We start from the raw sequence: 56,768 nt of genomic DNA, 5'->3' as shown, positions 1-56,768 counted from the left end.
CGAAGAACAGTCTGTGGGACTGTTCTTTTTTTGTGCTGTTTTTAGTGAAATGGAGAAGGTTTTAATAAGAAAAGGGTTCTTGGGCGGAAATTAGTGACGGCGTGGGGGAAATGAGCAGGTTTTCGTCGAGAATATTGGGGAGAGCAGCTGCTTTGTTTGTGAATTTAATCATTTGGCTCGGTAATCTACCGACTCAGCAATTTATTTAATCAAATGGCCAGTTAATTTACCGAAATCCCCAATTAATTTACCATTTGCCTTAAATCCAACTATAGCCGGCAGCTAATTTCATAAATATTGCTGGAAAAAGCATTAATGATGGGCATTAGAGCTGAGTATTTGATCAGAATAACCAGGTGAGCAGCTGATTAAACTGTGAATTTAATCATTTGGCTCGATAATCTACCAACTTTGCGATTTATTTAATCAAATGGCCAATTAATTTACCGAAATCTCCATTTAATTTACCATTTGCCTTAAATCCAACTACAGCCGGCAGCTGCTTTCATAAATATTGCTGGAAAAAGCATTAATGATGGGCATTAAAGCTGAGTATTTGATCAGAATAATCAGGTGAGCAGCTGCTTAAACTGTGAATTTAATCATTTGGCTCGATAATCTACCGACTCAGCAATTTATTTAATCAAATGGCCAATTAATTTACCGAAATCCCCAACTAATTTACCATTTGGCCTTAAATCCAACTATAGCCGGCAGCTGTTTTCATAAATGCATGCCGGACGGGCGAATTGCTCTGCGTCCTTGCTTAACATATCGTTGAATACAGCAGCTTTAACCATGAATAATCAATTCGCAAGATAATCCACCAACACCCCAACTAGACTAACAAATATAACCCTGCTGTCCAACCCCACACTCTGCCTTCAAATGTGATTGCCTGCTGCGGCCGCCATGGACACAATGTCAAAATGGCTGCTTTCGTTCAAAAAACCACAAAAAAAAGAAGCATCAGCTTCTACGAGAATATTTCCGGTGTATTTACTTTCCGCAGTTTCTTTAGATAATATTTATATTTTGGATTGTCCGTGTCGGTGTTAATCAGATCAGATTCACAATCTGTGCAGATGAAAGAAGTATATAAATGTATGCCCCTTGTTTTATCCTCTTCGCAAATGACACAGGTTTTCTTCATCTGATTGTTTGCCAATAAAGAATCCATATCTCCACCTCCACCTCTTATTCTGTCCATTGTGCAAAAAATAATACAATTTTTTGAAAAGTCTCGAGGGTATTTACATGTTTTCTATTGTATGTTCTGCTTCGCTTCCGGGTGTATGTCTATAGGCAATTCTTTTGGCAACAGCTTATTTTTATTTAGGGGACGCATTATCTTTTTAAGATGTGGTCTGATAAAATAGGTGAAGAATCTAACAATCTGGTGATAACAATGAATGACTATAATAATATTCCCCTTTACGGCAGGCTGCTGGATCATATAGGTAGGGACAGCATTTCCCTGCATGTCCCGGGACATAAGAATGGCCTTTTATATAAAGGAAGCCAAGAGGCCTACGCAGAGGCACTGAAGCTGGATGTGACGGAATTGTCCGGTCTGGATGATCTCCATGCTGCTTCAGGTGCCATCAAAGAAGCAGAACTCTTAGCAAGCAAGCTGTATGGAGCTAAAGAGAGCTCTTTTTTAATAAATGGGTCGACTGTTGGAAACCTTGCCATGATCCTTGGGACTGTGAAGGAAGGCGAGACGGTCCTTGTGCAGCGGAATTGCCATAAGTCCGTTTTGAATGGGATACGTCTTGCCAAGGCATCTTCTGTTTTCCTGGGGCCGGAGTATAATGGTGACTGGGGGGTGGCCGGCGGCATTGCTCCAGAGACGGTGGAAAAAGCTATCAGCCTTCACCCTGATGCTAAAGCAATCATCCTGACTTATCCGAACTATTATGGCATGGTATTTGATTTGCAGGCAATCATCCATAAAGCCCATCAGCATGGGATACCTGTATTGGTGGATGAGGCGCATGGGGCTCATCTGATTAAAATGTCCCGGCTGAAGTCAGCAGTGGAGCTGGGGGCTGATTTCGTGGTGCAGTCAGCCCATAAGACGCTCCCTGCCATGACGATGGGTGCTTATCTCCATTATAATAGCCGGCTCATCGGTTATGAGGGAGCAAGGGAATATTTGCAGATGCTGCAGTCCAGCAGCCCTTCTTATCCGATCATGGCATCATTGGATGGTGCCAGGCATTATTTAGAAACATTTACAGAAGAGGATGATAAAATCCTCCTTGAGCGTATAGAATCATTCAGGCGCGGGCTTGCCGGCATAAGCGGCCTGCTGGTGCTGGAATATGAAGAAGGTGCAGGAGACCCGCTGAAAGTTGTGATCCAGCCTGAAGGGTTGTCCGGCTTTGAGCTGCAGAGCCTGCTGGAGGACGAGGGGATTTATCCTGAAATGGCGGATCCCTATAATGTCGTGTTTGTCCTCCCGCTCTTAAAGAAGGATATGGATTTTCCTTTTAAAGAGATTATTTTTAAAACGGAGAAGGCCATGTCCGGAAAAAGGAAGGGCCAGACTGCAAAAGTGAATTATTTTCAAAAGCCATCTGTTTCGACCCTTGCCGTGAATGCCCAGGACCTGATGGGGATGAGCAGAAAAGCAGTATCCATGGAGGAGGCGGCAGGAAAGATATGCGCAGAGCTGATCATTCCGTATCCTCCAGGTATTCCGCTCCTTTTTCCCGGTGAAGTGATATCAGAAGAGGATGTGAAGAGCATCCGGCTTTTACAGGCAAGCGGTGCAAGGTTCCAGGGCGGCAGCCATTTAGATAAAAATCAAATCAGCATATATGCTTTACAAGCAGAATGTAAGCAGGAGGAACATGATGGATAAAGGTTTATTTATAACAGCGGAAGGTCCTGAGGGAGCCGGCAAGACGACTATTATCAATATGCTGGCGAGCGGGCTCGCTGATGAAGGATATAAAGTGATGCAGACGAGGGAGCCGGGCGGCATTGAAATCGCTGAGCAGATCAGGGCTGTTATCCTGGATACAAAGAATACAGCAATGGATCCTCGGACAGAGGCGCTTCTTTATGCAGCAGCGAGAAGGCAGCACTTGGCAGAGAAGGTGCAGCCTGCTCTTGATGAAGGCTATATCGTCCTGTGCGACCGTTTTATTGACAGCTCGCTTGCCTATCAGGGATATGCCCGGGGGCTTGGGATTGATGAGGTCTATTCGATCAATCATTTCGCCATTGAAGGCATGATGCCTGAGCTGACCTTATATTTTGATATTGATCCGGCTTCCGGCCTCCAGAGGATCGGCCGGAATCAAGGCCGGGAAGTGAACCGGCTGGATTTGGAGAGCCTGGAATTTCATACGAAGGTACGGGAAGGCTATGAGATCCTGCTTGCAAAATTCCCGGATAGGATTAGCCGCATAGATGCTTCTCTTCCTGTGGAAGAGGTTTACCAGCTGGCATCTGCCAGGCTGAAATCGCTGTTTGCAGATAAATAGATTCTGAACGAAAGGGCCTCATGGGGCCTTTTCTCCTTTTCAGGAAAATATTTTTGTTCTTTAGAGAACGGATTTATTTCATTGCTCCTGAATAGACGCTGTTTATAGACAGAATTCTTGCTATAATATAGATAGATACACGCGGAAAAACACTTTTTAAAGGACGTGACAATAGATGAAGCTAATATTAGCCGTTATTCAGGATCAGGACAGCAATAAGCTGATGAGTGCGTTAGTGGAGCATAATTTCAGGGCAACAAAGATGGCGAGCACCGGCGGTTTTTTAAAAGCGGGCAACACGACCTTTATGATTGGTACAGATGATATCCGGGTGGACAAGGCCCTGCAGGTCATAAAGGACAGCTGCAGTGCGCGCGACCAGCTGGTGGCGCCAGTATCGCCGATGGGCGGGAATGCCGATTCTTATGTGCCGTATCCGGTTGAGGTCGAAGTGGGCGGTGCGACAGTATTTGTTCTGCCGGTTGAAAGCTTCCATCAGTTTTAATAAGGGATAACAGGAGACGATCGCTTTGAAAATAAATCAGGATTTGCGCCTTAACCTTGATAAGGTTAAGCAGGATCAAAAGCTTCAGCCAGGCGATGGGGCAAAGTTCCAGCAGCTTGTCCAGAAGCAGGACCAAAAAATGCAGATGGCCCAGCTTCAGGGGCTTTTGAAGGATATCGACTCTGCCGGGGAACGCCTGGGGAGATCGCGCAATTTCAAGGATCTTGCCAAGTTTAAAACACTTGTCAAACGTTTTGTGAAGGAAACAGTGGATTATGGGATGGAGCTGAACCAGTCCCACAGCTGGAACCAGTATGGACAGGGCCGGTCTTTAAAGATTGTGGAGACCATTGATCAGAAGCTGGCCGATCTGACGGAGGAAGTCATGAAGAAGGAAAAGCAGTCCATCGGTATTCTCGGGAAAATCGGGGAAATCAAAGGACTGCTCATTAATATATATATGTAGGTGAGTGATCAGTTTGGCAAAAACGTGGGAGCAGCTGGAGAGGCTTCAGCCTGCCGTATTGAAATTATTCAAAAACAGCATACAGAAGGACCGGCTTGCCCACGCCTATTTATTTGAAGGGATGAGGGGGACCGGCAAGAAGGATGCCGGGCTTCTTTTGGCAAAAAGCCTGTTCTGCGAAAGGCCGGAGGGCGGCTATATCCCCTGTGAAGACTGCACGAACTGCAGGAGGATCAACAGCGGCAACCATCCGGACATACATCTGCTGGAGCCTGATGGGCTTTCAATTAAAAAGCATCAGATACAGGCGCTTCAGGAGGAGTTCTCGAAAACAGGAGTGGAGTCGAAGCGCAAGCTTTATATGATCAATCATGCCGATAAAATGACGGTAAATGCGGCGAACAGCCTTCTCAAGTTTCTGGAGGAGCCGAACTCTGACTCTGTCGCCATCCTGATGACCGAACAGGGACAAAGGATGCTGCCGACCATTTTGTCCCGCTGCCAGACCATTTCATTCATTCCGCTCACGCCCCAAAATATGGAAGCGCAGCTTGCGGAAAACGGTGTAAGCCCGCAAATGGCGCCATTATTGGCCCAATTAACCAATAATTTGGATGAAGCAATCGCTCTCTCCAGTGATGATTGGTTTGCACAAGCACAAAAAATAGTGTTAAAATTATATGAAGTGCTGAAAAAGAATCCTTTAGAGGCGATGGTTGCACTGCAGGAAGAATGGTTTTTGCACTTTAAAGAGAAAGAGCAGTTTGATCGCGGTTTGGATTTGCTGATACTTATCTTTAAGGATTTACTATATATACAGCTTGGGAAAAAGGGACAGGCTGTTTATCTAAACGAGATGAACCGTTTAGAGCAATATGCATTACAAACGTCCGGACGTCGTCTGACCGAGCAGATGACAGCCATTTTGGAGGCAAAAAGAAAGCTGCACGCAAATATGAATCCGCAGCTGTTGATGGAACAGCTTGTGTTAAAATTGCAGGAGGGATCTTCATTTGTATGATGTAGTGGGAGTACGGTTTAAGAAAGCCGGGAAGATTTATTACTTCGATCCCGGAGATCTCTCAATTCAAAAGGACGACTTTGTAATCGTGGAAACAGTCCGGGGCGTAGAGTACGGAAAAGTAGTAATTGCCCGGAAGCAAGTGGATGAGAACGATGTTGTCCTTCCATTGAAAAAAGTTCTGAGAATTGCAGATCAAAAGGATCGGATGATTGTTGAGGAAAACAAGGAAGCTGCACATGAAGCCTATGAGGTGTGCTGTGAAAAAGTCAGCACTCATCAGCTTGATATGAAGCTTGTTGATGTTGAATATACATTTGATCGAAATAAAGTGATTTTTTACTTTACAGCCGACGGAAGAGTAGATTTCCGGGAGCTTGTAAAGGACTTGGCAGCGATCTTTCGGACAAGGATCGAATTGCGCCAAATTGGTGTTCGGGACGAAGCTAAGATGCTCGGTGGCATAGGACCATGCGGTAGGATGCTTTGCTGTTCTACCTTCCTGGGGGATTTTGATCCGGTGTCGATCAAGATGGCAAAGGACCAGAACCTTTCCCTTAACCCAACTAAAATATCCGGACTGTGCGGACGTCTCATGTGCTGCCTGAAGTACGAGAATGATGAGTATGAGTCTGCGAAAGAGCAGCTGCCGGATATAGGAGCGGTCATCAATACTCCACAGGGCCGCGGCAAAGTGGTTGGGCTCAATATTTTAGAACGCGTTCTGCAAGTGGAAGTGAGAGACCAGGAGCGTGTCCTTGAATATACGCTGGACGAAGTGCTGACAGAAGGTGCTGTTTCGGTACAATCCACAGATTAATGAGGTGGAACGCGTGGATAAAAAAGAAATTTTTGACTCCGTGATCAATATGGAAACCCAAATCGGACAACTGTATACACAGCTTGGCGAGCTTAAACAGCATCTGGCAGAGATACTTGAGGAGAATAATTCCCTGAAGCTGGAGAATGACCATTTAAGGCGCCGGCTGGAAACAACGGCAGAGCAACAGTCCAACAGGAAGAAAGACAAGAAAGGGAAAAGCAAGCCGCAGCAGGATGATAAAGTCATCGATATTGGTGAAGGCTATGACAATCTTGCAAGGCTTTACCAGGAAGGTTTCCATATTTGCAATCTGCATTTTGGGAGCCCGCGCAAAGAAGGGGATTGCCTTTTCTGCCTTTCCTTCCTTAATAAGAAATAATGTAAGCCTTCCTTTTGCCGGGAAGGCTCTTTTTACAATGTTTATCGGAGGAAATTGTATGCTGAATTTAAAAGGGGATGAGCGGCTGGATTATCTGCTTGCTGAAAGGCTGCGCATCATCCAGAGCCCGTCTGTGTTTTCTTTTTCCCTGGATGCAGTCCTGCTGGCGAGGTTTTCTTATGTGCCGATCCAGAAAGGGAACCTGATTGATCTGTGCAGCGGGAATGGTGTAATCCCGCTGTTTTTGAGCAGCCGGACAAAAGGGCAGATCACCGGAGTGGAAATCCAGGAGAGGCTCCATGATATGGCTGTGAGGAGCGTAGAGTACAATGGGCTTGAAGACAGGATTAAAATGATTCATGGGGATATAAAGGAGATGCCGGCCCTGCTTGGGCACGGGAAGTATGATATTGTAACATGCAATCCGCCTTATTTCCTTACCCCAGCCAAAGATCAGATTAATGCCAATGAACATCTTGCCATTGCCAGGCATGAGATTCTGTGCACACTGGAGGATGTGGTGCGCGTCTCAAGTCAGCTGCTGAAGCAGGGAGGAAAGGCGGCTTTTGTCCACAGGCCAGGAAGGCTCCTTGATATGGTCACTCTGATGAGGCAGTATAAGCTTGAGCCGAAGCGTCTCCAGTTTGTTTATCCGAAACAGGGCAAAGAAGCCAATATGCTCCTTGTTGAAGGGGTCAAGCAGGGGAGCCCGGATTTGAAGGTGCTGCCGCCGCTTTATATCTATAATAAAGATCATGAATATACACCGGAAATCAGTGAGATGTTATATGGAAAATGATGCACATTACTTCTATGTTTTAAAATGCAGGGATGGCAGCCTCTATGCCGGCTACACCAATGATCTCGACAGGCGGGTCAGGCTTCATAATGAAGGGAAGGCGGCTAAATATACAAGGGGGCGGGGACCGGTTGTGCTAGTCTACCATCAGGTCTTTTCAGGAAAAACTGAAGCGATGAGGGCAGAATATCAATTCAAGCAGTTAAGCAGAAAAAAGAAAGAAGACTTTCTAATGAAGGAAACAGGTGATTTGGATGTGGCAGCAAAAGAGCTTTAGCAATGATTATAAGAAGGGTACGCTTTATTTGGTGCCGACGCCGATTGGAAACCTGGAGGATATGAGCTTCCGGGCCGTGCGGATGCTGAAAGAGGCTGATTATATTGCAGCTGAGGATACACGTAATACAAAGAAGCTTTGCAATTATTTTGAAATAGAAACGCCTGTCATCAGCTATCACGAGCATAATAAAGGCCATAGCGGTGAAAAGATTATTCAGATGCTTGAAGAGGGATCAGCGGTTGCCGTGGTGAGTGATGCCGGGATGCCGACTATCTCGGATCCAGGCTATGACCTGGTCGTAAAGGCGCTTGAACACCAGCTGACTGTTGTTCCGCTTCCAGGGGCAAATGCTGCACTGACGGCTCTCATTGCTTCAGGCATTGCCTCGCAGCCTTTTTATTTCTATGGTTTCCTGAACAGACAGAAAAAAGAAAAAAAGCAGGAGCTGGAAAAGCTCGCTAAAATGGATGCAACCATTATCCTGTATGAATCCCCGCATCGCCTGAAGGAAACACTGCAGCTGATGAGCGGGCAGTTAGGCGAACGCCAGGCCGTTCTATGCCGGGAGCTTACAAAGAGATATGAAGAATTCATCCGGGGCAGCCTTTCAGAGCTGGCGGAATGGGCAGAATCTGATGAAGTCAGAGGAGAATTCTGTATTATCCTGGAGGGGAACCCGGAGGGAGAATCAGCGGAAGAAGATATGTGGTGGGAGCAGCTTTCCATTGAAGAGCATGTGAAGCACTATATATCTGTGAAGGAAATGAGCTCTAAGGATGCCATTAAGCAGACAGCGAAGGATAGGAGCCTGAATAAAAGAGAAGTTTACAGCGCCTATCATATTGAGCAATAGAAAAAAGCTTCCGGTATATGGAAGCTTTTTTCTTTTCATATAGTATCAAAAAGTATTACACTTACACAGAGCGCAAGTGACTATACTTTTATTATTTTGCAGTTTCAAATGTGCTTTGGATTTCTTTCAGCAGCTGCTCTGCACCGTCACGGCTCAGGATCAGCTTGCCGCCTGCAAGTGTGATGTTATCATCAGAGACTTCGCCGGTAACCTGGCAAGTCATGTTTGGCTTATATTTTTTCAAAATGATGCGCTCATCATCAACATAGATTTCAAGAGCGTCCTTTTCGGCGATGCCAAGTGTACGTCTTAACTCAATCGGAATAACTACGCGTCCCAGCTCATCAACCTTACGAACAATACCTGTAGATTTCATATTAAAAATCTCCTCTCATATCTCCACTATTTTCTTTTTCTCTATCTATAGATTCGTCATTATTCGACAAAATTCTTATAGATTACATAATACCAGCCATTCCCAAATCCGTCAATTACTTTTAAATCAAATTTTTTTAGAAATTTTTAGGCGATGAAGAAAGTTGCTATATCAGGGTTTTGTGGCTGGAGAGACACATTTTTGGCAGAGAGCTGTTCTGAAGATTATTTTGAATTAAGAGTATAAATTTATACTATGATAACATCATTCGACAAAATTCTACAATAATGTCGAAACGCTTCATAATATATACTTCGTGCTTGGTTTCGGATTTTTGGGGATGGAAGGGGGAGCTTCAGACCTGGGCAAGCCGCTTTTCTTCATGTCCAGCTCCCGGCGCTAGCCCCTCGAGTCCTAAGCCAATCAGATCAGAAGGTTAAAGAACAACCTTCCGCTCTGCTCGTGTTAAGCTTGTCGGGGCTGAGCAAGCGCCCTCCGCCTTTCTTCTTGTCCAGCTCCGGCTCCTAGGTGCTCGAGTCATAAGCCACTTTGGAACCGAAGGCAAAGAACGCCTTCAATTCCAAAGCGTCTTATGCTGGGCTCACAGGATGTGGGTCATGCAGGCGTTGCCACAGGACGTGGCGTATTTAGCCTCCGTTCCTTAAATTGCAAGTCGCCTCCGCCTTTCTTATGTCCAGCTCCAGCGGCTAGAGCCTCGAGTCATAAGCCACGGCAGAATTAAAGGCAAAGAACGCCTTTTATTCTGCCGCGTCTTATGCTTGTCGGCTCTGGGCAAGCCGCTTCCGCCTTTCTTAGTTGCACTATTTGATATTTTTAGGTATATTTTGAGGGTATAAGAGGCTATGCTGACGAGTATAGAAAACATAGTGAATTTGCTTGATTGCGGGCATGCTAGGCTGATTTTCGCTCTCGTCCTGGAAAGGGCGGGATTTTTTGCATTCAGGGCCTGAGATGCCATGTCAAATAGATGGACGAGCTTGTTTCTTTTGCTTGCTCTTACTTTGCTGAACATTAACAGGAGGGAAACCAATGGAAGGAAAATTGAAGACCTTTTATCTTACAACCCCGATCTATTATCCGAGCGGAAATCTGCATATCGGCCATGCCTACACAACAGTGGCCGGAGATGCGATGGCCCGCTATAAGCGCCTGCGCGGCTATGATGTAATGTATTTGACCGGTACGGATGAACATGGACAGAAAATTCAGCAGAAAGCTGAAGAAAAAGGCGTAACGCCGCAGGAGTATGTTGATGAGATCGTCGATGGCATCAAGGACCTGTGGAGCAAGCTGGACATCTCCTATGATGATTTCATCCGCACGACCCAGGATCGCCACAAACAGGTGGTTGAAAAGATTTTCGCCCGCCTGCTTGAGCAGGGCGATATTTATTTGGGAGAATATGAAGGCTGGTATTGTACGCCTTGTGAATCATACTTCACAGAACGCCAGCTGGTTGACGGCAACTGCCCTGACTGCGGACGCCCTGTCAATAAAGTGAAGGAAGAATCCTATTTCTTCAAGGTGAGCAAATACGCAGACAGGCTGCTTAAGTATTATGAAGAAAATCCGCATTTCATCCAGCCAGAATCACGCAAGAATGAAATGATCAACAATTTCATCAAGCCTGGACTTGAGGACCTGGCTGTTTCAAGGACAACCTTTGACTGGGGCGTAAAAGTGCCGGACAATCCAAAGCATGTGGTATATGTATGGATCGATGCGCTTTCCAACTATATTACGGCCCTTGGCTACGGAACAGAAGACGACTCCAAATATCTGAACTATTGGCCTGCGGATGTCCATCTGGTCGGCAAGGAAATTGTCCGTTTCCATACGATCTACTGGCCAATCATGCTGATGGCGCTGGATCTGCCGCTGCCAAAGAAGGTATTTGCCCATGGCTGGCTTTTGATGAAGGATGGGAAAATGTCCAAATCCAAAGGGAATGTCGTTGATCCTGTTACATTGATTGACCGCTACGGACTGGATTCCCTCCGCTATTACCTCCTTCGCGAAGTGCCGTTCGGCGCTGATGGTGTTTTTACACCGGAAGGATTTGTTGAGAGGGTCAATTTCGACCTGGCAAATGACCTGGGCAATCTGCTTAACCGTACGGTGGCAATGATCGAGAAGTATTTTGACGGAACGATACCTGCCTATCAAGGATCTGAAGGCGAGTTTGACAAGCAGCTGCTTGATATGAACAAAGAAACAGTCGCCAAGTATGAAGAAGCGATGGAAAAGATGGAATTCTCTGTAGCCCTTTCATCTGTGTGGCAGCTTGTGAGCAGGACGAACAAGTACATCGATGAAACACAGCCATGGGTGCTTGCGAAGGACGAAGCACGCAAGGAAGAGCTGGGCAATGTGATGTTCCACCTGGCTGAGTCTCTGAGAAGGACCGGCGTATTGCTGAAGCCTTTCCTGACACGCACGCCGGATGGAATCTTCAATCAGCTGAATGTGAATACAGAAGAGCTGACATCATGGGAAAGCCTCGAGACGTTCGGCCTGATTCCGGAGAATACGAAGGTAGTCAAAGGAGACCCGATCTTCCCAAGGCTTGATATGAAAGAAGAAGTGGAATACATTAAAGAAAAAATGCAGGGAAGCGCACCAGCTCCTGCAGCAGAAGAGAAGAAGGTGCCTGAGAAGCCGGACAGCGAGGAAATCACAATTGATGATTTTATGAAGCTGGACCTGCGGGTAGCTGAAGTCATTTCGGCTGAGCCGGTCAAGAAAGCGGATAAGCTTCTAAAGCTTCAGCTTGATCTTGGGTATGAAAAGAGGCAGGTAGTTTCCGGGATTGCAAAATTCTATAAGCCGGAAGAGCTTGTCGGCCGCAAGGTTATCTGTGTGACCAACCTTAAGCCGGTTAAGCTGCGGGGCGAGCTTTCAGAAGGTATGATCCTGGCCGGAAGCGAGGACGGAGCGCTGTCACTTGCGACTATTGCCGAGTCACTGCCAAACGGAGCGCGTGTAAAATAAGCCAGTAGAATGGACATAGGGATGTTTTGCGTTTCATAAGCGTCGGACAGCCCTATGTTTTCTTTCATTTAAGGACAGGAAAAATATTTTGTAACATAAATGAAATAATAGAGATGTAAATATAATATTTTCTCTAGTAAGGAGTTTTTCTATGTTATTCGACACGCATGTACATTTGAATGCCGAACAGTTTGAGGAAGATCTGGAAGAAGTGATCGGGAGGGCGCAGGCAGAAGGTGTCTCCCATATGGTGGTTGTCGGCTTTGACCGCCCGACAATCACCAAAGCCATGGAGCTGGCAGAAGCCTATGATTTTATTTTTGCATGTGTCGGCTGGCATCCTGTCGATGCTATTGATATGACTGATGAGGACCTGGCCTGGATCGAGGAGCTGGCTGCCCATCCAAAAGTAGTGGCAATCGGGGAGATGGGGCTTGACTATCATTGGGATAAATCGCCGAAGGATGTCCAGAAGGATGTATTCAGAAGGCAGATCAGGCTGGCGAAGAAAGTTAAGCTGCCGATCGTCATCCATAATCGGGACGCAACGGCTGATGTTGTGGAAATCCTGAGGGAAGAGGGAGCGGGAGAGGTCGGCGGCATCATGCATTGCTACAGCGGGAGTGTCGAAGTGGCTAAGGAATGCCTTGATATGAATTTCTATATTTCTCTCGGTGGCCCGGTAACCTTCAAAAATGCGAAAAAACCGAAGGAAGTCGCAGAGGCAGTTCCTCTTGAAAAGCTATTGATTGAAACCGACTGCCCTTATCTTGCTCCGCATCCCTACCGGGGAAAAAGGAATGAGCCTGCCTATGTTAAGCTGGTGGCTGAGCAGATTGCCGAACTGAAAGGGCTGGCATTCAAAGAAGTGGCAGAAGCGACAACGGAAAATGCAAAAAGATTATTCGGCATCAACCGCTAAGCGTTTTTGTCGATTCATGGGGGAGCTTGTCCCTATTAAGTCCAATTCTTAAAAGTTCTACACGCCTCCTTTTCGTCATAGGATAACCGTGTCGATAAGTCTCTCTTTCCTTTCTCTTGTTTTTTTTGCATAATAGGAAATACGTTTTCCCCCTCCCGCCCAGGAAAGCAGCAAAATGAGAGAAAAGTGTTTGAGTTGACAGCCGGCAAGATACTCTATATAATCACTCCGAAGAGAAAAGGAGGCGTTTTTCATCGCGATTGAGAACATGAAAAACCTGTTTTCCAAGTCTTTGAGTAAGAAAAAACTGACCGTCATGGTTGCTAGTTTAATAGTTTTTTCGGCAGCTGCCGGGTTCATGATTTTTGAAACCACGAAAAAAACAGTAGCAGTTTCCATGAATGGCCAGGACAAAGTCATCAAAACACATGCAGATACAGTTCAAGATATATTCGATGATCTGGAAATATCCCTTCGCTCAGAAGACTATCTGTTTCCCTCGGGAAGCACAAAGGTAAAGGACGGCTTAGAGGTAGTATGGGAGCCGGCAAAACAGGTTCAACTGACAGACAGCAGCGGGAAGAAAACGATTTGGACAACGGCTGATACGGTTGGCGGGCTTTTAAAGGAGCAGAATATTGCACTTTCAGAGCACGATAAAGTCAATCCGAAGCCGGATGAGGGAATTAAGGACGATTTAAAGATAGAAGTGGAAAAAGCTTTTGCGTTGACGCTCATTGAGGGCGGCAAGAAACAACAAATGTGGTCAACTTCGACTACGGTCGCTGACTTTTTATCGCAGCAGGGAATTACACTAAACAATATGGACCGTGTTGAACCAAAGCTAGAAGAGACAGTCAAGGAAAATGCCATTGTCAATGTCATTCGAGTTGAAAAAGTCACCGATGTAGTGGAAGAACCAATCAGTTATGCCGTGGTTACAAAGAAGGACGCCAGCCTTGCCAAGGGGAAGGAACAGGTTGTCTCCCACGGGCAGGAAGGCCTTTTATCAAGGCAGTATGAAGTTGTTTTGGAAAACGGAAAAGAAACATCCAGAAAATTGCTCAGTGAAAAGAAAGTAAAAGAGAAAAAGGATAAGATTGTTGCTGTCGGCACGAAGGTTATGGCGCAGAGGGTTGCTGTTTCCCGCGGAGCGGGCTCAAGCGAGTCCGGCAGGGAGATGTATGTTTCCTCTACTGCATATACTCCAAGCTGCAGCGGATGCTCGGGCATAACCGCTACAGGGATCAATCTTAAATCAAACCCAGGCATAAAAGTCATCGCCGTTGATCCGCGGGTAATCCCGCTAGGCACGAAAGTCTATGTCGAAGGATATGGCTATGCAGTGGCAGCCGATACCGGCTCTGCCATTAAGGGCAATAAAATCGATGTATTCTTTGCTTCCAAGTCGGATGCATACCGGTGGGGAAGAAAGACGGTTAAAATCAAAATATTAGACTAAACGATTTATGCAGGGGAAGAATTTCTCCTGTTTTTTTGTTGGTTTAGCGGAGTCTGGCAATGCGGAATGATTTTTTCCCGGCGATTCGGTAATATATAATAAAACACAGACGGATTGTTTTTATTGTTACTCATACTATTAGACGATTCAGATTACAAAAATGTTTCAAGTTTTTATCAAATTTTTCATTTTAATTTTGGAGGACCAATGAAGATTAAAGAAATCATTGTAGTGGAAGGCAAGGATGATACGACGGCTATAAAGAGGGCGGTCAATGCTGACACGATTGAAACGAACGGTTCAGCCATCAATGCGGCAACTCTGGAAAGAATCAAGCATGCTCAAAGCAAGAGGGGTGTCATCGTTCTGACGGATCCGGACTTCCCGGGCCAGAAGATCCGTGATAGCATCACCCGCCATGTGCCTGGCTGCAAGCATGCTTTCATAGATAAGACGGATGCACTGCCGAAGTCGGGGAGAGGCCTGGGGGTCGAGCACGCTTCCCCTGAGACGATCAGGAAAGCACTCCGGGAGGCCCAGACTATGCAGGAAACAGCCCGGGAGGAAATTACCCAGGAAGATTTGATCCTGGCCGGCCTCATCGGCGGGAGCAGCGCGAGGGAGCGCAGGGAGAAGCTGGGAAGGCTTCTTAAGATTGGGTATACTAACGGAAAACAGCTTCATAAGAGACTGATGATGTTCCAGGTCCCGAAAGAAGACTTTGCATCTGCCATTGAAGCGATCGACCAGGAGGAGCGCCATGCATAAAGATATCGCAACACCACTTAGAACACGTGCCATACTTGAAAAATACGGCTTCAGCTTTAAAAAGAGCCTGGGGCAGAACTTCCTGATAGACACCAATATACTGAACCGGATCGTCGACCATGCCGAGCTCCGGGAAGGTTCAGGAGCAATTGAGATCGGGCCCGGCATTGGGGCACTCACAGAGCAGCTGGCCAAGCGGAGCGAAAAAGTGGTCGCCTTTGAAATTGACCAGAGGCTCCTTCCGATCCTGAAGGAAACGCTCGCACCTTATCCGAATGCTGAAGTGATCCATCAGGATGTCCTAAAGGCTGATGTTAAAACCACAATCGAGGAAAGGTTTGCACCGGGCCAGGATCTGATGGTGGTTGCCAATCTCCCGTATTATGTGACCACTCCGATCATCATGAAGCTCCTGGAGGAAAAACTGCCGATCCGCGGGATCGTCTGCATGCTCCAGAAGGAAGTGGCTGACCGCATTTCGGCCAAGCCGGGCTCAAAGGACTATGGATCGCTTTCAATTGCCGTCCAGTATTATACAGAAGCAGAAACGGTCATGATCGTTCCCAAGACTGTATTTGTTCCGCAGCCGAATGTCGACTCGGCCGTGATCAGGCTGACGAGGAGGGAGCAGCCTCCAGTGCTGGTGAAGGATGAGGCATTCTTTTTCCAGGTGACAAAGGCAAGCTTTGCTCAAAGAAGGAAGACCATCCTCAACAACCTGACAAGCCAGCTGCATGAAGGAAAGCAGAAAAAAGAGGCCATCCTTGCTGCATTGGAGACAGCAGGCATTGAGCCTTCCAGACGCGGGGAGACCCTTTCAATCGGGGAGTTTGGCCGCCTGAGCGATGAACTTTATCCCCATTTTAAAAATTAACGAGCAGGAGCCCGGAAATCGCCGGGCTTCTTTTTTTATTTGCCTGCTGCCGCCCATTCACCCGGAAGGCACATGTGCAGGGGCATTTGCATAGTTTATGAAAGAACCAGAAGCGATTAGACCAGCTCGGCACAGGAGCTTAATGGAGTGACGCCAGTGAGCATTAACCTTATGGATATTGTAGGAAGGGTTTCATATAACTGTGACATCATGTTTCGGGTGATCGATATACGTGAAGAAGAAGGCCGGAAGCTCGCGGTTCTGTATGGAGAGGATATCAGGCTGATAGCGGATGCGCCTTATGAAGATCTGATTGTGATCAACCAGTCAGAGCGGATGAAGATGTCAAGGCAGTATCAGTCCCTTGAGGAACAGTCTTATAATCTGTTCAGGCAGGATGTGAGCCTCCTGAAGCAGAAGCAGGAATACGAAGCAACCGGCGCATACAGCAAGCCGTTCAATTATTTTCAGATCCCGGGCAGGGTGCTTCATCTGGACGGTGATCCGTCCTATTTAAAGAAATGCCTTTCCCTATATGAGAAGATCGGTGTCCCGGTAACCGGGATTCACTGCAATGAAAAAGAGATGCCGAGTAAAATAGGCCAGCTCATCGACTATTACAGGCCGGATATCCTGGTCATCACAGGGCATGATGCCTACTCAAAGGCCAAAGGCAAGGTGACCGATATCAATGCTTACCGCCATTCCAAGCATTTTGTCCAGACGGTCAGGGAAGCGCGGAGAAAGATTCCCCATCTGGATCAGCTGGTCATATTTGCAGGGGCCTGCCAGTCGCATTTCGAATCCCTGATCCACGCAGGGGCCAATTTTGCAAGCTCGCCATCACGTGTCAATATCCATGCCCTTGATCCCGTCTATATTGTGGCTAAAATCAGTTTCACGCCTTTTATGGAGCGGATTAATGTATGGGACGTCCTCCGAAATACGCTGACAGGCGAAAAGGGGCTTGGCGGGATAGAGACAAAAGGTGTGCTCCGGACGGGCATGCCGTTTAATAAAGGAGCGGAATAAGGGGAATAAGCCGGCATAAGAGCGGGCTTATTTTTTTGTTCAGGCACTGTCATGGCATTTGCTTAAGTCAGGCAGGACAGGCTTTCGCCAGCTCTGTTTTCAGGCTGCCCAAATGATAAGCAGCAAGGTTTTCCTGTCTTATTCATATTTGGCACATAATTCGCTTATTTTAGGGAATGATAAAAATGTTGAAAAATAGGATAAAAAGTAGACGAAAATATATTGACAATCTTTTTTAAAGACTGTTATAATTTATGTTTTTATTTGACTCTACTGTGTCAGTGTGATATACTTTACATAGTGAGGTGGACCGAATGGCAAAAACATTAACGGACATAAAAAAGGCTCTTGATTCAAATTTGGGGAAAAGGCTTTTGCTTAAAGCCAATGGCGGGCGCAGGAAAACGATTGAACGTTCAGGCGTGCTGGCAGAAACATATCCCTCTGTATTTGTGATTGAACTTGATCAGGATGAAAATGCATTCGAACGCGTATCTTACAGTTATGCAGATGTTTTAACAGAAACGGTTCAAATTACCTTCTACGAAGACGCATCAGGACATATGGCTTTAAGCTGATATATATCCTTTTCTAAAAAGCAGGGGCGGCAAAACGATTTTTGCCGCCCCTGCTTTTTAATTTGCTCCCGCAGAAACAGTCAAATATAGGTTTGCATGGGCAGGCTTGATGCCGCCTACAATAAAAATACCGCAATGCTTAAAAAGGGGATGTTGCATTGAGCAGGAGAAAAGGCGTCATGTCAGAAGGATTCAAGGAAGAACTGGCGAAAGAGCTCGGCTTCTATGATGTTGTCCAGAAGGAAGGCTGGGGAGGCATCCGGGCGAAGGATGCCGGCAATATGGTGAAACTGGCGGTAGAAAAAGCACAGCAGAGCCTCCTTCAGTAAAAAATGATGTTCACTGCTTCAAGCTTGAAATCAAACAGCTGCATTTGCGGGCCCGGGGGCAATCCCCGGGTTTTTTGCGTCTAAGGGGCTCCAAGGCCCTTCCAGACAGCTCATTCTGCCTTTTCTCTTTCCCATTCGCATGGTAAAATTACTTATTTGTTGAAGAATGTCTGATTCGAACGTCTTACAAGCCCTGTTTTGTGGTAAAATAGGACAAAAACTGAGACGTTGAAATGAGCAGAAGTAGGTGGGTATTTTGAAGCTTTTAGTAAAGGCGCCGGCTAAGATCAATTTATCGCTGGATGTATTATATAAACGGCCGGATGGCTACCATGAGGTGGAGATGATCATGACGACGATCGATCTCGCCGACCGCCTTGAATTGACTGAATTGAAAAAAGACGAAATCAGGATCATTTCCCATAACCGGTTTGTGCCTGATGACCAGCGGAATCTCGCATACCAGGCGGCATCCCTGCTGAAGGAGCGGTTCAAGGTAAAACAGGGAGTGGCCATTACGATAGAAAAGACCATTCCGGTCGCGGCAGGGCTTGCCGGCGGCAGCAGCGACGCAGCAGCAGCCCTGAGAGGCTTGAATAAGCTGTGGGGGCTCGGCCTTTCACTGGATGAGCTTGCAGAGATCGGGGCGGAAATAGGATCAGATGTATCTTTCTGTGTCTATGGCGGTACTGCGCTGGCGACGGGGCGGGGAGAAATGATTAAGCATCTGCCGGCACCGCCGACATGCTGGGTGATCCTCGCGAAGCCATTCATCGGGGTATCGACTGCGGATGTATACAGGCGCCTCGATCTGAAAGGGATCCATCATCCGAATACCGCGGGCATGGTAGAGGCGATCAAGGATGGCGATTACAGCAGCGTATGCGAAAATGTCGGGAATGTATTGGAAGATGTGACGCTCAATCTTTATCCTGAAGTCGCACAAATCAAAGATCAGATGAAAAGGTTCGGAGCGGATGCTGTGCTGATGAGCGGATCGGGGCCTACGGTGTTCGGCCTTGTTCACCATGATTCAAGAATGCACCGGATTTATAACGGCCTGAAAGGCTTCTGTGATCAGGTCTTCGCGGTACGAATGCTGGGTGATCAGCATAAGCTTGATTAAATCCGTATATTAGTGGTATATTATCGTTAATTATTCGGATTCCGGAGGTTTCGTAATGATGAAGTTTCGCCGCAGCGAGCGCTTAATAGATATGACGAATTATCTGCTGGAGCATCCCCGGCAGCTGGTGTCCCTCACTTTTTTTGCCGACCGTTACGGCTCTGCCAAATCTTCGATCAGCGAAGACCTGGCCATTATAAAAGAGACATTCGAACAGCGGGGGATCGGCACCCTTCAGACAGTGCCGGGTGCAGCCGGTGGAGTGAAATACTCTGTAAAGGTAAGCGATGATGAGGCACGCCCTTTTATAAGCGGGCTTTGTGAGGTCATTGCCAGCCCGGAAAGGCTCCTGCCGGGAGGCTACCTGTATATGACTGATATCCTCGGCGATCCGGCGATTGTCCAGAAGGCGGGAAGAGTCTTTGCCTCCGCTTTTGCCGATGCTGATATCGATGTAGTCATGACCGTGGCAACAAAAGGGATCCCGCTTGCCTACGCTGTCGGGGCATACTTAAATGTGCCGGTCGTGATCGTCAGGAGAGACAGCAGAGTGACAGAAGGATCGACAGTGAGCATCAACTATGTTTCAGGGTCAGCCAAGCGCATCCAGACGATGGTGCTTTCGAAAAGAAGCCTGGAAGAAGGATCGAAGGTGCTGATTGTCGATGATTTTATGAAAGCAGGCGGTACGGTCAACGGCATGATCAGCATGCTGGAGGAATTCAAGGCACATGTTGCCGGGATTGCGGTCCTGGTGGAAGCAGAAAAAGCTGAAGAACGCCTTGTTGATGAATATTTGTCTCTTGTCCAGCTTGCAGATGTGGATGTCAAAGAGAAGAAAATCAATGTGACAGAGGGAAACTATTTCAGGCATAAGAACGGATAAAGGTGGGAGAAGCCATGAAAAAAGTTCATACAGAGATGGCTCCGGCTGCAATCGGACCATACTCACAGGGAATTGTCGTAAACAATATGTTTTACAGCTCAGGCCAAATTCCATTGACTGCCGGAGGCATCATGGTGGATGGCAATGTCAAGGAGCAGACACACCAAGTGTTCAAGAACCTCCAGGCTGTACTGAAGGAAGCGGGTGCTTCGCTGGAAACGGTCGTAAAAGCGACGGTCTTCATCAAAGATATGAATGACTTCGCGGAGATCAATGAAGTGTATGGAGAATATTTCGGAGAGCACAAGCCGGCCCGTTCCTGTGTGGAAGTAGCAAGGCTGCCAAAAGATGCACTGGTTGAAATTGAAGTAATAGCGCTCGTTAAATAAAACGGGGGCTTTTTTTTACCTCAAAATATTTTCTGAATTACCTGTAAATTTAGGCGGTTTGTACTGCTGTGGAAGGTCCGCACTTTCTGTAAGCGCCTCCTTTTGCTTCCTTTTCCCCAGAGCACGGGAAAAAACCCAAAAAAAAATTCCCATTCAAGAAGGAGAATTGGAAAATTTGTTGAATTAATAAAATTAGAATTTATTTACTAGTAAAGGTGGTGAACCAAATGGAGGTAACTGACGTAAGATTGCGCCGTGTAAATACAGATGGACGGATGAGAGCAATTGCTTCAATTACTTTAGACCATGAGTTTGTTGTTCATGATATCCGTGTCATTGACGGCAATAATGGCCTATTTGTCGCAATGCCAAGCAAACGTACACCTGATGGAGAGTTCCGTGATATCGCTCACCCGATCAATTCCGGAACGCGCGGCAAGATCCAAGAAGCTGTTTTGGCAGAATATCACCGCTTAGGCGAATTAGAAGTTGAATTTGAAGAAGCCGGAGCTTCTTAAGTATAATTGCAACGAGGGCCTACTTCATTAGTCAGGCTCTTTTTTATGGCCATTTTCACTGCCTGCTCCTTATTATTGCCTTTCCCCTGTAAGACCCCTGTATAAACCATCCTTCTTAAATAATTTCCTTCCCAGAAAATCTTCCTTATGACAAAAATATGTACTTTGGCAACATTCCTTGAAATGAAAGGCTTTTTGAGATATATTCTTAATGGATAAAAAGGTAAATTGGAGGCCTGTAAATGTCTACACGTTTCGCGGTAATTTTAGCCGCAGGCCAAGGGACACGCATGAAGTCAAAGCTTTATAAAGTGCTTCATCCCGTTTGCGGCAAACCAATGGTTCAGCATGTTGTGGATCAAGTATCGAATCTTCATATAGAAAAAATCGTCACCATCATCGGGCATGGCGCCGAACTTGTCAAATCCCAGCTGGGTGATGCAAGCAGCTATGCGCTTCAGGAGGAACAGCTCGGCACAGCCCATGCTGTCATGCAGGCTAAGGATGCCCTTGAAGGTAAAGAGGGTGTGACCATCGTTGTATGCGGGGATACACCCCTCATCAAGGCAGAAACAATGGAGGCGCTCTTCCGCCATCATGAGGAAACTGGCGCAAAAGCAACCATCCTTACTGCCATTGCTCCTGATCCTGCAGGATATGGAAGAATTGTACGGAATGAAAACGGGCATGTCGAGAAAATCGTCGAGCATAAGGATGCGACAGAGCAGGAGAGAAACATCACAGAAATCAACACAGGTACATACTGCTTTGATAACGCAGCGCTTTTCCGTGCCCTGAACAATGTCAGCAATGACAATGTCCAAGGAGAGTATTACCTGCCTGATGTCATAGAAATCCTGAAAACTGAAGGTGAGACGGTATCAGCCTTCGCAACAGGCGATTTCGATGAGTCACTGGGTGTCAATGACCGTGTTGCCCTTTCTCAGGCAGAACGCATCATGAAAAGGCGCATTAATGAGAAGCATATGAGAAACGGTGTGTCGCTGATCGATCCTAAACAGACGTATATCAGCCCTGAAGCGGTGATCGGCCAGGATACAGTCATCTATCCGGGAACAGTCATCCAGGGGGCTGCGGTGATCGGCTCAGAATGCGTGATCGGCCCCAACACGGAAATCAAGGACTGTACAATTGGGGACACCACTGTTATCAGGCATTCTGTCGCCCATGACAGCAGCATCGGCAGTGGTGTAGCGATTGGGCCGTTTGCCCATATCCGTCCTCAGTCAGATATCCATGATGAAGTGAAGGTCGGCAATTTCGTTGAAATCAAGAAGTCTGTTTTCGGCAAAGGAAGCAAGGCATCCCACCTGAGTTATATTGGGGATGCGGAAGTCGGAAGCGATGTGAACCTCGGCTGCGGCTCAATCACAGTCAATTATGACGGGAAAAACAAATTCCTGACAAAAATCGAAGACGGTGCATTCATTGGCTGCAACTCCAATCTGGTTGCACCTGTAACGGTCGGAAAAGGCGCGTATGTAGCGGCCGGCTCTACCATCACGGAAGATGTGCCTGGAGAAGCACTGGCAGTGGCCCGTGCAAGGCAGACGAATAAAGAAGATTATGTGAGCAAGCTTAATAACAAGAAATAATAGTGATAAAAAGCTAATGGAGGTTAACATGTCGAACCAGTATTTAGATCCAAACTTGAAGGTGTTTTCCCTGAATTCGAATCGTGATCTGGCATCGGAAATTGCAAAGGTTATCGGAGTGGAGCTTGGAAAGTGCTCTGTTACACGTTTTAGTGATGGAGAGATCCAGATTAACATCGAGGAAAGCATCAGGGGCTGTGATGTATTCGTGATCCAGTCCACAAGCTCTCCTGTAAACGAGCACTTGATGGAACTTCTGATCATGATTGACGCACTGAAGAGGGCTTCTGCCAAGACAATCAACATTGTTATGCCTTACTACGGCTATGCACGCCAGGACCGCAAGGCGAGAGCCCGTGAACCGATCACGGCCAAGCTTGCAGCCAACCTGCTTGAAACGGCAGGGGCGACGCGTGTCATCACGCTGGATCTTCATGCGCCGCAAATCCAGGGCTTCTTCGATATCCCGATCGACCATCTGATGGGTGTGCCGATTTTGGCCGATTATTTCGGGAACAAAGATCTGGATGGCGATATTGTCATCGTATCACCGGACCATGGCGGAGTAACCCGCGCACGCAAACTTGCTGAGCGCCTGAAGGCTCCGATCGCCATCATCGACAAGCGCCGTCCTAAGCCGAATGTGGCGGAAGTCATGAATATCGTCGGAAATATCGACGGCAAGATTGCTATCCTTATCGATGACATCATCGATACGGCCGGCACGATCACCCTTGCTGCGAACGCCCTGATTGAAAATGGCGCGAAGGAAGTCTATGCGTGCTGCACACATCCTGTGCTGTCAGGGCCGGCGATCGAGCGGATCCAGAACTCAAATATTAAAGAACTGGCTGTCACAAACTCCATTGCTTTGCCTGAAGAAAAGAAAATCGCAAAAGTCAGGGAGCTGTCTGTAGCCCCTCTTATCGGGGAAGCGATCATCCGCGTCCACGAGGAGCAATCTGTCAGCACTCTGTTCGATTAATTCAGCAGTACAAGAGGCTTGCCGCAGGGCAAGCCTTTTATGCTATACTCATGTTATAAAACAGCTTGCAGGCAAATGTGTTTAAAACATCTCCATTTAGGGCATTTTTAAAAAGATAAGTATGCAGTCCATTTGCATGGTTCATTTTAATTACACCTTAAATTGAGGAAGGGGACGTTTTTTATGAGCACTGTACTTCAAGCCAAAGAACGAAAAGAATTCCGCAATTCCAATCTGACGCAGCTGCGCAATGAGGGGAATATTCCTGGTGTTGTTTATGGGAATAAAATCGAAAGCAAAGCAATTTACCTGAATGGCCCTGATTTTATCAAAACAATCCGGGAAACAGGCAGGAATGCTGTTTTTTCTCTTGATGTAGAAGGCACAAAACATGATGTGGTGCTGAGCGACTATCAGGCGGACCCTTTGAAAAATGAAATCACCCACCTGGACTTCAGGGCGGTTGATATGTCGCAGGAAATCACGGCAGAGGTGAGGATCGAGCTGGTCGGCGATGCGGCAGGCGTCAAAGACGGCGGAGTCCTTCAGCAGCCTGTCCATGAGTTATCTGTATCGGCCAAGCCGAATGACATTCCGCAGAGCGTAGAAGTAAACATAGCAGATCTCCAGGTCGGAGAAAGCATTACGGCCGCAGATATTAAAGCGGGCCGCGGCTTCACGATCAATACGGATGATGAAACAGTCATTGCTTCCATCCTTGCGCCAAGGCAGGAAGAGGAAATAAGCACAGGCGAAGAGCAGGAGCCAGGCATCCCTGAGAATCAGGAAGGCCGGGAAACTGAAGCAAACGAAGAGTAAACAATAAAGGGTCTGGCCCGCTCTGGTCAGACCTTTTCTTACGTTGATAGGCGGAGGTAATAAGACATGAAATTGTTTGTAGGGCTGGGGAACCCAGGGAAAGAGTATGAGAAAACAAGGCATAACATAGGCTTTGACGTTATTGACAGGCTGTCCGGGAAGCTGAATATCCCTTTGGACCAGGCAAAGTTCAAGGGTGTGTTCGGCATGGGGCGCGTCGATGGAGAAAAGGTATTCCTTCTAAAGCCGCTTACATATATGAATCTGTCAGGAGAATCGATCAGACCGCTGATGGACTATTATGATATTGACACAGAAGATCTGGCTGTCATCTATGATGATCTTGATTTGCCGCCGGGGAAAATCCGGCTCAGGCAGAAGGGCAGCGCAGGCGGCCATAATGGCATCAAATCAACAATTGCGCACACAGGCACACAGGAATTCAGCCGCATCCGCGTCGGGATCGGGCGCCCTGAAGGCGGGATGAAGGTGACTGATTATGTGCTCGGCCGTTTTACAGCAGAAGAGCAGAAGGTCATGGATGAGGCGGCAGACCGATCGGCTGATGCCTGCATAGATTGGATCAGGAAGCCTTTCCTTGAGGTCATGAATCAATATAACCAATCTTAGCTTTTCATTATTTCATTTGGCCTTACATATGATAAAGTTAAGTTAGCGTTTTCTGCTGCACTCTGTAAGTGAATAAGATTCCTTCCCGGGGCAATACTAGCAATAACAATTGTTAGACAGGGAGGGACAGGCATGGCACTTCATTATCATTGCCGCCATTGCGGCATGAAGATGGGAACGCTGGATAACTTGTCAATGCATGCAGAAAGCCTTGGGTTCCATAAATTGAATGAAGAAGAACGCCAGGATATGATTCTCTATGGGTCATCCGGGGATATACACATAACATCGATCTGCGAGGATTGCCAGGAATCACTGGAAAGAAATCCTGATTACCATCAGAACGATTACCTTATTCATTAAAAAGCTTTGGACGGACACTCCAAAGCGTTTTTCTGTTTTCATATGCACACATAACGACTTAGGACGAGAGGAGGGGTTGCCATGCTAGGATTAAAACAGCTTTTCACCCGGCAGGATGATATCAAGACAGTCATCACCGGAGTGAACGGGGGGCTGAAAGAGCAGCTGGTGGCCGGATTGACCGGCTCGGCACGGACGCTTTTCCTTGCCTCTATATATGAGCAGACAAAAAAGCCTATGCTGGTTGTAACTCACAATCTTTTACAAGCACAGAAATTATATGATGATATTGTCAATCTGATAGGCGAGGATGATGTATATCTTTATCCCGCCAATGAACTGATCGCATCGGAGCTGAGCATTGCAAGCCCCGAGCTGAGGGCGCAGAGAATCGACGCGCTCAACCATTGGAGCGGGAAGGGCACCGGCATTGTCATTATCCCTATGGCCGGGATGAGGAAGGTGCTTCCGCCTCCTTCCCTTTGGAAGAAGCGCCAGCTGATATTAAAGCTTGGTGATGATATAGAAATAGAGGAGCAGCTTCTTGAGTTTGTCAAAATGGGCTACAGCCGAACTGATATGGTGTCATCCCCGGGAGAATTCAGCGTCAGGGGCGGCATCCTGGACATCTATCCGCTGACCGAAGCGGATCCGATCAGGATTGAGCTGTTTGACACCGAAATTGACAGTATCCGTTCTTTTTCCCTGGAAGACCAGCGATCGAAAGAAAAGCTGAAGCAGGTCCATATCGGCCCTGCAACCGAGAATCCTTTTGAGGATGAGCATTATGACAGGGTATATGAGAAGCTGGAAAAAGGCCTTTCAGCCAGTCTGAAGAAGCTGAAGGATGAGAAGGCAAAAGAGCTGCTGGCCCAGAATATCGGGTATGAACTGGAGCAGCTCCGGAACAGGCAAAGGCCTGAGCAGATGTTCAAATACCTCTCCTATGCTTATGAATCCAATAATAGTTTGCTAGATTACCTTCCGCAGGATGGGCTGATTTTTATCGATGAAATCAGCAGGGTCCAGGAGATGAATGAGTCCCTTGAGAAAGAGGAGGCAGAATGGTATACAAGCCTGCTTGGCGAAGGAAAAATTGTCCATGACGTCAAAATTTCCCACAGCCTGAAGGAATTCATCGCCCGGTCTTATCAGCCGATCGTTTACATGTCCCTATTTTTAAGGCATGTCCCGAATACGAATCCGCAGAATATCATCAATGTCTCCTGCAGGCAGATGCAGAACTTCCACGGCCAGCTGAATGTGCTGAAAAGCGAGCTGGAACGCTGGAGGAAGAGCGGCTTCTCTGTTTTGTTCCTCGGCCCTGACATGGCCCGGGTCAAGAAGCTTCAAAGCGTTTTGGCCGACTATGAAATTGAGGCTGCTGTCATCGAGCCTGATAAAGAAGTGCTGAAGGGCAAGTTCCAGATCACGGAAGGAAGCCTGCAGACAGGCTTTGAACTGCCGATCCAGAAAATTGCCGTCATCACGGAAGAAGAGCTTTTCAACAAGAAAACAGCAAAGCGGTCACCGCGCAGGCAGAAGCTTTCGAATGCTGAAAGAATCAAAAGCTATTCAGAGCTTAAAATCGGCGATTATGTTGTCCATGTGAACCACGGGATCGGCAAATATCTTGGCATTGAAACACTCGAAATCAATGGCCTTCATAAGGATTATCTGAATATACGCTATTCAGGCAGCGATCAGCTGTATGTTCCGGTCGATCAGATTGATCTTGTCCAGAAGTATGTAGGGTCTGAAGGCAAAGAGCCGAAGATCTATAAGCTTGGCGGCAATGACTGGAAGCGTGTCAAGAAGAAGGTTGAAAGCTCTGTTCAGGATATAGCGGACGATCTGATCAAATTGTACGCCGAGAGGGAAGCGTCGAAAGGTTATGCATTCTCTCCTGACGGGGACATGCAGCGCGAATTCGAGTTGTCCTTCCCTTACCAGGAAACAGAGGATCAGCTGAGGTCCATCCATGAAATCAAGCTGGATATGGAAAAAGAGCGGCCGATGGACCGCCTCCTGTGCGGCGATGTTGGCTACGGGAAAACTGAGGTGGCCATCAGGGCTGCCTTTAAGGCAATTGCGGACGGCAAACAGGTGGCCATCCTTGTGCCGACAACGATCCTTGCCCAGCAGCACTACCAGACAATGAGAGAAAGGTTCCAGGAATACCCTGTTGAGATCGGGCTCTTAAGCCGCTTCCGGACAAAGAAGCAGCAGACCGAGACAGTCAAGGGCCTTAAAAACGGCACCGTTGATATTGTTGTCGGCACCCATCGCCTGCTCTCAAAGGAAATCATTTATAAAGACCTCGGGCTGCTCATCATTGACGAAGAGCAGCGGTTCGGCGTCACTCATAAAGAAAAGATCAAACAGCTCAAAACAAATGTTGATGTCCTGACATTGACTGCGACGCCGATTCCCCGGACCCTGCATATGTCGATGCTCGGCGTGAGAGACTTGTCTGTCATCGAGACACCGCCGGAGAACAGATTCCCGGTCCAGACCTATGTAATGGAATACAATGGCGGACTTGTCCGTGAAGCCATTGAACGGGAGATGGCGCGGGGCGGCCAGGTATATTTCCTGTATAACAGGGTTGAGGACATCGAACGGAAGGCAGAGGAAATCTCCATGCTTGTACCGGATGCCAAGGTGGTTGCCGCCCATGGCCAAATGACTGAAAATGAGCTCGAATCAGTTATGCTGAGCTTCCTTGGAGGAGAAGCGGACGTCCTTGTCAGCACAACGATCATTGAAACGGGAGTCGATATCCCGAATGTGAACACCTTGATCGTATTTGATGCAGACCGGATGGGGCTCTCCCAGCTGTACCAGCTGAGGGGGCGGGTTGGCCGCTCAAACAGAGTTGCCTATGCGTATTTCACCTACCGGAAGGATAAAGTGCTGACTGAAGTGGCAGAAAAGCGCCTCCAGGCCATCAAGGAGTTCACGGAGCTGGGGTCAGGATTTAAGATTGCGATGCGCGATCTTTCCATCAGGGGTGCCGGCAATCTGCTCGGCTCTCAGCAGCACGGATTCATCGATTCTGTCGGCTTTGACCTGTATTCCCAGATGCTTAAAGAGGCGATAGAAGAACGGAAGGAAAATCCGGAAACATATAAAAAGCCTTCTGTGGAAATCGATCTTGAAATCGATGCCTACATCCCTGATGCTTATCTGGCGGATGGAAACCAGAAGATTGAAATGTATAAAAGGTTCCGCGGCATCGACTCGATGGATGAGGTCGAAGGGCTGAAGGAAGAAATGACAGACAGGTTCGGAGATTATCCGGATGAGGTCGCTTACCTGTTCCGGGTCGCCGAGATGAAGGTCCATGCCCAGGAGGCCGGTGTAGAGCTCATCAAACAGTCCAAGGCTGAAGTCCTGATTCTCTTGTCAGAGGAGGCAAGCTCTCTGATCGACGGACAGAAAATCTTCCAGGAAAGCACCAAACATGGACGGATGGTTGGCCTCGGCATGGAAGGCAAGAAGCTGAAGATGGTCATCCAGACAAAGGGTTACAGTACAGACAAATGGCTTAACACCGCCTATGATATGATTCTTGGAATAGATAAGGCCAAAAAGAAGCAGCAAAATCCAATATCGTAAAGTAATGGAAAAGTTCCTGTCACCTAAATGAAATGAGAAAAGTGTTTAATTAGAGTAGACAAGGGTATTTCAAATGGTAAGGATTTTTATACTGGAATGTTTATCCTATTGAGGAAATGTTATCACCCGAGAGAAAAAATATTTGCAAGTGTATAGAACTTTCCATATGAAAGATACTAAGTTCAAACATGGAGAAGATTTCAACAAAAGGAAGCAGAAATCTACTCCTGCTAAAAATCATCAGATGAAAGTGAGGCAACGCAGGATGAAAGCAACTGGTATAGTTCGTCGTATCGATGATTTGGGTCGTGTAGTAATCCCGAAGGAAATCCGCAGGACACTGCGAATTCGTGAAGGTGACCCGCTGGAAATATTTGTAGACCGCGATGGTGAAGTCATCTTAAAGAAGTACTCGCCAATCAGCGAATTAAGCGATTTTGCAAAAGAATATGCAGAAGCTCTGTATGACAGCCTTGGAAACCCGGTCCTGATTTGTGACAGGGATACATTTATCGCAACGGCAGGCGGATCAAAAAAGGATTATCTGAACAAAAACATCAGTGATCTGCTGGAAAAAACAATGGAAGACAGAACTTCTGTCCTCGTCAACACTCAAGGTGAGTATGCCCTTGCAGATGGGAATGAGGAAAGCCTTTCTGCTTATACAATCGGTCCAATCATTGCCAATGGCGATCCGATAGGGGCAGTCATCATTTATGCGAAGGAAGATTCGCTTGGTGATGTAGAACAGAAGGCTGTAGAAACGGCAGCTGGATTCTTGGCAAGGCAGATGGAGTCCTAATACCAATTTTGTATCTTATAGAGATGAAAAGGGGCAGCCTGGCTGCCTTTTTTCTATGGGAAAAATGAAAATGAATGCTTCAAAGCTATTTGTTTTATGACAGACGGATAACGAAACAAGGTTAATGCGCTATCATCCCATCCTGCGGCCAATAGTTATGCTATAATACTTTTCGAATTCATTATTGGAAGGAGATGGGCAATGAAGCCCGTTAATCAATCAGGAGATCTGTTCAAAGGAGCCCTGATCCTTGCAGCTGCAGCTTTGATCACAAAGGTTTTGAGCGCAGTTTACAGAGTCCCCTTCCAGAATATCGTAGGGGATGTCGGCTTTTATATTTACCAGCAGGTATATCCTTTTTACGGGATTGCCATCGTGCTGTCTACATACGGTTTTCCGGTCGTGATTTCAAAGCTTTATGCTGAACAGGCAAAGAGCAGGAAAGAAGCTCTTCAGCTGCTGGCGGCCTCCGGTCTTTTCCTTTTGGCCGCTGGTCTGGCTGCTTTCTTGATAATGTTTGCCGGGGCAGATTGGATTGCTTCGCAAATGGGAGATCCAAAGCTGGGTATCCTTTTAAGGACTCTTTCACCAGCCTTCCTTCTTCTGCCGGCGACAGCTCTTCTCAGGGGTTATTTCCAGGGCCGTGGCGACATGCTTCCGACTGCTGTTTCCCAGGTGGGAGAGCAGGCCATCCGTGTGGCGACCATTTTGGCTGCTGCGTTCATCCTCATGAAAGAAGGAGCATCACTATATACAGCCGGCAGCGGGGCCATTTTCGGTTCAGTGACAGGAGGCATTGCTTCTGCAGTCATCCTGTCCGCCTTTTTCTGGCGTGTGATAAAAAAGGAAGCAGCTGGGGCAGCGGGTATTGAACTGAGTGGAAAAGCAGTCCTGAAGACGATGAAAACCATCGCTCTCCAGGGTGCGGCCATCAGTGCGGCTTCTATGCTGCTCATCCTTCTTCAGCTGGCAGATTCTCTGAATCTGTATTCCCTGCTTGTATCGGCAGGGCTGGATGCTGAAGAGGCAAAGAAGCTGAAAGGGATTTATGACAGGGGCCAGCCGCTCATACAGCTTGGGACCGTTATTGCCACCTCAATGTCGCTTTCCCTTGTTCCGCTCATCACAGCTGAAAAACTGAAAAACAATCAGAAGTTCCTTGCTGAAAAGGCAGGCCTAGCCCTCCGTGTCAGCCTGCTCTTTGGGACAGGTGCGGCCTTAGGATTATGGGCCATTATCAAGCCGGTCAATATCATGCTGTTTGAGAATGCGGAAGGATCAGAAGTGCTCTCAGTGCTGAGCCTGTTCATTTTCTTTGCCTCGATCATCATGACCCTGGCGGCCATTCTGCAGGGGCTGGGCCACACCTTTTTCCCGGCGGCAGTGATTATTGGAGGCTTCGGGATAAAATATATCCTTAACATTCTGCTTGTGCCGGCTGCAGGGACGATGGGAGCAGCTATTGCTGCATGTGCAGCACTCGCCGTTGTGCTGCTTGTCCTGCTCGTCAGGCTCCGCTTCTTATTCCGGCAGCCTTTAGTGCCGGGCCGCTTCATCCTGGGGCTCGGAACTGCTGCTGCTGTCATGCTGCTGTATTTGAAGGCCTACCTGCTGGCAGCAGGATCTTTGGCAGGGGAAGGGCGCCTTGCGGCCGGCCTTATAGCTTTAAGTGCAGCTGCAACAGGCGGAATTGTATTCATGCTTTTAGCTTTAAAAGGAGAGACTTTTAGAAAAGAAGAAATCAGCATGCTGCCTTTTGGAAGCAAGCTGGGCTATTTGCTGCCCGGCAGGAACAGGAGATGATTTGACATGAATAAGATTACGATTTACGGCCTTGGGGCGGGAGACCTTGAACAGCTGCCCTTTGGCGTCTATAAAGCTCTTCAGGCTGAGGGGGCGGTATATTTAAGGACAGAGGACCACCCGGTGATCCGGGAGCTTCAAGATGAAGGGATGGCTTTTCAATCATTTGATCGTATATACGAAAAGCACAGCCGCTTTGAAGAGGTATATGAGGAAATTTGCGATATTCTCCTGGCGAAAGCAGCAGATAGGGATGTTGTCTATGCTGTACCGGGCCATCCGCTGGTTGCGGAGAAAACGGTTCAGATTCTGCTTGAGAAAGGCCCTGTGCTGGGAATTGATATCGTGATTGGGGGAGGCCAGAGCTTTCTGGACGCCCTGTTTCAGGCACTGAAAATAGATCCGATCGAAGGCTTTCAGCTGCTGGATGCCACTGATCTGAAGAAAGATGAAGTGATGCTTAAGCATCATATGATCATCGGGCAGGTGTATGATACCTACGTGGCGAGCAATGTGAAGCTGACCCTGATGGAAATGCTTCCATACGATTATGAAATTTATATTGCCACGGCAGCAGGGAGCAGCAGGGAAAGCATCAGGAAGGTGCCTTTGTTTGAGCTTGACCGGGAAGCGGAAATCAATAACCTGACCTCAGTCTATGTGCCGCCGGTAAAGGATGAAACCCTCCTTTACAGGGAATTCAGCAAGTTCCGGGAAATCATCGCCGCATTGAGGGGGCCGGACGGCTGTCCGTGGGATCTCAAGCAGACGCACCAATCGCTCAGGAAATACTTGATCGAGGAAGCTTATGAGCTTATCGAAGCGATTGATAATGAAGATATCGACCATATGATCGAGGAGCTGGGAGATGTCCTCCTGCAGGTAGTTCTGCACGCGCAGATCGGGGAAGATGACGGCTATTTCTCTATAGATGATGTCATTCAGGGTGTCAGCGAAAAAATGATCCGCAGGCATCCCCATGTTTTTGGCGACGCCTCGGCGGATACAGAAGAGCAGGTGCTGAAAAATTGGCAGGAAATCAAGGCTGAAGAAAAAGGAGCAGTTCCTGAGTCGCTCTTAAGCGGAATCGTCAAATCAATGCCGCAGCTGCTCCAGGCGGCGGATATCCAGAAGAAAGCAGCCGGCGCAGGCTTTGACTGGCAGGAAATCGGGCCGGCTTGGGAGAAGGTTAAAGAAGAGCTGTCTGAATTTGAAGAGGAAATGAACCGGGACCCGCGGTCAGAAGAGGCAGCAAAAGAGTTCGGCGATATCCTGTTTGCACTCGTGAATATTGCGAGATTCTGCAAAATCGATCCGGAGCAGGCGGTCTTCACGACCAATCAGAAGTTCATCAGACGTTTTAAGTATATTGAAGATAAAGTCAGGGAGAGCGGCCGGGACTTCAGCGGATACAGCCTGGAAGAGCTGGACCGGTTCTGGGATGAAGCGAAACAGCAAGGACTATAAAGGGGGAGACAAGAATGAGACTGGATAAATTTTTGAAGGTATCAAGACTGATTAAAAGAAGAACGCTCGCAAAGGAAGTGGCTGACCAGGGAAGGATCCTGATCAACGGACAGCAGGGGAAGGCCAGCTCAACCGTAAAGGTCGGCGATGAGCTGACGGTCAGGCTCGGGCAGCGGATTGTAACAGCGAAGATCGAGCGCCTCCAGGAAACAAGCCGCAAGGAAGAAGCCGCTGAAATGTACACCATCCTGAAGGAAGAGCGCACCGGCCAGCAGGAAAATTAATGTTTAAGTCAGCACCAGCGGGGAAACAGGTATTGTATAATGGCCGGACCTGACTGAATTGTTCTAAACGGCCCCCCTCCCTCATAACATGTACAAAAGGTTGTACTATGCGATTGTGGGGGATGAGGATGAGTCAATACTATGAATCAAACACAGGCAAAAGCAATGCTCCTGATCATGATGTCATCATGAGGGGACGAAAGCTTCTGGATATTACCGGCGTCAAGCAGGTCGAAAGCTTTGATAATGAAGAATTCCTTTTGGAGACAGTCATGGGCTTCCTGGCCATCCGCGGCCAGAATCTCCAGATGAAGAATCTGGACGTGGAGAAAGGGATCGTATCCATTAAGGGGAAAGTATTTGACCTCGTATATATGGATGAACAGCAAGGGGAAAAAGCTAAAGGGTTCTTTAGCAAGATATTCCGATGACCCTTTCTGCGCAGTTTCTTACCATGCTTGCCATGATTGGCATGGGAAGCGCGTTCGGCGCGTCGCTCGATACATATAACCGCTTCCTGCGCCGCGCCAAAAGAAAAAGCTGGATTGTCTTCATCAATGATTTTTTATTTTGGAGTCTGCAGGGACTTGCTGTCTTTTATGTATTGTTCGTAATCAACCAGGGCGAGCTGAGGTTCTACATCTTTATTGCCCTGTTCTGTGGATTTGCCGCCTACCAGAGCCTGCTTAAGCAGGGGTTCCTCCGGCTGCTTGAAATTTTGATAGGAGCGATTGCCGCGATATTCCGCTTTTTTGTCAGAATGGCACACCTTTTGGTTTATAAACCGATCCAATCGATCATCATGGGTATTATTTCACTTATTGTGCTGCTCGGAAAAGGCATACTGGCCCTTATGCAGCTGGTACTTAGGATCATATGGACCCTTTTAAAAGTGATTTTAAGCCCTGTCAAATGGATTTGGTCACTTTTTTGGTTTATTTTGCCGAAAAAGATTAAAAATAGCGTCGAGAAGTTATATAATAAATTGGCAGGAAATTTACACACATTCAAGAATAACTTAAACAGCTTAATAACCAGATGGAAAAATAAATAAATGGGCAAGGAGGGGCTGCGAGAGTGAGTGCCATCAGGAAACGCAAAGTAGCAAAAATCGAGACAAACTATGCCAAACAGCAAGAGAATGCAGAGATCAGCACAGCCAGGAAGAGAGTCCTGCTTATCCGCAGGCTGACTGTCTTTTTCGTTGGCGCTGCAGTCATCGCCGTATTGATGATCTCTACACTCGTCACGCAATCCTCTGCTCTTGAAGAAAAGGCCCTCGAAAAAGAGAAATTTGAAAAGAAGCTCGCCTCCCTTAAAAAGAATGAGGTCCTCCTGGAAGAAGAAATCGTCAAACTGAATGATGATGAATATATAGCCAAGCTTGCGAGGAAGAACTATTTCCTTTCCGAAAAGGATGAAATCATCTTTAATCTGCCTGAGGACAAGGACGGAAAGAAGGAAAAGGAAAAAACATCCGAGTAGCAGTCTTATTGACACTCTTTTTTGAAATTCTGTATAATATAAAGTAAGTTTAATTCTTTTAATCTTTAAGGAGGCAAAATCTTTTTATGTCAATCGAAGTAGGCAGCAAGTTACAAGGAAAGGTAACCGGCATTACAAACTTCGGCGCGTTCGTAGAACTGCCGGAAGGTTCAACCGGTCTTGTCCACATTAGTGAGGTCGCAGATAACTATGTTAAGGATATTAATGATCACCTGAAGGTTGGTGACCAGGTAGAGGTTAAAGTCATTAATGTGGAGAAGGATGGAAAGATCGGCTTATCCATCAAGAAAGCAATAGACAGGCCAGAGAGACCTGCCAGACCAGAAAGAACTGACAGGCCTGAACGCCGCGATTCACGGGGCGGATATTCCGGATCCCAGCGTCCGCGCCACGGAAGATCCAATGACAGCCGTCCGCCAAGAGAGAACTTTGAGTCTAAAATGGCCAAGTTCCTGAAAGACAGTGAAGATCGATTGGCCTCGCTAAAACGCAATACTGAATCCAAACGCGGAGGAAGAGGCGCTAAACGAGGATAACTTGCTGCTGATTTTTTCTATATATTGCATGACCATGACAGGCCGAGGGGCTTGTCTTTTTTTTGCGCTTTAACAGAACGAAAAAACACCTGCTCCCAATTGAGCAGGTGTTTTTGGATGTATGGGAAGAATCAGACAACCATCGAGTCTTAATCTAGGTCTCAAAAATAGAACTAAAAAGACGCCTTCATTTCTGAGGTGTCTTAAGCTTGTCGGCTCTGAGCAAGCCGCTTCCGCATTTCATTGTCCAGCTGCGGGTGCTAGCCCCTCGAGTCTTAAGCCACCTCAGAATTGAAGGCAAAAGACGCCATCATTTCTGAGGCGTCTTAAGCTTGTCGGGGCTGGGCAAGCACCCTCCGCATTTCATGTATGACCCCTACGGGATTCGAACCCGTGTTACCGCCGTGAAAGGGCGGTGTCTTAACCGCTTGACCAAGGGGCCGTATTAAAGATAAGGATAGCGGCGGAGGGGATCGAACCCCCGACCTCACGGGTATGAACCGTACGCTCTAGCCAGCTGAGCTACACCGCCATAATATAAGCACAAGGAATATAATACAAAGGATTGACCGTGGTGTCAATAATATTTTAAAAGAAAAATGTCGGTTCTCCTTTTTTTCGGTTCGCCAATTTTTTTTGGCGGGCAAATCGCGCTTTCAAGGCATTATCAACCTCTTTTTGAGTTAATATTCAAAACATAAATTATATTTTAGGGATTATCTTCCATTATATTGTTTGCTTTTTTGTTATTAGGAGGAAAGCCGTCGAAAGAAAAACATGGGCTTGTCTCCTCTTTTGACAAACTTTTATGCATAACCAATTTTATAATAATCAGCAACGATACAAATACGGGGAGTGGAATAAATGGAAAAGGCGGAACAGACGGTAATGGATCCTGCTGGGGAAGTTGATTTCAACGGATCGAAGCTCGAATTGGCAAAAGGCCTTCACAAGTTCCAGATGAAGATGGAGACCTTTTTTATCAAAAAGGGCTATATCCTTCTATTGATCGGATTTCTCTTGGGAAGGGCGCTCATCCTGGCGAAATTGACGCCCTTCAGCCTGCCGTTCTTTGCAGCGGTCTATCTGATCAAGAGGGATAAGGCACCGCTGGCCCTGATTGGGCTTACTGCCGGTGCATTCACTTTATCTATGATGAATGCAGCATCAGTGTTTGGAATCTGCTTTATATTCCTCTTCGCCTTCCGGGTTTCTAAAAAGTGGCTGAAAAATGAAGTAAGGGCCCTGCCGGTCTATACATTTTTCGTATTGGCGATCGGGAAGATTGCAGAAGCTTATATTGTTTCAGGACAGCTGGCGCTTTATGATGCGATGATGGCCGGCGTGGAAGCAAGCCTCGGCTTTATCCTTACTCTGATTTTCCTGCAGAGCCTGCCATTGCTCAGCATATCAAAAAGAAGGCAGTCTTTGAAAACTGAGGAAATAGTCTGCCTGATCATCATGCTAGCCTCAGTCATGACCGGAACGATCGGCTGGTCGGTGTATGACCTGTCTGTTGAACATATATTATCCAGATATCTGGTTCTATTATTTGCATTTGTTGCAGGCGCAACGGTCGGGTCAACAGTAGGGGTGGTGACCGGATTGATTTTCAGCCTGGCGAATGTTTCTAGTTTCTATCATATGAGCCTTCTTGCTTTCTCCGGCCTCCTGGGCGGCCTGCTGAAGGAAGGGAGAAAGCTTGGCGTGGCGTGCGGACTGCTGATTGCCACCTTATTAATCGGGATGTATGGGGAAGGAACGGGTACCTTGCTGAAAACAGTTCTGGAGACTGGTGCAGCAACGGTCTTATTTTTCCTGACCCCGCAGGCACTGACAGGGAAGCTTGCCAGGCATATACCGGGGACCCCAGAGTATGCGGCGGAGCAGCAGCAGTATATGCGGAAGATGCGGGACGTTACAGCCCAGCGCGTTGCCCAATTCTCGACTGTATTCCAGGCTCTGTCCAAAAGTTTCTCTTCCCATGATAATCCCATTGATTGGGATGGGGAGGAAAGGGAGATGGATTATTTCCTGAGCAATGTCACGGAGAAAACATGCCAGACCTGTTTCAAGAAAGACCATTGCTGGGCAAGGAACTTTGATACAACCTATGAATATATGAAGGAAATTATGCATGAAATGGATGCCCAGCAGGGGACCGTTTCCGGAAGGCTGACAAGGGAGTGGGAAAAACATTGCACCCGCTCTAAAAAGGTATTGGAAACGATGCATCAGGAGCTGACGTTTTATCAGGCAAATCTGAAGCTCAAAAAGCAGGTTCAGGAGAGCAGAAGGCTTGTGGCAGACCAGCTGCTGGGCGTGTCAGAGGTAATGGGCGATTTTGCGAAAGAAATCCAGCGGGAGAGGGAAAATCATCATAAGCAGGAGGAGTCCATCCTCGACGCACTCCAGGGGTTTGGCATCCAGATCGAACAGGTGGAGATTTACAGCCTGGAGCAGGGGAATGTCGATATTGATATGACGATCCCCTACTGCAGGGGGCACGGCGAGTGTGAAAAACTGATAGCCCCGATGCTGTCAGATATATTGGGAGAAACCATTCTTGTCAATTCAGAGGAGTGTTCCACATTTGGAAGCGGCAGCTGCTACGTGACTTTCCGATCGGCTAAAGCCTATGCGGTTGAAACCGGGGTGGCCCATGCAGCAAAGGATGGCGGGCTGATTTCCGGTGACAGCTACTCGACCATCGAGCTTGGAGGAGGTAAATATGCCATTGCCATCAGCGACGGGATGGGGAACGGCGAAAGGGCCCATATTGAGAGCAAGGAAACCCTCCAGCTGCTTCAAAAGATTCTTCAATCAGGGATAGAGGAGAAGGTGGCGATTAAGTCGGTCAACTCTGTACTGTCATTGAGGACGACGGACGAAATCTTTTCCACTCTTGATCTGGCCATGGTCGATCTGCAAAATGCAGCAGCCAAGTTCCTGAAGATTGGATCGACACCAAGCTTCATTAAGAGAGGCGGCAAGGTCCTCAAGGTTCAGGCAAGCAATCTGCCGATGGGGATATTGCAGGAATTCGAGGTGGATGTGGTCAGTGAGCAGCTGAAGGCAGGCGATCTCCTAATCATGATGAGCGATGGTGTTTTTGAAGGTCCCAAGCATGTGGAAAACTATGACCTGTGGATGAAGCGGAAGATCCATGAGCTGAAAACAGAGGATCCTCAGGAAATAGCCGACCTGATCATGGAGGAGGTCATCAGGTCTCGTTCAGGCCTGATCGAGGATGATATGACTGTGGTAGTATCCAAAATAAAGCATAATACGCCAAAATGGGCTTCCATCCCGGTCCAGAAGCTGCGCCAAAAAGCCAACTGATTATTTTGTCCCTCTCTTCCTCCGAACATGTATATTTCCGTCCTGTTCCGTCGAAAATGGTACCAATAAGGAACAGGAGGGGAGATTATATGAAGACCGGAACACTGAAACAGATTCTGCTTATTACAGACGGCTGCTCCAATCAGGGCGAAGACCCTGTGGCCATGTCAGCTTTGGCGAAAGAACAGGGCATTACGGTAAATGTCATCGGAGTAATGGAGAAGGATGTCATTGACGAACGGGGCATGAATGAAATTGACGGGATTGCCCTCTCCGGGGGCGGGGTAAGCCAGGTCGTATACTCGCAGGCGTTATCCCAGACGGTCCAGATGGTAACGAGGAAGGCAATGACGCAAACACTCCAGGGTGTGGTGAATAAGGAGCTTCAGCAAATATTGGGCGGCTCCCAGACGGTTGAAGACCTTCCGCCGGAAAAAAGGGGAGAGGTCATGGAGGTTGTAGATGAGCTCGGGGAAACAGTCGAGCTTGAGGTGCTGGTCCTCGTCGATACAAGTGCGAGCATGAAGCATAAACTCCCGACGGTCAAGGAAGCCCTTCTCGATTTGTCTTTGAGCTTGAATGCCCGTTCTGGAGATAACCGTTTTGCAGTTTTTGTATTTCCCGGGAAAAAGAATGATGTCGAAAAACTGCTGGATTGGACGCCAAGGCTCGAATCACTGACAAGCATTTTTTCAAAGCTGTCAACAGGAGGCATCACCCCTACCGGGCCGGCAATCCGTGAAGCTTTAAGCTATTTCAAGAAAAAACGTTCACTAAGGAGCCTGCTTTCCCGTGATGATGAACAATACATTGAAGAGTCTATGTAAAGTAAGCCCTGGGACGATTATCGAAGGGAAATGGCATCGCAACCGGTATACGATTATAAGGGAGCTTGGCTGGGGGGCGAATGGGATCGTCTATCTTGCCCAGTGCCGGAATCAGCAGGTTGCCTTAAAGATGAGTGATAATGGAATGTCCGTTACCTCTGAAGTAAATGTGCTCAAATCCTTTGCCAAGGTCCAGGGTTCTGCCCTCGGGCCTTCTTTGCTTGATGTCGATGACTGGGAGAGGAAGGATGCCCGGATTTCCTTTTATGCAATGGAATACATACAGGGACCTGATCTGCTCAGCTTCATCCGGCAAAAAGGTCCTTCCTGGACAGAAGTGCTTCTTTCCCAGCTGCTCAGCGATCTGGAAAAGCTTCATCAGAGCGGATGGGTGTTTGGCGATCTTAAGCCGGAAAACCTGATAGTGACTTCCCCTCCTCCGAGGATACGCTGCATCGATGTGGGCGGTACAACCATCAAAGGGAGGGCAATCAAGGAATTTACTGAGTTTTACGACCGCGGATATTGGGGGCTTGGTACAAGGAAGGCCGATCCGCAGTATGACTTATTCGCTGCTGCAATGGTGCTGATTAATCTATATTATCCTAAGCGGTTCAATAAGACTGCAGGTGGCATCGGCCAGCTCAGGGATATGATCAGACAGAACAAAGAGCTGATGAAATATGAGCTTATGCTCATGAAGGCACTGGAGGGAAGGTATGCATCCGCTGCTGAAATGAGGAAAGAGCTTCTTGCATTGCCTGCAGCGGGGCAGCCTGAAAGCCGCACGGCCAGGCGGAGTGCAGCCAGGAACCAGGCTGCCGGTCCTCGGCCAGCCCCCTCACGGACCAGGCAGGGAGCCAAGGATCAGAAGAAGAAAGGCGGATTCCTGGAAACGCTGCTCATTGTCTTTGTTATTTCAGTCCTTTATTTCGTTTATATTTATGGACAGCTGGTCTAAAGAAAAATGATGAAACTTTTCGCTTGTGCATACGTACATAATGGTGCAGGCAGAAGCCCCCTGGATGCGATATGCATTCCATCAGGGTTATGCTTTGGAGATTGCAGGCAAAGATGCTATTCTTAATATAGTAGTTTCCTTCAATAAGGTTATTCACCCATCACCAGGGGTATAAGGGACTATAGATTTTTCAGGTAAGGAAGAATTTATTATGCTTGATGCAAAAGCCGAAGCTTTCCTTCGGCATCATGGTGTGCGGCTTGAAGGCAAAAAGGTGCTTGTAGGCGTGTCCGGAGGCCCCGATTCCCTTGCACTTCTCCACCTGCTGTGGAAAAAACGCAAGGTGTGGGGAGCTGAACCCGCGGCGATTCATTTTGACCATATGTTCAGGGGTGAGGAATCCTATCAGGAAGCCCGATTTGTCCAATCCTTTTGTGAAGAGCGGAACATTCCGTTTGAGATGAGGAGGGAGGATGTATCGGCATATATGAAGGAATCCGGTAAAAGCTCCCAGACGGCGGCGCGCGAATGCCGGTACCGCTTTTTTGAAGAGGCCATGAAGGCATCAGGGGCATCATACCTGGCACTCGGCCATCATGGGGATGATCAGATGGAAACCATCCTGATGCGGCTGACAAGAGGCAGCACAGGGGAAGCAAGATCAGGGATCCCTTTCTCCCGTCCGTTTGGCGGCGGGGAGATCATCCGTCCTTTCCTGTGCCTTGAGCGGGGAGAGATTGAAGAGTATTGTTTAAGCAATGAGCTGGACCCCCGAAGAGATCCGAGCAATGAAAAGGATGTTTACAGCCGAAACCGTTTCAGGAGAAACGTCCTGCCATTCCTGAAGTCGGAAAACCCGCAGGCCCATGTTCATTTTCAGCGTTTCAGCGAAGAGCTGCGCGGCGATGAACAGCTCCTTCAGGAATTAACGGCCCGGGAAATGAATACAGTAATGAAGAAGAAGGAAGATGCCGAAATCACGATTGATGCAGAACGCTTCATGCTAATGCCAATGCCTTTACAAAGGAGAGGTATTCAACTAATATTAAACTATCTCTATCAAGAGAGGCCTGCATCATTATCCGCCTTACATATTGAGAAGATATTTTCAATATTGAACAATCCTCATCCTTCCGGTTCACTTGATTTCCCAAACGGCTTAAAAATTGTGCGATCATACGGCTTTTGCCATTTCAGGTACAGCCACTCTGAGGTGCAAGCCTATCGTTTTGAGATAAATCAGCCCGGAAAAATCGAGCTTCCGAGCGCCGGTGCCCTACTGGCAGGAGAGAGCGGAGATCATAGAGGAACGGCAGATCTGAATTGCTTTGAAGTCAGCAGGGATAATGTGCATTTTCCGCTTATTGTCCGCACCCGCGAAGCCGGGGACAGAATGACGATAAAAGGAATGAACGGGACGAAAAAAGTGAAATCTATTTTTATCGACAGGAAAATCCCTTTGCATGAACGGGACAGCTGGCCCATCGTGACTGACAGCAGCGGGGAAATCCTCTGGATTCCCGGATTGAGCAAATCTGCTTATATGCTGCCTGCAGGTTCTGACACCAGGAATATTTTTTTAACATATATAAAGCATTGATCTTCTAGGGGGCACACTATTCATGAAAAACGATATCGAAAAAGTACTAATTTCCGAAGAGGAACTCCAGGCAAAGACTAAAGAGCTTGCCCAGCAGCTGACTGAGGAATATATGGACCGCTATCCTTTGGCAATCGGCGTCCTGAAAGGGGCAATGCCTTTCATGGGAGACCTTTTGAAGCGCATTGATACGTATCTTGAGATGGACTTTATGGACGTTTCCAGCTACGGCAATTCAACAGTCTCTTCCGGAGAAGTCAAAATCCTGAAAGACCTGGATACTTCAGTGGAAGGCAGGGACATCCTGATCATTGAAGACATCATCGACAGCGGCCTGACACTAAGCTATCTGGTTGAACTGTTCCGCTACAGGAAAGCAAAAAGCATCAAGATTGTCACTCTTCTGGATAAACCGACCGGCAGAAAGGCAGATATCAAAGCCGATTATGTAGGGTTCATCGTTCCGGATGAATTCGTGGTTGGCTATGGCCTTGACTATGCGGAAAGATACCGCAACCTTCCATATATAGGGGTTTTGAAGCCTGAAGTATACACAAACAATGATTAAGCAATCCTATATGTGAGAGGTTTATGACAAGCCTTGCTAAAAGCATGGACCAGCCCGGTTTTCAAAAGTGTAATTTCTTGAATTGGCATGATTTACTATGATACTATACAATATAGTTTGTTTACCGTGGGAGGAGGTAAGGGATGAATCGGATCTTCCGGAATACCATCTTTTATTTATTAATCTTTTTAGTCATTATAGGCGTTGTCAGCTTCTTTAACGGCAACAATGAGCCGACAGACCATATATCTTATGACGAATTCGTCGGTTACCTGGACAGCGGCGAGGTAACAGAGCTTTCAATGCAGCCTGAGCGCGGGGTATTTGAGGTGCGGGGCAAGCTTGAAGGCTATGATGAAGATAAATTCTTTATCACATATGTATGGAACAGCGACAATCTGCTGGACCGCATAGATGAGGCGGCAGCCAATGCGAAGGTGGATGTACAGCCTGCCAAGGAAACGAGCGGCTGGGTAACATTCTTCACTAGCATCATTCCGTTCATCATCATTTTCATCCTGTTCTTCTTCCTGCTTAATCAAGCACAGGGCGGCGGCAGCCGGGTCATGAACTTCGGCAAGAGCAAAGCCAAGCTTTATAGTGAAGAAAAAAAGAAAGTCCGCTTCAAGGATGTTGCTGGTGCGGATGAAGAAAAGCAAGAACTTGTAGAAGTCGTCGAGTTCCTGAAGGATCCACGCAAATTCGCGGATCTTGGGGCCCGAATTCCTAAAGGGGTGCTTCTGGTCGGACCTCCGGGTACCGGTAAAACCCTGCTGGCGCGTGCTGTTGCCGGTGAAGCAGGCGTACCGTTCTTCTCGATCAGCGGTTCCGATTTCGTTGAAATGTTTGTTGGTGTCGGTGCATCCCGTGTGCGTGACCTGTTTGAGAACGCCAAGAAAAATGCACCGTGTATTATATTCATTGATGAGATTGATGCAGTGGGACGCCAGCGTGGCGCCGGACTTGGCGGAGGCCATGATGAGCGCGAACAGACGCTGAACCAATTGCTTGTTGAAATGGATGGATTCGGGGCTAACGAAGGAATCATCATCGTAGCCGCAACGAACCGTCCGGATATTCTTGACCCGGCCCTTCTGCGTCCGGGACGATTTGACCGCCAGATCACTGTTGACCGTCCGGACGTTAATGGACGTGAAGCAGTACTGAAGGTACATGCCCGCAATAAGCCGCTTGATGAGTCTGTAAATCTGAAGGCTATTGCAGCAAGGACGCCAGGCTTCTCAGGTGCCGACCTTGAAAACTTATTGAATGAGGCTGCCCTTGTCGCGGCACGCCAGAATAAGAAAAAAGTCGATATGACCGATATTGATGAGGCAACGGACAGAGTTATAGCCGGACCTGCCAAGAAAAGCCGCGTCATTTCCAAGAAAGAAAGAAATATCGTGGCATTCCATGAAGCCGGGCATACTGTGATCGGTGTCATGCTGGATGAGGCTGAAATGGTCCATAAGGTAACCATCGTTCCGCGCGGCCAGGCTGGCGGATATGCCGTCATGCTGCCGAAGGAAGACCGATACTTCATGACGAAGCCGGAGCTTTTGGATAAGATTGTCGGCCTCCTGGGCGGACGTGTTGCCGAAGAGATTGTCTTTGGCGAAGTCAGCACAGGCGCGCACAATGACTTCCAGCGCGCAACCGGCATTGCCAGGAGAATGGTGACTGAATTCGGTATGAGCGATAAGCTCGGACCGCTTCAGTTTGGACAGTCCCAGGGCCAAGTGTTCCTTGGCAGGGATTTCAACAACGAGCAGAACTACTCTGATGCGATTGCCTACGAAATCGACCTGGAAATCCAGCGCATCATTAAAGAGTGTTATGAAAAAGCAAGAAAAGTCCTTACAGAAAACCGCGATAAGCTTGACTTGATTGCCAACACACTTCTGGAAGTTGAAACTCTTGATGCTGAACAGATCAAGAGCCTTGTGGACAATGGCAAGCTGCCTGACCGCAAAGTGATCGACGCAAGCACAGATGATGTGAAGGTCAATATCAACATCAAGAAAGATGAAGATGCTGTGAAGGAAATCCATCCGGCAGATTCAAATGATCCGGTTGCACCGAAGGATGATGCCGGCCCAACCGGCAGCGCTGACGAAAAGCGCGACCTATAATCGACAAAGAAGCTGACTCAGGAAAGCCACAATCTGGCCGCCTGAGTCAGCTTTTTGCTTTTTGGGAAACAATAAGGGTATCTTTAAATGGGCACAGGCTCAGCAGCAGCGTCTGTTTTCAGGCATGCAGGATCTCCTGGCGGGCAAGGACAGGGTGCAGGTCTTTTTCTATTACGATTCGGCAGGAGTTGTGATATGATGTTGGCAGTGTGTTTGTGTTAGAAAAATTATAAAAGTGGTGAGAATGTTGATCTTTGTATTTGACGTGGGAAATACAAATATTGTGCTTGGTGTATATGATGGCGAAGAGCTGAAGCACCATTGGAGAATAGAGACGAACCGGAATAAAACAGAAGATGAATATGGGATGATCGTGAAATCTCTTTTTGAGCATGTGAATCTCTCATTTTCTAACATAGATGGCATCATTATTTCTTCGGTTGTGCCGCCGATCATGTTTGCGCTTGAAAGAATGTGCCAGAAGTACTTTCATCATAAGCCCCTTGTCGTTGGCCCCGGCATTAAGACCGGTCTTAATATCAAGTATGAAAATCCGCGCGAGGTGGGCGCTGACAGGATCGTCAATGCAGTTGCAGCCATCCATGAGTATGGCGGACCGCTTATCATCGTCGATTTTGGGACTGCGACAACTTACTGCTATATTAATGCTGATAAGCAGTATATGGGCGGAGCGATTGCACCAGGCGTCAACATTTCGACTGAGGCATTATATTCAAAGGCCGCTAAGCTTCCGAGGATAGAAATTGCCCGTCCTGAACATATTGTCGGCAAGAATACGGTAGCCGCCATGCAATCAGGCATTGTGTACGGATATGTTGGACAGGTAGAGGGCATCGTGAAGAGGATGAAGGACCAGAGTGATGAAAATCCATTGGTCATTGCCACCGGTGGACTTGCCAATCTGATTGCCCAGGAATCAAATATGATCGACATTGTCGACCCGTTTTTAACATTGAAAGGATTACAGTTAATTTATAAACGAAATAGGGAAAGTATAAAGAAATAGGAAATACAGCTTTGAAAGGAGTACAAGATGGAAGATTATTTGATTAAGGCGCTTGCCTTTAATGGACAGGTGCGTGCGTACGCTGCCCGCAGCACAGATACGGTGGGAGAGGCGCAAAGAAGGCATTACACGTGGCCGACGGCTTCTGCTGCTCTTGGCAGGGCAATGACTGCAGGTGTGATGATGGGGGCGATGCTGAAAGGCGAGGAAAAGCTGACCATCAAAATTGAAGGCGGCGGCCCGCTTGGCCCGATCCTGGTTGACAGCAATTCTAAGGGAGAGGTCCGCGGCTATGTGACACATCCGCAGACCCATTTCGACTTGAATGAGCAAGGGAAGCTGGATGTCCGCAGGGCAGTCGGTACTGATGGCATGCTGACTGTCGTCAAGGACATCGGGATGAGAGAGCATTTCACAGGACAGGTGCCAATCGTTTCAGGTGAGCTTGGAGAGGATTTCACTTATTATTTTGCTATGTCTGAGCAGCTTCCTTCCTCTGTCGGAGTCGGTGTTCTTGTAAATCCGGACAATACGATTCTTGCCTCTGGAGGGTTCATTCTTCAGCTCCTTCCAGGAACAGATGAAGAGACAATTACAAGAATTGAGAACAGGCTGAAGGAAATTCCTCCTGTGTCCAAGCTGATTGAAAAAGGCCTTACACCGGAAGAGCTCTTGAATGAGATTCTTGGAGAGGAAAATGTCAAGATTCTGGAAAAAATGCCAGTATCCTTTGAATGCACATGCTCCAAGGAGCGGTTTGCAACGAGCATCATCAGCCTGGGCAGGGATGAAATCCAGGATATGATCGATACAGACGGCGAAGCAGAAGCCCAATGCCATTTCTGCAACGAAAAATACCATTACTCAAAAGAAGAGCTTGAGGCACTAAAAAGCGAAGCGGTATAAAGCTGTTTTCTGGGGGAGGAAACTGTGAAAAAAAAGCATCTTTGGCTGATTATTGCCAGCCTGTTCGTTTTGAACATCATTTCTATCTTATTATTGACTATCAGGCCAGCTGTGCTGTTTGCCGGCAGCGGGGAAACAGTGGCCGAGGTCGGAAAAGATAAAATTACGAGAGAAGAATGGCTGAACGAAATGGAGCAGCGCTATGGCAAGGAAGTGCTGAATGATCTGATTGACCAGAAAGTGATCGGAGCCATGGCGGAGAAATACGATGTTGAGGTATCAAAGGATGCGGTCGAAAGGGAGCTCACGCTGGTCAAAACCATGTACCAGGGCAACCGGCTGCAGCAGCTTGATGAAAGCAAGTGGAAGGAGCAGATTAAATACAGCCTGCTCCTGGAGGAACTGCTAACAAGGGATGTTGTGGTGACTGAAGAGGAAATGAAGGACTATTATGATCAAAATAAGAGTCTTTTTCAGGTTCCGGATTCCTATCATATTTCCCAAATTGTCGTTAAAACAAAAAAGGAAGCTGAACAGACCATAAAAGAGCTTGAAAATGGCTCCAGCTTCCCGGTACTGGCCATGGAGAGGTCGATTGATGAATTCACCGCAAACCAGGGCGGGGAAACTGGCTTCATCAGCGAAGAGGATGAGCGCTTTTCACAGGATTTCATTGATGAAGCGGCAAAGCTGAAAGAAGGGGAATGGAGTGAACCGGTTGAAGTAGAGGACGGGTATGCAGTAATCCTGCTGCATGAGCATCTGGATGGACGCAATTATGCTTTCAAGGATGTGAAAAACCAAATCCGCCGGCAGGTCGCTCTCGAGCAGATGGACACCCCAGCTTCGGCCAAACCTTTCTGGAATGAAATCAAGGTCGACTCTTTCTATGATAAACAGGAAGAAAAGCAATAGGATGAAAACGGACAGGCAGCCTGTCCGTTTTTGTTTATCCGCAACATAAAGGCAGGCATGAGGGTATATAATACTACATAGTGAATTCCAAGGCTCCTTTATTAAAAGAAAATTCTAAAAAATAGGGTCGATTTGACTGCATATTGATTGACAATTCTCTGTTGCGCTGTTAAGTTTTTTATAAAACCAATAAAAATACTCGGATTAGGGAGCGGATGTAAATGGTGCGTGTAGCAAACTCGATTACAGAATTGGTCGGGCAGACCCCGATCGTCAAATTGAACCGGCTGACAGATGACAATAGTGCTGATGTTTACTTGAAGCTGGAATATATGAATCCAGGCAGCAGCGTCAAGGACCGGATTGCGCTTGCCATGATTGAAGCTGCTGAACAGGATGGGAATCTGAAAGCCGGTGATACAATCATCGAACCGACTTCAGGGAACACCGGGATCGGACTGGCGATGGTCGCAGCAGCGAAAGGCTATAAGGCCATCCTCGTCATGCCGGAAACGATGAGTATGGAGCGCCGCAATCTTCTTCGCGCTTATGGAGCGGAGCTTGTGCTCACTCCAGGGCCTGAGGGAATGGGAGGAGCGATCCGCAAGGCTGAAGAGCTGGCGAAGGAGCATGGCTATTTCATGCCTCAGCAATTCAAGAACGAAGCCAATCCAGAGGTCCACAGAAGGACAACAGGAAAGGAAATTGCTGAACAGATGGATCAGGTCGACGCTTTTATCTCAGGAATCGGCACTGGCGGAACGATCACAGGTGCCGGAGAGGTGCTTAAGGAGAAGTTTGGCTCAGTTAAGATTTATGCGGTAGAGCCCGCAGATTCACCGGTCCTCTCCGGCGGGAAGCCGGGCCCTCACAAAATCCAGGGCATAGGCGCCGGGTTTGTACCGGATATCCTTGATACTGAAGTATATGACGGGGTAATCAAGGTAACGAATGATGATGCCTTTGAATATGCCCGCCGTGCGGCAAAAGAAGAGGGAATCCTGGGTGGAATCTCATCAGGTGCAGCCATCTATGCGGCCCTCAAAGTTGCCAAAGAGCTCGGAAAAGGCAAGAAAGTCCTTGCCATCATCCCGAGCAATGGGGAGCGCTATTTGAGCACACCGCTGTACCAGTTCGAAGAATAGAAGATACAAAGAGCAGCAGCCGCCCGGCTGCTGTTTTTTTTCTGCTTTTACAAAGAGCAGAGGACCTGTCCTGGCGGCTCCAAATCATGTATGATGAAAAGTAGTTATTGGGATGGGAGTGTTCAGTTTGGAGAAGCTGTCAATCTACAGCAGGAGAACTGCTTATACATATACAGAGTTTTATCAGCATTACCGTCATTTATCTGCAGGCAAAGAGAATCATGTCCTCCTGGAGAGCGGACGTGGCGGAAGGTACAGCATGGCAGCCTTTGACCCGGAAGTGATCCTGACTGGCCGGGGCGTGCAGCTTAAGGCTGTAACCCAAGCAGGCACAGAGCTGCTGGAAGGTAATCCGCTTCATTGCCTGAAGGAATATATGGGCCGCTATGAAGCTGACAGGCTGGAAGAGCTGCCGGACTTCCAGGGAGGGGCAATTGGATATATCAGCTATGATTATGCAAGATATGTTGAAAAGCTCCCGGTCTGGTCAGAAGACGACCTAGAGCTTCCTGATGTCCATTTTTTTCTGTTCAGGGAATGGTTTGTCTTTGATCATGAAGAGGAGGAACTCTGGCTTCTGTTTTTATATGATTCCTCAGTTGATGCCGGCCGTATTGAAAAAAGGGCGGATGACTGGGTGAGCCGCTGGACAGGCACTGTTCCTGCCCTTCATATCCCGGAAAAAACACAGGCTGGCGAAGATCTTGAAGTATCAATGAAAGAAGAAGAATTCAAGGAAGCGGTAAGCAGGATTCAGGATTACATTTCCAAGGGGGATGTATTCCAGGTTAATCTGTCGGTTAGGCAGACAAGACCGATCGGTGTCGAAGCGATTGATGTGTACGACCAGCTCCGCCAGCTCAATCCGTCGCCATATATGGCTTTTATCCATACACCTGATTACCAGATTGTCAGCGGTTCGCCTGAGCTGCTGGTCAAGAAGAACGGGCAGGAGATCAGCACGCGGCCGATAGCGGGCACTAGATCGAGAGGGGCCGATGAAGCGGAGGACCTGAGGCTTGCCGAGGAATTGATCCAGAATGAGAAGGAGCGGGCAGAGCATGTCATGCTTGTAGACCTGGAGCGGAATGACCTCGGCCGTGTTGCCGAATACGGATCAGTGGAAGTGAATGAATTCATGGTGATTGAAAAGTACTCCCATGTGATGCATATTGTTTCCAATGTCAGGGGAGTTCTCGCACAAGGCAAATCTCCCTATGATGTCATAGATGCTGTTTTTCCCGGCGGGACGATTACCGGGGCGCCGAAGATCAGGACGATGGAGATCATTGAAGAGCTGGAGCCTGTCAGAAGGGGCTTGTATACAGGATCAATCGGATGGATCGGCTTCAACGGGGATATGGAGCTGAATATCGTCATCCGCACCATGCTCGTAAAAGACGGCAAGGCCCATGTGCAGGCAGGAGCCGGCATTGTCATCGACTCCAATCCGAAGCATGAATATAAAGAATCACTCAAAAAAGCGATGGCCCTCTGGAAGGCGAAGGAGCTGGCCGAGAATGGCGGGGAGCATCTGATATGATCTATATGATTGATAACTTTGATTCATTTACCTATAATCTCGTTCAATATTTGGGGGAACTGGGAGAAGAGCTGGTTGTAAAAAGAAATGATGAGGCGGCACTGGAGGACATTGCAGCAGCCAGCCCTTCTTTTCTGATGATCTCCCCAGGACCCTGCAGCCCGAATGAAGCAGGAATCAGCCTGGAAGCGATCTCCCATTTTGCAGGAAAGATCCCCATTTTTGGCGTCTGCCTTGGTCACCAGTCTCTTGCCCAGTCATTCGGCGGGGATGTTGTGCAGGCAGAAAGGCTGATGCATGGGAAAACCTCGGAAATCTACCATGACGGCAAAACCATTTTTGCCGGTTTGCCGAACCCTTTCCCGGCAACCAGATATCACTCTTTGATTGTGAAAAAAGAAACCCTGCCAGACTGCTTTGAAATTTCTGCATGGACAGAGGAAGGCGAAATCATGGCCATCCGCCATAAAACCTTGAGTGCAGAAGGTGTCCAGTTCCATCCAGAATCCATCATGACACAGTCGGGGAAAGTACTATTAAGCAACTTCATCGCCCATTATAAAAATGCTAAGATGGTTGGGGCTTAAGTATGTATATTTTAATAAACGACCGGCTTGTTTCAGCTGAAGAAGCGGTAATTTCGCCTTTTGACCATGGCTTTCTCTACGGAATGGGGCTTTTCGAAACATTCAGGGTATATGATGGCCATCCGTTTCTGCTGGATGATCATCTGGACAGGCTTAACCGGGGGCTCAGCACTCTCAATATCGAGGCTGCTTTTTCAAGAGAGGAACTAGCGGGGAAAATCAGCATGGTGCTGGAACGGAATGGCTGCACAAATGCCAATGTAAGGCTGAATGTATCTGCAGGCATTGAAGAGCTTGGCCTCCCCCCTGATGTTTACAGCAGCCCCCAGACGATCCTTTTTGCACGGCCGCTGCCGCCAGCGGGGGAAATGGCGGAAAAACAGCTGGTCCTCCTCAAAATGAGGCGCAATACGCCAGAGGGGGATGAACGGCTGAAGTCCCACCACTATATGAACAACATCCTTGCTAAAAGAGAGCTTGGGAATACACCTGGACAGGAAGGGATCTTTCTGACAAAAGAAGGGCTTCTGGCTGAAGGGGTTGTCTCTAATCTTTTCTGGACGAAAGGGAATATTTTATATACCCCATCCTTGGAAACGGGCATCCTGAACGGCATCACCAGGCAATTTGTGCTGCTGCTTGCCGAAAAAAATGGCCTGCAGGTGCAGGAAGGCTTTTATCAGGCAGAGGAAATGATGCGTGCAGACGAAGTGTTTGTTACCAACTCCATTCAGGAGATTGCACCTGCCGCAAGCTTTGCCGGTGTTTCTTTTCCAGGGGGCGCCGGCCGTCTTGCCGGAATGCTGCACAAAGAGTACAGGAAATACAGCAGTCATCTATGGGGACGAGAAGGACTTCTAATGGAGGGACAGAGATGAACAGACAAATCATAAATTGCGGGCCATATGAGCTGGACTATGGAAAAAAAACATTAGTGATGGGGATCCTGAACGCGACCCCCGACTCTTTTTCTGACGGAGGAAAATACTTTGATGCTGACAAGGCGGTGAAGCATGCGCTGGAGATGGCTGCTAACGGAGCTGATATCATTGACATTGGCGGGGAATCGACAAGGCCGGGCTTTGACGAGGTTTCTGCAGAAGAAGAGCTTGAGCGGGTGATTCCGGTGATCAGGGCGGTTGCGAAGGAAGTGCCTCTGCCAATCTCGATCGATACCTATAAAGCGGCTGTGGCAGAAGAAGCCATCAGCGCGGGCGCCCACATCATCAACGATGTGTGGGGGGCGAAGAAGGACCCTAAGATGGCAGAAACGGCATCAAGGCTTGGGGTACCCATCATCCTGATGCACAACCGGGAAAACAGGGATTATTCCGTATTTGTCCGAGATGTGCTCAATGATCTGTATGAAAGCATCCATATTGCCAGGAATGCGGGGGTTAAAGAGGAAAATATCATTCTTGACCCGGGAATCGGGTTCGCGAAAAACCTGCCTTACAATCTTGAGATGATGAGGAATCTTGACACAATCACCAGTCTCGGTTATCCGGTGCTTCTGGGTACCTCAAGGAAATCTTTTATCGGCACCATCCTTGATCTCCCTGTGGAGGAAAGGGTGGAAGGAACAGGGGCAACCGTCTGCTATGGCATCCAAAAAGGCTGCCAGATCATCAGGATCCATGATGTAAAGGAGATGAGCCGTCTGGCGAAAATGATGGATGCCCTGATGGGGAAGGGGGAGCTGCATGGATAAAATATATTTAAATAATATGAAATTCTATGGCTATCATGGTGTTTTTCCCGAAGAAACAAAGCTAGGACAGCGTTTTGCTGTTGATGTAATTGTAGAGACGGATTTAGAGAAAGCGGGTAAAAGCGACAATCTCGAGGATTCCATCAATTATGGAGAGATCTATCAGGTCTGCAAAGAGGTTGTTGAAGGAAAGCCGTTCAAACTCGTAGAAGCGCTGGCTGAAAAAATATCTGCTGAGATGCTGGGGCGGTTCCCTGCAATCAGCTCAGTAACCGTCAGAGTCATCAAGCCGGATCCGCCGATCCCTGGCCACTATGATTCTGTAGCAGTTGAAATTACAAGGGGACGATAAGCGTGGAAAATAGGGTATTTATCGCATTGGGCTCCAATATGGGGGACAGAGCGGCGAATCTCAAGGAAGCCATCCGAATGCTTTCAGAGCATCCTGGAATAGATTTGGCAAGTTATTCTTCCATTTATGAAACAGATCCGGTCGGCTACGAGGACCAGGGGGAATTCTTAAATATGGTCATAGCTGCAGATACAGACAGATCGCCGCATGAATTGCTGGAAACATGCATGTCCATCGAGCAGAAGATTGGCAGAAAAAGGGATATCCGGTGGGGTCCGCGCACTATAGACCTTGACATTCTGCTGTATAATCACGAAAATATGATAACAGAGGACCTTATCATTCCTCATCCCCGAATGAAGGAACGGGCATTTGTCATTGTGCCTCTTGCTGAAATAGGGGAGAGAACGGATGTTCCGGTAATGGACACGCCTCTTGAAGCATTGCTGGAGGAAATACCTGATAGAGAAGGAGTGCGAATATGGAAGCAGAAAAATGGGGAAGACGTATTCGGGCTTTTCGAAAATTAAAAGGTTTTACACAGGAAAGCTTTGCGAAGGAGCTGGGTGTCTCAGTCTCTGTACTTGGCGAAATTGAAAGGGGCAATCGTATGCCCGCTGATGATTTCATCGTCCAGGTAGCGCATGTATTGAAAATCAGCATTGAAGAATTAACTCCGACACAGGAGATTGACTAATAGAGATTGAAAGAAACAGGAGGTACCGACATGCTTAAGATTGGCAACATTGAGATGAAGAATCCTGTTGTCCTGGCGCCGATGGCCGGAATCTGCAACTCAGCCTTCCGCCTGACCGTTAAAGAATTCGGGGCAGGCCTCGTCTGTGCCGAAATGATCAGCGATAAAGGAATCGTCATGAAAAATGAAAAGACGATGAACATGCTGTATATAGATGAGCGGGAAAAGCCTTTAAGCCTGCAGATTTTTGGCGGAGAAAAAGATACACTGGTTGAAGCCGCCAAGTTTGTAGATGAAAATACAAACGCTGATATCATTGATATCAATATGGGATGTCCGGTTCCGAAGATCACCAAATGTGATGCCGGCGCCAAGTGGCTGCTGGATCCCGATAAAATTTATGAAATGGTTTCGGCTGTAACAGCGGCTGTTTCAAAGCCTGTAACCGTTAAGATGCGGATGGGCTGGGACGATGACCATATATATGCTGTGCGCAATGCCCAGGCTGTCGAACGTGCCGGAGGAAAAGCAGTTGCCCTTCATGGACGGACGCGTGTACAAATGTATGAAGGCCAGGCAAACTGGGATATTATTAAAGAAGTGAAGCAGAGTATCTCCATACCGCTGATTGGAAACGGCGATGTCCAGACTCCGCAGGACGCGAAAAGAATGCTGGAAGAAACAGGGGTGGACGGCGTTATGATTGGACGCGCTGCACTCGGGAATCCGTGGATGATCTACCGTACCGTTAAGTACCTCGAAACGGGGCAGCTGATGGATGAACCATCTGTGCGTGAAAAAATAGATGTATGCATCCTTCACCTTGACCGCCTGATTGCCCTGAAGAGCGAGTATATCGCTGTGCGCGAAATGAGAAAGCATGCTGCCTGGTATCTAAAGGGAATAAGAGGGAATGGCAAGGCCCGCAATGCAGTCAATGAATGCAATACAAGAGAAGAGCTTGTAACTCTCCTTAATGCGCTTGCTCTTGATGCGGAAGCCAAGGAAATCCAGGCAGGCTAACATGCTATCATTTTCTTCTCTATCTGAAACACTTTTGTTATAATTAGAAACTGCCAGTGGTTTGCTGGCAGTTTTTCGCTATTTCTGCATTTATGATGTCTGTTTCACGTCAATTGTGTAAAATAATAGAAGTATACAAAACAAACCTGATGTTCCTGAATGAGGGTTTACATAAAAAGATCAGTATTGGAGATGATTTTCCGTGAGCGAAAGCCGTGAAGAGTTAAATGACTTAATGAGAGTCCGCAGGGAAAAAATGAACAGCCTGCGGGAAAAAGGAATGGATCCATTCGGTAAGAGATTTGAGCGTTCCCATCAGTCCCAGGATTTGATTGATGAGTATGGCGAACAGGAGAAAGAAGCAATAGAAGAACAGAATATTTCTGTCACTCTTGCCGGCCGGATCATGACAAAGCGCGGAAAAGGAAAAGCGGGCTTTGCACACATCCAGGATCTTAAGGGCCAGATCCAGATCTATGTAAGACAGGATGCTATAGGGGAAGAAAGCTATGAAATCTTTAACAGTGCTGATCTTGGCGACCTTGTCGGCGTAACAGGCACACTGTTCAAGACAAAGGTTGGCGAACTTTCCATCAAGGTGGAGGCATTCGAGCTTCTGACCAAGTCACTGCGTCCGCTGCCTGAGAAATTCCACGGCTTAAAGGATGTTGAGCAAAGATACCGCCAGCGCTACCTGGATCTGATCATGAGCCAGGAAAGCAAAAAGACGTTCATTACAAGAAGCCGCATCATCCAATCGATGCGCCGCTATCTGGACAGCCACGGCTATCTTGAAGTGGAAACGCCAATGATGCACTCAATCGCAGGAGGAGCATCTGCACGCCCGTTCATTACCCATCACAATGCTCTTGATATGGAACTGTATATGCGTATCGCAATCGAGCTGCACTTAAAGCGCCTGATTGTGGGCGGGCTGGAGAAAGTGTATGAAATCGGCCGCGTATTCCGTAATGAAGGTGTTTCTACAAGGCATAACCCAGAGTTTACAATGATCGAGCTCTATGAAGCTTATGCAGATTACCGCGATATCATGAGCCTGACCGAGAACCTGGTTGCGCATATAGCTGAAGAAGTCCTTGGAACTACGACTGTCCAATACGGTGACTATGAAGTGAATTTAAAGCCGGAATGGACAAGACTTCATATGGTTGATGCAATCAAGGAGCATACTGGTGTAGACTTCTGGCAACAGATGAGCAAGGAAGAGGCCCAGGCCCTTGCAAAGGAACATAATGTAGAAATCAAAGAAACAATGGAATATGGCCATATCGTCAATGAATTCTTTGAACAGAAAGTAGAAGAAAAGCTGATTCAGCCTACATTCATCTACGGGCATCCTGTTGAGATCTCCCCTCTTGCGAAAAAGAACGAAGAGGATCCGAGATTCACTGACCGCTTTGAATTATTCATTGTTGCCCGTGAGCACGCTAATGCCTTCACGGAGCTGAATGATCCTATCGACCAGCGCGAACGCTTTGAAGCACAGCTGAAAGAGCGCGAGCAAGGAAATGATGAGGCGCATATGATGGATGATGACTTTATTGAAGCCCTTGAATACGGTATGCCGCCGACAGGAGGACTGGGAATCGGGATTGACCGCCTTGTCATGCTCCTGACAAATTCCCCTTCCATCAGGGATGTACTGCTGTTCCCGCTGATGCGCCACCGTTAATAGAAAAAATAAGGCCGCAGCTTTTTTGCCTGCTGGAGGCAGACCCGATCAACCGGGCCTGCCTCCAGCTTTTTTATTATAGAAGGAAATGGGGTTTTTAAGAGCGGGAGCGGACAATTAAGAGAGAAAGATTAGCTCCTGGCCTGCAAGTGTCCACGCTAAGCAAAAGCGGAAAAATAAGAATAGTTTTTCTTTAATAATGGTGTATATTTTTAATAAAAATGTATTGCGCACCTCTTATATAGGTGGTATATTAATATCTGTTGCTGCAAGACAGCAAGCAAGCCGAAAAAAAGAAATAAAAAAACTATTGACTCACTAACTTGGTTATGATAAGATAGTTAAGTCGCCTAATGAGCGACAATAAAAAAGATTGTTCTTTGAAAACTGAACGAACAAAAACGTCAACGTA

The 56,768-nt window shown here is 47.6% G+C and carries 57 protein-coding genes and 2 tRNA genes; 55 read left to right on the top strand and 4 right to left on the bottom strand.

The features are described from left to right. Positions 1 to 976: 976 nt before the first annotated feature. The gene (locus Q9R36_RS25045; protein ID WP_022543201.1) at positions 977 to 1,180 is read right to left on the bottom strand and encodes a sigma factor G inhibitor Gin; all 204 of its coding nucleotides are present in this window, start codon (positions 1,178 to 1,180) and stop codon (positions 977 to 979) included. Between the two features lie 228 nt (positions 1,181 to 1,408). On the opposite strand from Q9R36_RS25045, the gene Q9R36_RS25040 reads away from it, so the two are divergent. The 10 genes from Q9R36_RS25040 (at position 1,409) to rsmI (ending at position 8,623) form a co-directional block, all read left to right on the top strand. Beyond that, positions 1,409 to 2,869: an aminotransferase class I/II-fold pyridoxal phosphate-dependent enzyme gene (locus Q9R36_RS25040; RefSeq protein WP_253615964.1), complete on the top strand. Its 1,461-nt coding sequence runs from the start codon at positions 1,409 to 1,411 to the stop codon at positions 2,867 to 2,869. Then, positions 2,862 to 3,497, top strand: a complete 636-nt coding sequence (tmk, locus tag Q9R36_RS25035) for a dTMP kinase (protein ID WP_022543202.1) — start codon at positions 2,862 to 2,864, stop codon at positions 3,495 to 3,497. Before Q9R36_RS25040 ends, tmk begins: the two co-directional genes overlap by 8 nt. A gap of 175 nt (positions 3,498 to 3,672) precedes the next feature. After that, a complete protein-coding gene (locus Q9R36_RS25030) occupies positions 3,673 to 4,002 on the top strand; it encodes a cyclic-di-AMP receptor (RefSeq protein WP_009791690.1) in 330 nt (109 codons plus the stop codon). 25 nt (positions 4,003 to 4,027) lie between these two features. Further along, on the top strand, positions 4,028 to 4,468 hold the full coding sequence (locus Q9R36_RS25025; RefSeq protein WP_009791691.1) for a YaaR family protein: 441 nt from the start codon (positions 4,028 to 4,030) through the stop codon (positions 4,466 to 4,468). A gap of 13 nt (positions 4,469 to 4,481) precedes the next feature. Then, positions 4,482 to 5,489, top strand: coding sequence for a DNA polymerase III subunit delta' (gene holB, locus Q9R36_RS25020; protein ID WP_094769603.1), 1,008 nt, complete (start codon positions 4,482 to 4,484; stop codon positions 5,487 to 5,489). Next, entirely contained in the window at positions 5,482 to 6,309 is an 828-nt protein-coding gene (locus Q9R36_RS25015; protein WP_009791693.1) for a PSP1 domain-containing protein, read from the top strand. The genes holB and Q9R36_RS25015 overlap by 8 nt, the downstream gene beginning before the upstream one ends. 13 nt (positions 6,310 to 6,322) lie before the next feature. After that, positions 6,323 to 6,691, top strand: a complete 369-nt coding sequence (gene yabA / locus Q9R36_RS25010) for a DNA replication initiation control protein YabA (protein WP_009791694.1) — start codon at positions 6,323 to 6,325, stop codon at positions 6,689 to 6,691. A 58-nt stretch (positions 6,692 to 6,749) separates the two neighbouring features. Next, positions 6,750 to 7,490 carry a tRNA1(Val) (adenine(37)-N6)-methyltransferase gene (locus tag Q9R36_RS25005; protein ID WP_311226064.1) on the top strand — a complete coding sequence of 247 codons (741 nt, stop codon included), beginning with the start codon at positions 6,750 to 6,752 and terminating at the stop codon, positions 7,488 to 7,490. Next, positions 7,480 to 7,767, top strand: a complete 288-nt coding sequence (locus tag Q9R36_RS25000) for a GIY-YIG nuclease family protein (RefSeq protein WP_009791696.1) — start codon at positions 7,480 to 7,482, stop codon at positions 7,765 to 7,767. The genes Q9R36_RS25005 and Q9R36_RS25000 overlap by 11 nt, the downstream gene beginning before the upstream one ends. Next, on the top strand, positions 7,745 to 8,623 hold the full coding sequence (gene rsmI / locus Q9R36_RS24995) for a 16S rRNA (cytidine(1402)-2'-O)-methyltransferase (protein WP_009791697.1): 879 nt from the start codon (positions 7,745 to 7,747) through the stop codon (positions 8,621 to 8,623). Before Q9R36_RS25000 ends, rsmI begins: the two co-directional genes overlap by 23 nt. Positions 8,624 to 8,714: 91 nt before the next feature. Here rsmI and Q9R36_RS24990 read toward each other — a convergent pair whose 3' ends face one another. After that, positions 8,715 to 8,999 (bottom strand): transition state genes transcriptional regulator AbrB, encoded by a 285-nt coding sequence (locus tag Q9R36_RS24990; RefSeq protein WP_009791698.1) that lies wholly within the window; start codon positions 8,997 to 8,999, stop codon positions 8,715 to 8,717. Positions 9,000 to 10,049: 1,050 nt separating this feature from the next. Between Q9R36_RS24990 and metG the strand changes: the two genes are divergently transcribed. From metG to Q9R36_RS24860, 26 genes are all read left to right on the top strand, one after another. After that, positions 10,050 to 12,011, top strand: coding sequence for a methionine--tRNA ligase (gene metG / locus Q9R36_RS24985; protein WP_009796187.1), 1,962 nt, complete (start codon positions 10,050 to 10,052; stop codon positions 12,009 to 12,011). Between the two features lie 151 nt (positions 12,012 to 12,162). Continuing rightward, positions 12,163 to 12,933 carry a TatD family hydrolase gene (locus Q9R36_RS24980; RefSeq protein ID WP_009796186.1) on the top strand — a complete coding sequence of 257 codons (771 nt, stop codon included), beginning with the start codon at positions 12,163 to 12,165 and terminating at the stop codon, positions 12,931 to 12,933. Between the two features lie 268 nt (positions 12,934 to 13,201). Further along, on the top strand, positions 13,202 to 14,395 hold the full coding sequence (locus Q9R36_RS24975; protein ID WP_022543204.1) for a G5 and 3D domain-containing protein: 1,194 nt from the start codon (positions 13,202 to 13,204) through the stop codon (positions 14,393 to 14,395). A 207-nt stretch (positions 14,396 to 14,602) separates the two neighbouring features. Next, a complete protein-coding gene (rnmV, locus tag Q9R36_RS24970; RefSeq protein ID WP_009796183.1) occupies positions 14,603 to 15,163 on the top strand; it encodes a ribonuclease M5 in 561 nt (186 codons plus the stop codon). Next, a complete protein-coding gene (gene rsmA, locus Q9R36_RS24965; RefSeq protein WP_009796182.1) occupies positions 15,156 to 16,037 on the top strand; it encodes a 16S rRNA (adenine(1518)-N(6)/adenine(1519)-N(6))-dimethyltransferase RsmA in 882 nt (293 codons plus the stop codon). The genes rnmV and rsmA overlap by 8 nt, the downstream gene beginning before the upstream one ends. A 156-nt stretch (positions 16,038 to 16,193) precedes the next feature. After that, positions 16,194 to 17,069 (top strand): sporulation peptidase YabG, encoded by an 876-nt coding sequence (gene yabG / locus Q9R36_RS24960; RefSeq protein WP_022543205.1) that lies wholly within the window; start codon positions 16,194 to 16,196, stop codon positions 17,067 to 17,069. A 314-nt stretch (positions 17,070 to 17,383) separates the two neighbouring features. Further along, positions 17,384 to 17,647 carry a biofilm formation stimulator Veg gene (gene veg, locus Q9R36_RS24955; protein ID WP_009796178.1) on the top strand — a complete coding sequence of 88 codons (264 nt, stop codon included), beginning with the start codon at positions 17,384 to 17,386 and terminating at the stop codon, positions 17,645 to 17,647. Positions 17,648 to 17,805: 158 nt separating this feature from the next. Next, the gene (locus Q9R36_RS24950) at positions 17,806 to 17,976 is read left to right on the top strand and encodes a small, acid-soluble spore protein, alpha/beta type (RefSeq protein ID WP_009796176.1); all 171 of its coding nucleotides are present in this window, start codon (positions 17,806 to 17,808) and stop codon (positions 17,974 to 17,976) included. A gap of 256 nt (positions 17,977 to 18,232) precedes the next feature. Next, positions 18,233 to 19,102: a 4-(cytidine 5'-diphospho)-2-C-methyl-D-erythritol kinase gene (ispE, locus tag Q9R36_RS24945; RefSeq protein WP_009796175.1), complete on the top strand. Its 870-nt coding sequence runs from the start codon at positions 18,233 to 18,235 to the stop codon at positions 19,100 to 19,102. A gap of 58 nt (positions 19,103 to 19,160) precedes the next feature. Beyond that, positions 19,161 to 19,988: a pur operon repressor gene (gene purR, locus Q9R36_RS24940; RefSeq protein ID WP_035403610.1), complete on the top strand. Its 828-nt coding sequence runs from the start codon at positions 19,161 to 19,163 to the stop codon at positions 19,986 to 19,988. Between the two features lie 14 nt (positions 19,989 to 20,002). Further along, positions 20,003 to 20,377 carry a 2-iminobutanoate/2-iminopropanoate deaminase gene (ridA, locus tag Q9R36_RS24935; protein ID WP_009796173.1) on the top strand — a complete coding sequence of 125 codons (375 nt, stop codon included), beginning with the start codon at positions 20,003 to 20,005 and terminating at the stop codon, positions 20,375 to 20,377. 227 nt (positions 20,378 to 20,604) lie between these two features. Beyond that, positions 20,605 to 20,895: a septation regulator SpoVG gene (spoVG, locus tag Q9R36_RS24930; RefSeq protein WP_009336662.1), complete on the top strand. Its 291-nt coding sequence runs from the start codon at positions 20,605 to 20,607 to the stop codon at positions 20,893 to 20,895. 242 nt (positions 20,896 to 21,137) lie between these two features. After that, entirely contained in the window at positions 21,138 to 22,511 is a 1,374-nt protein-coding gene (gene glmU, locus Q9R36_RS24925) for a bifunctional UDP-N-acetylglucosamine diphosphorylase/glucosamine-1-phosphate N-acetyltransferase GlmU (RefSeq protein ID WP_311226063.1), read from the top strand. Between the two features lie 28 nt (positions 22,512 to 22,539). Next, positions 22,540 to 23,496, top strand: a complete 957-nt coding sequence (locus tag Q9R36_RS24920) for a ribose-phosphate diphosphokinase (RefSeq protein WP_009796168.1) — start codon at positions 22,540 to 22,542, stop codon at positions 23,494 to 23,496. A 183-nt stretch (positions 23,497 to 23,679) separates the two neighbouring features. Continuing rightward, positions 23,680 to 24,315: a 50S ribosomal protein L25/general stress protein Ctc gene (locus Q9R36_RS24915; RefSeq protein WP_009796167.1), complete on the top strand. Its 636-nt coding sequence runs from the start codon at positions 23,680 to 23,682 to the stop codon at positions 24,313 to 24,315. Between the two features lie 66 nt (positions 24,316 to 24,381). Beyond that, positions 24,382 to 24,945 (top strand): aminoacyl-tRNA hydrolase, encoded by a 564-nt coding sequence (pth, locus tag Q9R36_RS24910; RefSeq protein WP_009796166.1) that lies wholly within the window; start codon positions 24,382 to 24,384, stop codon positions 24,943 to 24,945. A 132-nt stretch (positions 24,946 to 25,077) separates the two neighbouring features. Continuing rightward, complete coding sequence (fin, locus tag Q9R36_RS24905) at positions 25,078 to 25,308, top strand: anti-sigma-F factor Fin (RefSeq protein ID WP_022543206.1); 231 nt, start codon at positions 25,078 to 25,080, stop codon at positions 25,306 to 25,308. An 81-nt stretch (positions 25,309 to 25,389) separates the two neighbouring features. After that, positions 25,390 to 28,929, top strand: coding sequence for a transcription-repair coupling factor (gene mfd, locus Q9R36_RS24900; protein WP_311226062.1), 3,540 nt, complete (start codon positions 25,390 to 25,392; stop codon positions 28,927 to 28,929). 265 nt (positions 28,930 to 29,194) lie between these two features. Further along, a complete protein-coding gene (spoVT, locus tag Q9R36_RS24895) occupies positions 29,195 to 29,731 on the top strand; it encodes a stage V sporulation protein T (RefSeq protein ID WP_009796163.1) in 537 nt (178 codons plus the stop codon). Between the two features lie 201 nt (positions 29,732 to 29,932). Further along, entirely contained in the window at positions 29,933 to 31,534 is a 1,602-nt protein-coding gene (locus tag Q9R36_RS24890) for a putative polysaccharide biosynthesis protein (RefSeq protein WP_253615970.1), read from the top strand. Positions 31,535 to 31,540: 6 nt separating this feature from the next. Beyond that, positions 31,541 to 33,001 carry a bifunctional methyltransferase/pyrophosphohydrolase YabN gene (gene yabN, locus Q9R36_RS24885; RefSeq protein ID WP_009796161.1) on the top strand — a complete coding sequence of 487 codons (1,461 nt, stop codon included), beginning with the start codon at positions 31,541 to 31,543 and terminating at the stop codon, positions 32,999 to 33,001. Positions 33,002 to 33,015: 14 nt separating this feature from the next. Continuing rightward, positions 33,016 to 33,285, top strand: coding sequence for an RNA-binding S4 domain-containing protein (locus tag Q9R36_RS24880; RefSeq protein ID WP_009796160.1), 270 nt, complete (start codon positions 33,016 to 33,018; stop codon positions 33,283 to 33,285). A 128-nt stretch (positions 33,286 to 33,413) separates the two neighbouring features. After that, positions 33,414 to 33,716, top strand: coding sequence for a sporulation protein YabP (gene yabP / locus Q9R36_RS24875; RefSeq protein WP_022543208.1), 303 nt, complete (start codon positions 33,414 to 33,416; stop codon positions 33,714 to 33,716). Then, positions 33,713 to 34,339: a spore cortex biosynthesis protein YabQ gene (gene yabQ, locus Q9R36_RS24870; protein WP_009796158.1), complete on the top strand. Its 627-nt coding sequence runs from the start codon at positions 33,713 to 33,715 to the stop codon at positions 34,337 to 34,339. Before yabP ends, yabQ begins: the two co-directional genes overlap by 4 nt. Positions 34,340 to 34,362: 23 nt before the next feature. Next, on the top strand, positions 34,363 to 34,770 hold the full coding sequence (locus tag Q9R36_RS24865; protein WP_094769616.1) for an FtsB family cell division protein: 408 nt from the start codon (positions 34,363 to 34,365) through the stop codon (positions 34,768 to 34,770). Between the two features lie 86 nt (positions 34,771 to 34,856). After that, on the top strand, positions 34,857 to 35,327 hold the full coding sequence (locus tag Q9R36_RS24860) for a S1 domain-containing RNA-binding protein (RefSeq protein WP_009796156.1): 471 nt from the start codon (positions 34,857 to 34,859) through the stop codon (positions 35,325 to 35,327). Between the two features lie 370 nt (positions 35,328 to 35,697). Here the strand turns inward: Q9R36_RS24860 and Q9R36_RS24855 are convergent. Both Q9R36_RS24855 and Q9R36_RS24850 read right to left on the bottom strand, forming a co-directional pair. Further along, positions 35,698 to 35,769 (bottom strand) — tRNA-Glu (locus Q9R36_RS24855). 16 nt (positions 35,770 to 35,785) lie between these two features. Beyond that, positions 35,786 to 35,859, bottom strand: a tRNA-Met gene (locus Q9R36_RS24850). Positions 35,860 to 36,191: 332 nt separating this feature from the next. Here Q9R36_RS24850 and spoIIE point away from each other — a divergent pair. The 19 genes from spoIIE to lysS all read left to right on the top strand — a co-directional run bounded on the left by spoIIE (position 36,192) and on the right by lysS (position 56,356). After that, complete coding sequence (spoIIE, locus tag Q9R36_RS24845) at positions 36,192 to 38,669, top strand: stage II sporulation protein E (RefSeq protein ID WP_101552983.1); 2,478 nt, start codon at positions 36,192 to 36,194, stop codon at positions 38,667 to 38,669. Positions 38,670 to 38,758: 89 nt separating this feature from the next. Then, positions 38,759 to 39,496 carry a vWA domain-containing protein gene (locus Q9R36_RS24840; protein WP_009796154.1) on the top strand — a complete coding sequence of 246 codons (738 nt, stop codon included), beginning with the start codon at positions 38,759 to 38,761 and terminating at the stop codon, positions 39,494 to 39,496. Then, entirely contained in the window at positions 39,465 to 40,457 is a 993-nt protein-coding gene (locus Q9R36_RS24835) for a serine/threonine protein kinase (RefSeq protein WP_253615973.1), read from the top strand. The genes Q9R36_RS24840 and Q9R36_RS24835 overlap by 32 nt, the downstream gene beginning before the upstream one ends. A 211-nt stretch (positions 40,458 to 40,668) precedes the next feature. After that, positions 40,669 to 42,057 carry a tRNA lysidine(34) synthetase TilS gene (tilS, locus tag Q9R36_RS24830; RefSeq protein ID WP_009796151.1) on the top strand — a complete coding sequence of 463 codons (1,389 nt, stop codon included), beginning with the start codon at positions 40,669 to 40,671 and terminating at the stop codon, positions 42,055 to 42,057. A gap of 22 nt (positions 42,058 to 42,079) precedes the next feature. Beyond that, entirely contained in the window at positions 42,080 to 42,625 is a 546-nt protein-coding gene (hpt, locus tag Q9R36_RS24825; protein ID WP_009796150.1) for a hypoxanthine phosphoribosyltransferase, read from the top strand. Positions 42,626 to 42,768: 143 nt separating this feature from the next. Then, a complete protein-coding gene (gene ftsH, locus Q9R36_RS24820) occupies positions 42,769 to 44,757 on the top strand; it encodes an ATP-dependent zinc metalloprotease FtsH (RefSeq protein ID WP_009796149.1) in 1,989 nt (662 codons plus the stop codon). A 247-nt stretch (positions 44,758 to 45,004) separates the two neighbouring features. After that, the gene (locus Q9R36_RS24815) at positions 45,005 to 45,784 is read left to right on the top strand and encodes a type III pantothenate kinase (protein ID WP_165352714.1); all 780 of its coding nucleotides are present in this window, start codon (positions 45,005 to 45,007) and stop codon (positions 45,782 to 45,784) included. A gap of 27 nt (positions 45,785 to 45,811) precedes the next feature. Beyond that, on the top strand, positions 45,812 to 46,690 hold the full coding sequence (hslO, locus tag Q9R36_RS24810; protein ID WP_224906403.1) for an Hsp33 family molecular chaperone HslO: 879 nt from the start codon (positions 45,812 to 45,814) through the stop codon (positions 46,688 to 46,690). A 24-nt stretch (positions 46,691 to 46,714) separates the two neighbouring features. Beyond that, a complete protein-coding gene (locus Q9R36_RS24805; protein WP_311226061.1) occupies positions 46,715 to 47,605 on the top strand; it encodes a peptidyl-prolyl cis-trans isomerase in 891 nt (296 codons plus the stop codon). A 221-nt stretch (positions 47,606 to 47,826) separates the two neighbouring features. Continuing rightward, positions 47,827 to 48,750 (top strand): cysteine synthase A, encoded by a 924-nt coding sequence (gene cysK, locus Q9R36_RS24800; RefSeq protein WP_022543210.1) that lies wholly within the window; start codon positions 47,827 to 47,829, stop codon positions 48,748 to 48,750. A gap of 127 nt (positions 48,751 to 48,877) precedes the next feature. Then, a complete protein-coding gene (locus Q9R36_RS24795; RefSeq protein ID WP_142385328.1) occupies positions 48,878 to 50,293 on the top strand; it encodes an anthranilate synthase component I family protein in 1,416 nt (471 codons plus the stop codon). After that, positions 50,290 to 50,880 (top strand): aminodeoxychorismate/anthranilate synthase component II, encoded by a 591-nt coding sequence (gene pabA / locus Q9R36_RS24790; protein WP_009796142.1) that lies wholly within the window; start codon positions 50,290 to 50,292, stop codon positions 50,878 to 50,880. The genes Q9R36_RS24795 and pabA overlap by 4 nt, the downstream gene beginning before the upstream one ends. A gap of 2 nt (positions 50,881 to 50,882) precedes the next feature. Next, complete coding sequence (pabC, locus tag Q9R36_RS24785) at positions 50,883 to 51,758, top strand: aminodeoxychorismate lyase (protein ID WP_253615974.1); 876 nt, start codon at positions 50,883 to 50,885, stop codon at positions 51,756 to 51,758. Further along, positions 51,755 to 52,591: a dihydropteroate synthase gene (gene folP / locus Q9R36_RS24780; RefSeq protein ID WP_129614070.1), complete on the top strand. Its 837-nt coding sequence runs from the start codon at positions 51,755 to 51,757 to the stop codon at positions 52,589 to 52,591. The genes pabC and folP overlap by 4 nt, the downstream gene beginning before the upstream one ends. Continuing rightward, positions 52,584 to 52,943, top strand: a complete 360-nt coding sequence (folB, locus tag Q9R36_RS24775; RefSeq protein WP_009796139.1) for a dihydroneopterin aldolase — start codon at positions 52,584 to 52,586, stop codon at positions 52,941 to 52,943. The genes folP and folB overlap by 8 nt, the downstream gene beginning before the upstream one ends. Before the next feature lie 2 nt (positions 52,944 to 52,945). Next, positions 52,946 to 53,473 (top strand): 2-amino-4-hydroxy-6-hydroxymethyldihydropteridine diphosphokinase, encoded by a 528-nt coding sequence (folK, locus tag Q9R36_RS24770; protein WP_101552976.1) that lies wholly within the window; start codon positions 52,946 to 52,948, stop codon positions 53,471 to 53,473. Beyond that, entirely contained in the window at positions 53,425 to 53,640 is a 216-nt protein-coding gene (locus Q9R36_RS24765; RefSeq protein WP_009796137.1) for a helix-turn-helix domain-containing protein, read from the top strand. The genes folK and Q9R36_RS24765 overlap by 49 nt, the downstream gene beginning before the upstream one ends. Positions 53,641 to 53,670: 30 nt before the next feature. Next, positions 53,671 to 54,663 (top strand): tRNA dihydrouridine synthase DusB, encoded by a 993-nt coding sequence (gene dusB / locus Q9R36_RS24760; protein WP_101552974.1) that lies wholly within the window; start codon positions 53,671 to 53,673, stop codon positions 54,661 to 54,663. Between the two features lie 235 nt (positions 54,664 to 54,898). Next, positions 54,899 to 56,356, top strand: a complete 1,458-nt coding sequence (lysS, locus tag Q9R36_RS24755; protein WP_101553002.1) for a lysine--tRNA ligase — start codon at positions 54,899 to 54,901, stop codon at positions 56,354 to 56,356. Positions 56,357 to 56,768: the final 412 nt, after the last annotated feature.

Source organism: Bacillus sp. AG4(2022), assembly GCF_031844465.1.
GTDB lineage: Bacteria > Bacillota > Bacilli > Bacillales > Cytobacillaceae > Bacillus_AB > Bacillus_AB infantis.
Note: the sequence above shows the minus strand (reverse complement) of the source record. Positions and strands in the feature narration are given on the sequence as shown.

Bases quoted from the DNA above. Each gene is read 5' to 3' on its own strand.
- Q9R36_RS25045 (WP_022543201.1), bottom strand. From the start codon at position 1,180: ATGGATTCTTTATTGGCAAACAATCAGATGAAGAAAACCTGTGTCATT.
- Q9R36_RS25040 (WP_253615964.1), top strand. From the start codon at position 1,409: ATGAATGACTATAATAATATTCCCCTTTACGGCAGGCTGCTGGATCAT.
- tmk (WP_022543202.1), top strand. From the start codon at position 2,862: ATGGATAAAGGTTTATTTATAACAGCGGAAGGTCCTGAGGGAGCCGGC.
- Q9R36_RS25030 (WP_009791690.1), top strand. From the start codon at position 3,673: ATGAAGCTAATATTAGCCGTTATTCAGGATCAGGACAGCAATAAGCTG.
- Q9R36_RS25005 (WP_311226064.1), top strand. From the start codon at position 6,750: ATGCTGAATTTAAAAGGGGATGAGCGGCTGGATTATCTGCTTGCTGAA.
- Q9R36_RS25000 (WP_009791696.1), top strand. From the start codon at position 7,480: ATGGAAAATGATGCACATTACTTCTATGTTTTAAAATGCAGGGATGGC.
- rsmI (WP_009791697.1), top strand. From the start codon at position 7,745: ATGTGGCAGCAAAAGAGCTTTAGCAATGATTATAAGAAGGGTACGCTT.
- Q9R36_RS24990 (WP_009791698.1), bottom strand. From the start codon at position 8,999: ATGAAATCTACAGGTATTGTTCGTAAGGTTGATGAGCTGGGACGCGTA.
- metG (WP_009796187.1), top strand. From the start codon at position 10,050: ATGGAAGGAAAATTGAAGACCTTTTATCTTACAACCCCGATCTATTAT.
- Q9R36_RS24980 (WP_009796186.1), top strand. From the start codon at position 12,163: ATGTTATTCGACACGCATGTACATTTGAATGCCGAACAGTTTGAGGAA.
- Q9R36_RS24975 (WP_022543204.1), top strand. From the start codon at position 13,202: ATGAAAAACCTGTTTTCCAAGTCTTTGAGTAAGAAAAAACTGACCGTC.
- rnmV (WP_009796183.1), top strand. From the start codon at position 14,603: ATGAAGATTAAAGAAATCATTGTAGTGGAAGGCAAGGATGATACGACG.
- rsmA (WP_009796182.1), top strand. From the start codon at position 15,156: ATGCATAAAGATATCGCAACACCACTTAGAACACGTGCCATACTTGAA.
- veg (WP_009796178.1), top strand. From the start codon at position 17,384: ATGGCAAAAACATTAACGGACATAAAAAAGGCTCTTGATTCAAATTTG.
- purR (WP_035403610.1), top strand. From the start codon at position 19,161: ATGAAGTTTCGCCGCAGCGAGCGCTTAATAGATATGACGAATTATCTG.
- ridA (WP_009796173.1), top strand. From the start codon at position 20,003: ATGAAAAAAGTTCATACAGAGATGGCTCCGGCTGCAATCGGACCATAC.
- spoVG (WP_009336662.1), top strand. From the start codon at position 20,605: ATGGAGGTAACTGACGTAAGATTGCGCCGTGTAAATACAGATGGACGG.
- glmU (WP_311226063.1), top strand. From the start codon at position 21,138: ATGTCTACACGTTTCGCGGTAATTTTAGCCGCAGGCCAAGGGACACGC.
- Q9R36_RS24920 (WP_009796168.1), top strand. From the start codon at position 22,540: ATGTCGAACCAGTATTTAGATCCAAACTTGAAGGTGTTTTCCCTGAAT.
- Q9R36_RS24915 (WP_009796167.1), top strand. From the start codon at position 23,680: ATGAGCACTGTACTTCAAGCCAAAGAACGAAAAGAATTCCGCAATTCC.
- pth (WP_009796166.1), top strand. From the start codon at position 24,382: ATGAAATTGTTTGTAGGGCTGGGGAACCCAGGGAAAGAGTATGAGAAA.
- fin (WP_022543206.1), top strand. From the start codon at position 25,078: ATGGCACTTCATTATCATTGCCGCCATTGCGGCATGAAGATGGGAACG.
- mfd (WP_311226062.1), top strand. From the start codon at position 25,390: ATGCTAGGATTAAAACAGCTTTTCACCCGGCAGGATGATATCAAGACA.
- spoVT (WP_009796163.1), top strand. From the start codon at position 29,195: ATGAAAGCAACTGGTATAGTTCGTCGTATCGATGATTTGGGTCGTGTA.
- Q9R36_RS24890 (WP_253615970.1), top strand. From the start codon at position 29,933: ATGAAGCCCGTTAATCAATCAGGAGATCTGTTCAAAGGAGCCCTGATC.
- yabN (WP_009796161.1), top strand. From the start codon at position 31,541: ATGAATAAGATTACGATTTACGGCCTTGGGGCGGGAGACCTTGAACAG.
- Q9R36_RS24880 (WP_009796160.1), top strand. From the start codon at position 33,016: ATGAGACTGGATAAATTTTTGAAGGTATCAAGACTGATTAAAAGAAGA.
- yabP (WP_022543208.1), top strand. From the start codon at position 33,414: ATGAGTCAATACTATGAATCAAACACAGGCAAAAGCAATGCTCCTGAT.
- yabQ (WP_009796158.1), top strand. From the start codon at position 33,713: ATGACCCTTTCTGCGCAGTTTCTTACCATGCTTGCCATGATTGGCATG.
- Q9R36_RS24860 (WP_009796156.1), top strand. From the start codon at position 34,857: ATGTCAATCGAAGTAGGCAGCAAGTTACAAGGAAAGGTAACCGGCATT.
- spoIIE (WP_101552983.1), top strand. From the start codon at position 36,192: ATGGAAAAGGCGGAACAGACGGTAATGGATCCTGCTGGGGAAGTTGAT.
- Q9R36_RS24840 (WP_009796154.1), top strand. From the start codon at position 38,759: ATGAAGACCGGAACACTGAAACAGATTCTGCTTATTACAGACGGCTGC.
- Q9R36_RS24835 (WP_253615973.1), top strand. From the start codon at position 39,465: ATGATGAACAATACATTGAAGAGTCTATGTAAAGTAAGCCCTGGGACG.
- tilS (WP_009796151.1), top strand. From the start codon at position 40,669: ATGCTTGATGCAAAAGCCGAAGCTTTCCTTCGGCATCATGGTGTGCGG.
- hpt (WP_009796150.1), top strand. From the start codon at position 42,080: ATGAAAAACGATATCGAAAAAGTACTAATTTCCGAAGAGGAACTCCAG.
- ftsH (WP_009796149.1), top strand. From the start codon at position 42,769: ATGAATCGGATCTTCCGGAATACCATCTTTTATTTATTAATCTTTTTA.
- hslO (WP_224906403.1), top strand. From the start codon at position 45,812: ATGGAAGATTATTTGATTAAGGCGCTTGCCTTTAATGGACAGGTGCGT.
- cysK (WP_022543210.1), top strand. From the start codon at position 47,827: ATGGTGCGTGTAGCAAACTCGATTACAGAATTGGTCGGGCAGACCCCG.
- pabA (WP_009796142.1), top strand. From the start codon at position 50,290: ATGATCTATATGATTGATAACTTTGATTCATTTACCTATAATCTCGTT.
- pabC (WP_253615974.1), top strand. From the start codon at position 50,883: ATGTATATTTTAATAAACGACCGGCTTGTTTCAGCTGAAGAAGCGGTA.
- folP (WP_129614070.1), top strand. From the start codon at position 51,755: ATGAACAGACAAATCATAAATTGCGGGCCATATGAGCTGGACTATGGA.
- folB (WP_009796139.1), top strand. From the start codon at position 52,584: ATGGATAAAATATATTTAAATAATATGAAATTCTATGGCTATCATGGT.
- Q9R36_RS24765 (WP_009796137.1), top strand. From the start codon at position 53,425: ATGGAAGCAGAAAAATGGGGAAGACGTATTCGGGCTTTTCGAAAATTA.
- dusB (WP_101552974.1), top strand. From the start codon at position 53,671: ATGCTTAAGATTGGCAACATTGAGATGAAGAATCCTGTTGTCCTGGCG.
- lysS (WP_101553002.1), top strand. From the start codon at position 54,899: ATGAGAGTCCGCAGGGAAAAAATGAACAGCCTGCGGGAAAAAGGAATG.